The 50,869-nt window shown below is 48.4% G+C and carries 40 protein-coding genes and 2 pseudogenes; 19 read left to right on the plus strand and 23 right to left on the minus strand.

Annotated elements, in window-relative coordinates:
* Both AAGC78_RS14660 and AAGC78_RS14665 read right to left on the minus strand, forming a co-directional pair.
* Positions 1–220, minus strand: a pseudogene (locus tag AAGC78_RS14660) (cation:proton antiporter); the annotation flags it as partial.
* Positions 221–449: 229 nt separating this feature from the next.
* A complete protein-coding gene (locus tag AAGC78_RS14665) occupies positions 450–629 on the minus strand; it encodes a hypothetical protein (RefSeq protein ID WP_435784843.1) in 180 nt (59 codons plus the stop codon).
* Positions 630–802: 173 nt separating this feature from the next.
* Between AAGC78_RS14665 and glnA the strand changes: the two genes are divergently transcribed.
* The 5 genes from glnA to AAGC78_RS14690 all read left to right on the plus strand — a co-directional run bounded on the left by glnA (position 803) and on the right by AAGC78_RS14690 (position 7,417).
* Positions 803–2,203 (plus strand): type I glutamate--ammonia ligase, encoded by a 1,401-nt coding sequence (gene glnA / locus AAGC78_RS14670; RefSeq protein ID WP_435784844.1) that lies wholly within the window; start codon positions 803–805, stop codon positions 2,201–2,203.
* A gap of 146 nt (positions 2,204–2,349) precedes the next feature.
* A complete protein-coding gene (locus tag AAGC78_RS14675) occupies positions 2,350–2,886 on the plus strand; it encodes a DUF4124 domain-containing protein (protein ID WP_435784845.1) in 537 nt (178 codons plus the stop codon).
* Between the two features lie 153 nt (positions 2,887–3,039).
* Positions 3,040–4,113, plus strand: coding sequence for a nitrogen regulation protein NR(II) (glnL, locus tag AAGC78_RS14680; protein WP_435784846.1), 1,074 nt, complete (start codon positions 3,040–3,042; stop codon positions 4,111–4,113).
* On the plus strand, positions 4,100–5,536 hold the full coding sequence (gene glnG / locus AAGC78_RS14685) for a nitrogen regulation protein NR(I) (RefSeq protein ID WP_435784847.1): 1,437 nt from the start codon (positions 4,100–4,102) through the stop codon (positions 5,534–5,536). Before glnL ends, glnG begins: the two co-directional genes overlap by 14 nt.
* Before the next feature lie 390 nt (positions 5,537–5,926).
* On the plus strand, positions 5,927–7,417 hold the full coding sequence (locus tag AAGC78_RS14690) for a methyl-accepting chemotaxis protein (protein WP_435784848.1): 1,491 nt from the start codon (positions 5,927–5,929) through the stop codon (positions 7,415–7,417).
* 55 nt (positions 7,418–7,472) lie between these two features.
* On the opposite strand, the gene AAGC78_RS14695 is transcribed toward AAGC78_RS14690, so the two are convergent.
* Positions 7,473–8,633, minus strand: coding sequence for a GNAT family N-acetyltransferase (locus tag AAGC78_RS14695; protein WP_435784849.1), 1,161 nt, complete (start codon positions 8,631–8,633; stop codon positions 7,473–7,475).
* A 153-nt stretch (positions 8,634–8,786) separates the two neighbouring features.
* Between AAGC78_RS14695 and AAGC78_RS14700 the strand changes: the two genes are divergently transcribed.
* From AAGC78_RS14700 to AAGC78_RS14710, 3 genes are all read left to right on the plus strand, one after another.
* The gene (locus tag AAGC78_RS14700; RefSeq protein ID WP_435784850.1) at positions 8,787–9,440 is read left to right on the plus strand and encodes an exopolysaccharide biosynthesis protein; all 654 of its coding nucleotides are present in this window, start codon (positions 8,787–8,789) and stop codon (positions 9,438–9,440) included.
* A gap of 16 nt (positions 9,441–9,456) precedes the next feature.
* Positions 9,457–11,028: a TerC family protein gene (locus AAGC78_RS14705; protein WP_435784851.1), complete on the plus strand. Its 1,572-nt coding sequence runs from the start codon at positions 9,457–9,459 to the stop codon at positions 11,026–11,028.
* Between the two features lie 477 nt (positions 11,029–11,505).
* Positions 11,506–12,069 carry a hypothetical protein gene (locus AAGC78_RS14710; protein WP_435784852.1) on the plus strand — a complete coding sequence of 188 codons (564 nt, stop codon included), beginning with the start codon at positions 11,506–11,508 and terminating at the stop codon, positions 12,067–12,069.
* 81 nt (positions 12,070–12,150) lie between these two features.
* On the opposite strand, the gene AAGC78_RS14715 is transcribed toward AAGC78_RS14710, so the two are convergent.
* Entirely contained in the window at positions 12,151–14,061 is a 1,911-nt protein-coding gene (locus tag AAGC78_RS14715) for an ATP-binding cassette domain-containing protein (RefSeq protein WP_435784853.1), read from the minus strand.
* Between the two features lie 51 nt (positions 14,062–14,112).
* On the opposite strand from AAGC78_RS14715, the gene AAGC78_RS14720 reads away from it, so the two are divergent.
* A complete protein-coding gene (locus AAGC78_RS14720) occupies positions 14,113–14,619 on the plus strand; it encodes a TIGR02444 family protein (RefSeq protein ID WP_435784854.1) in 507 nt (168 codons plus the stop codon).
* 92 nt (positions 14,620–14,711) lie between these two features.
* Here AAGC78_RS14720 and AAGC78_RS14725 read toward each other — a convergent pair whose 3' ends face one another.
* Positions 14,712–15,641: a hypothetical protein gene (locus tag AAGC78_RS14725; RefSeq protein WP_435784855.1), complete on the minus strand. Its 930-nt coding sequence runs from the start codon at positions 15,639–15,641 to the stop codon at positions 14,712–14,714.
* Between the two features lie 427 nt (positions 15,642–16,068).
* On the opposite strand from AAGC78_RS14725, the gene AAGC78_RS14730 reads away from it, so the two are divergent.
* Complete coding sequence (locus AAGC78_RS14730) at positions 16,069–16,803, plus strand: FKBP-type peptidyl-prolyl cis-trans isomerase (RefSeq protein ID WP_435784856.1); 735 nt, start codon at positions 16,069–16,071, stop codon at positions 16,801–16,803.
* Positions 16,804–16,904: 101 nt separating this feature from the next.
* Here AAGC78_RS14730 and rsd read toward each other — a convergent pair whose 3' ends face one another.
* Together rsd and AAGC78_RS14740 are read right to left on the minus strand one after the other, a co-directional pair.
* Positions 16,905–17,369: a sigma D regulator gene (rsd, locus tag AAGC78_RS14735; protein WP_435784857.1), complete on the minus strand. Its 465-nt coding sequence runs from the start codon at positions 17,367–17,369 to the stop codon at positions 16,905–16,907.
* Positions 17,370–17,501: 132 nt separating this feature from the next.
* A complete protein-coding gene (locus AAGC78_RS14740; protein ID WP_435784858.1) occupies positions 17,502–17,999 on the minus strand; it encodes a disulfide bond formation protein B in 498 nt (165 codons plus the stop codon).
* A 242-nt stretch (positions 18,000–18,241) separates the two neighbouring features.
* Here AAGC78_RS14740 and AAGC78_RS14745 point away from each other — a divergent pair, with 242 nt between their 5' ends.
* Entirely contained in the window at positions 18,242–18,799 is a 558-nt protein-coding gene (locus AAGC78_RS14745) for a flagellar basal body-associated FliL family protein (protein WP_435784859.1), read from the plus strand.
* A gap of 77 nt (positions 18,800–18,876) precedes the next feature.
* Here the strand turns inward: AAGC78_RS14745 and gshA are convergent, their stop codons facing one another.
* The 8 genes from gshA to AAGC78_RS14785 form a co-directional block, all read right to left on the minus strand.
* Positions 18,877–20,502, minus strand: a complete 1,626-nt coding sequence (gshA, locus tag AAGC78_RS14750; protein WP_435784860.1) for a glutamate--cysteine ligase — start codon at positions 20,500–20,502, stop codon at positions 18,877–18,879.
* A 104-nt stretch (positions 20,503–20,606) separates the two neighbouring features.
* On the minus strand, positions 20,607–20,939 hold the full coding sequence (locus tag AAGC78_RS14755; protein ID WP_435784861.1) for a hypothetical protein: 333 nt from the start codon (positions 20,937–20,939) through the stop codon (positions 20,607–20,609).
* Positions 20,940–21,003: 64 nt separating this feature from the next.
* Positions 21,004–22,305 carry a mechanosensitive ion channel family protein gene (locus AAGC78_RS14760; protein ID WP_435784862.1) on the minus strand — a complete coding sequence of 434 codons (1,302 nt, stop codon included), beginning with the start codon at positions 22,303–22,305 and terminating at the stop codon, positions 21,004–21,006.
* A gap of 157 nt (positions 22,306–22,462) precedes the next feature.
* A complete protein-coding gene (locus tag AAGC78_RS14765; protein WP_435784863.1) occupies positions 22,463–23,257 on the minus strand; it encodes a gluconate 5-dehydrogenase in 795 nt (264 codons plus the stop codon).
* Between the two features lie 52 nt (positions 23,258–23,309).
* A complete protein-coding gene (kduI, locus tag AAGC78_RS14770) occupies positions 23,310–24,149 on the minus strand; it encodes a 5-dehydro-4-deoxy-D-glucuronate isomerase (protein WP_435784864.1) in 840 nt (279 codons plus the stop codon).
* Between the two features lie 135 nt (positions 24,150–24,284).
* Positions 24,285–26,810 (minus strand): DUF4861 family protein, encoded by a 2,526-nt coding sequence (locus tag AAGC78_RS14775; protein WP_435784865.1) that lies wholly within the window; start codon positions 26,808–26,810, stop codon positions 24,285–24,287.
* A 106-nt stretch (positions 26,811–26,916) separates the two neighbouring features.
* Positions 26,917–29,625, minus strand: coding sequence for a TonB-dependent receptor (locus tag AAGC78_RS14780; RefSeq protein WP_435784866.1), 2,709 nt, complete (start codon positions 29,623–29,625; stop codon positions 26,917–26,919).
* Positions 29,626–29,903: 278 nt separating this feature from the next.
* The gene (locus AAGC78_RS14785; protein WP_435784901.1) at positions 29,904–31,319 is read right to left on the minus strand and encodes a glycoside hydrolase family 28 protein; all 1,416 of its coding nucleotides are present in this window, start codon (positions 31,317–31,319) and stop codon (positions 29,904–29,906) included.
* 758 nt (positions 31,320–32,077) lie between these two features.
* Between AAGC78_RS14785 and AAGC78_RS14790 the strand changes: the two genes are divergently transcribed.
* The 5 genes from AAGC78_RS14790 to AAGC78_RS14810 all read left to right on the plus strand — a co-directional run bounded on the left by AAGC78_RS14790 (position 32,078) and on the right by AAGC78_RS14810 (position 37,311).
* Positions 32,078–33,601 carry a UxaA family hydrolase gene (locus AAGC78_RS14790; RefSeq protein ID WP_435784867.1) on the plus strand — a complete coding sequence of 508 codons (1,524 nt, stop codon included), beginning with the start codon at positions 32,078–32,080 and terminating at the stop codon, positions 33,599–33,601.
* Positions 33,602–33,931: 330 nt separating this feature from the next.
* Positions 33,932–35,089 carry a Re/Si-specific NAD(P)(+) transhydrogenase subunit alpha gene (locus AAGC78_RS14795; protein ID WP_435784868.1) on the plus strand — a complete coding sequence of 386 codons (1,158 nt, stop codon included), beginning with the start codon at positions 33,932–33,934 and terminating at the stop codon, positions 35,087–35,089.
* Positions 35,090–35,102: 13 nt separating this feature from the next.
* Positions 35,103–35,402 carry a proton-translocating transhydrogenase family protein gene (locus AAGC78_RS14800; protein ID WP_435784869.1) on the plus strand — a complete coding sequence of 100 codons (300 nt, stop codon included), beginning with the start codon at positions 35,103–35,105 and terminating at the stop codon, positions 35,400–35,402.
* A gap of 2 nt (positions 35,403–35,404) precedes the next feature.
* The gene (locus AAGC78_RS14805) at positions 35,405–36,811 is read left to right on the plus strand and encodes an NAD(P)(+) transhydrogenase (Re/Si-specific) subunit beta (protein ID WP_435784870.1); all 1,407 of its coding nucleotides are present in this window, start codon (positions 35,405–35,407) and stop codon (positions 36,809–36,811) included.
* Positions 36,812–36,915: 104 nt separating this feature from the next.
* On the plus strand, positions 36,916–37,311 hold the full coding sequence (locus AAGC78_RS14810) for a VOC family protein (protein ID WP_435784871.1): 396 nt from the start codon (positions 36,916–36,918) through the stop codon (positions 37,309–37,311).
* A 170-nt stretch (positions 37,312–37,481) separates the two neighbouring features.
* Here the strand turns inward: AAGC78_RS14810 and AAGC78_RS14815 are convergent, their stop codons facing one another.
* Positions 37,482–38,423: a sugar kinase gene (locus tag AAGC78_RS14815; protein WP_435784872.1), complete on the minus strand. Its 942-nt coding sequence runs from the start codon at positions 38,421–38,423 to the stop codon at positions 37,482–37,484.
* 261 nt (positions 38,424–38,684) lie between these two features.
* On the opposite strand from AAGC78_RS14815, the gene AAGC78_RS14820 reads away from it, so the two are divergent.
* The 3 genes from AAGC78_RS14820 to AAGC78_RS14830 all read left to right on the plus strand — a co-directional run bounded on the left by AAGC78_RS14820 (position 38,685) and on the right by AAGC78_RS14830 (position 43,854).
* A complete protein-coding gene (locus AAGC78_RS14820; RefSeq protein ID WP_435784873.1) occupies positions 38,685–40,178 on the plus strand; it encodes a mannitol dehydrogenase family protein in 1,494 nt (497 codons plus the stop codon).
* A gap of 60 nt (positions 40,179–40,238) precedes the next feature.
* A complete protein-coding gene (locus AAGC78_RS14825; protein ID WP_435784874.1) occupies positions 40,239–41,342 on the plus strand; it encodes a pectinesterase family protein in 1,104 nt (367 codons plus the stop codon).
* A 175-nt stretch (positions 41,343–41,517) separates the two neighbouring features.
* On the plus strand, positions 41,518–43,854 hold the full coding sequence (locus tag AAGC78_RS14830) for a methyl-accepting chemotaxis protein (protein WP_435784875.1): 2,337 nt from the start codon (positions 41,518–41,520) through the stop codon (positions 43,852–43,854).
* Positions 43,855–43,859: 5 nt separating this feature from the next.
* Here AAGC78_RS14830 and AAGC78_RS14835 read toward each other — a convergent pair whose 3' ends face one another.
* The 7 genes and pseudogenes from AAGC78_RS14835 to AAGC78_RS14865 all read right to left on the minus strand — a co-directional run.
* Positions 43,860–44,855, minus strand: coding sequence for a class 1 fructose-bisphosphatase (locus AAGC78_RS14835; protein ID WP_435784876.1), 996 nt, complete (start codon positions 44,853–44,855; stop codon positions 43,860–43,862).
* 39 nt (positions 44,856–44,894) lie between these two features.
* Complete coding sequence (fbaA, locus tag AAGC78_RS14840; RefSeq protein WP_435784902.1) at positions 44,895–45,974, minus strand: class II fructose-bisphosphate aldolase; 1,080 nt, start codon at positions 45,972–45,974, stop codon at positions 44,895–44,897.
* A gap of 178 nt (positions 45,975–46,152) precedes the next feature.
* Positions 46,153–46,923 (minus strand): triose-phosphate isomerase, encoded by a 771-nt coding sequence (gene tpiA, locus AAGC78_RS14845; RefSeq protein WP_435784877.1) that lies wholly within the window; start codon positions 46,921–46,923, stop codon positions 46,153–46,155.
* Positions 46,924–47,168: 245 nt separating this feature from the next.
* Entirely contained in the window at positions 47,169–48,782 is a 1,614-nt protein-coding gene (locus tag AAGC78_RS14850) for a diguanylate cyclase domain-containing protein (RefSeq protein ID WP_435784878.1), read from the minus strand.
* Positions 48,779–49,204: a hypothetical protein gene (locus tag AAGC78_RS14855; RefSeq protein WP_435784879.1), complete on the minus strand. Its 426-nt coding sequence runs from the start codon at positions 49,202–49,204 to the stop codon at positions 48,779–48,781. The genes AAGC78_RS14850 and AAGC78_RS14855 overlap by 4 nt, the downstream gene beginning before the upstream one ends.
* The gene (locus AAGC78_RS14860; protein WP_435784880.1) at positions 49,204–50,466 is read right to left on the minus strand and encodes a hypothetical protein; all 1,263 of its coding nucleotides are present in this window, start codon (positions 50,464–50,466) and stop codon (positions 49,204–49,206) included. The genes AAGC78_RS14855 and AAGC78_RS14860 overlap by 1 nt, the downstream gene beginning before the upstream one ends.
* A 119-nt stretch (positions 50,467–50,585) precedes the next feature.
* Positions 50,586–50,869 (minus strand): annotated as a pseudogene (locus AAGC78_RS14865) (response regulator); the annotation flags it as partial.

Below are 50,869 nucleotides of genomic sequence, written 5' to 3' on the forward strand. Positions count from 1 at the left end.
TACCGTTGAGCGACTTGATGACATCGGGGTTAAACACAAAGGTGTAGTACTCGGGGAACGCATTTCCCAGCACGCCTGGGCCGAGCACAATCCCCATAATGATTTGTACTACTACGAGCGGTGCCCAGTAATCAGTGCGGCCGAGGCGCCAGATCAGGTAGGGAACCGTGAAAATGATCACCATCGCGATCAGGAAGATTTCTGTTGTTGTCATGTGCATTTTAGGAAGCCCTTGGTTCTTATAGGTTTTGTGTATTTTTATGTGCGCCGATATAGCTGCGCGGCGCAGGCTACAGCGATTTTGTGCGCCACTCGAACCAAACTTTATAGATATTCACTATAGGGTATTTAGCCAAAACCCTATACCAGAGGAGTGGCGATGAAGTCTTATGTAAATGGAGGCTGATAGAAGCAAAAAATGATGCAATTTGGCGCACGCAACTGGCACACTAGCGCTCGCTTTGCAGGGCAGCCAAAGTAGCGAGATTGAAGTGACAAATAATGTTCATTAATGGTGCAATTTTAAAATTTAGTGCATTTATTTGGTGCAATCGCGCTAAATCTTGATCCGCCTTATTGCTGGAAAGCCTTATTTTTACTGGTGTGTTGCTATTTATTTTAAATGGCATATATTTTGCCCCTTTTCTGACACCCTAGTCTTGCCCCGCTCACCGAAATGAGTCGCGAGCCCGGATGAAGTGGGGAAAATTTTTCGGTAGACCGTCCTTCAGGATTGTTTATCAGCGCAATAACAATTTTTCATAATCGTAGCCTTCGGGCTATTACAACTTGGAGGCATTCAATGTCTAAGACTTTAGACCTGATCAAAGAACACGAAGCTCGCTGGATTGATTTGCGCTTCACCGATTTCAAAGGTAAAGAGCAGCACGTGACTTTCCCATCAAGCGTTGTTAACGATAGCTTCTTCGTTGATGGCAAGATGTTCGACGGTTCTTCTATCGCTGGCTGGAAAGGTATTAACGACTCAGACATGATCCTGATGCCAGACGATTCAACTGCCGTTCTGGATCCTTTCTACGACGAAGCTACCATCAACGTTCGTTGTAACATCGTTGAGCCTGCAACTATGCAAGGTTACGACCGCGACCCACGTTCTATCGGCCTGCGCGCTGAAGAGTATCTGAAATCAACTGGTCTGGGCGACGTAGCTCTGTTTGGTCCAGAGCCAGAATTCTTCATCTTCGACAGCGTTCACTTCCACTCAGGTATGGGCGGCGCTTTCTACAAGATCAAATCTGAAGAAGCTGCATGGCAATCAGGTGACGACATCGAAGGTAAACACGGCCACGCTCCACGCGTAAAAGGCGGTTACTTCCCAGTTGCTCCAATCGACTCTCTGCACGACATCCGTGGCGCTATGTGTAACGCGATGGAAGCGATGGGTCTGGAAATCGAAATTCATCACCACGAAGTTGCTAACGCTGGCCAATGTGAAATCGGCGTAGGCGCTAACACTCTGGTTAAGAAAGCGGACGAAGTACAGATCCTCAAGTACTGCGTACACAACGTTGCTCACCAGTACGGTAAAACCGCTACCTTTATGCCGAAGCCTTTGATCGGTGATAACGGTTCAGGTATGCACGTTCACCAGTCTTTCTCCAAGAACGGCAAAAACCAATTTGCTGGCGACGCTTACGCTGGTCTGTCTGAAACCGCTCTGTACTACGTTGGCGGTATCATCAAGCACGCTAAAGCACTGAACGCTTTCTGTAACGCTTCTACCAACTCATACAAGCGTTTGGTTCCAGGCTTCGAAGCTCCAGTAATGCTGGCTTACTCTGCACGTAACCGTTCAGCGTCTATCCGTATTCCTTACACTGTTGGTGAGAAAGCCAAGCGTATTGAAACCCGTTTCCCTGATCCAACTGCTAACCCATACCTGTGCTTCGCTTCATTGCTGATGGCCGGTATCGACGGTGTTCTGAACAAGATCCATCCGGGCGAAGCAGCGACCAAAGATCTGTACGATCTGGAGCCGGAAGAAGAAGCAGAAATCCCACAAGTGTGTTCATCTCTGGAAGAAGCTTTGGCATCTCTGGAAGCTGACCACGAGTTCCTGTTGGCTGGCGGCGTATTCTCTAAAGACTTCATCGATGCTTACATCGACCTGAAGAAGCAAGAAATCCAACGCATCAACATGACTCCGCACCCAGTAGAATTCGAACTCTACTACAGTGTTTAAGAGCAGCGTGTAATGAGTCTGGTTTTGCCGGTTCGCCGGCAAAACTGCGAAACATTTCAGAAAAAGCCCGCAGAGGAAACTTTGCGGGCTTTTTCTTTGTCCACGGTAAGGCTACTCTTGGGCAAGAGCATCGTGAGGATAGGGTTATGCGCATCTTTTTATTGTGTCTGGTATTGATCGCCCCTTGGGTGGCTGCAGATGTATACAAAACTGTCGATAAGGACGGGCGTACGGTTTATACCGACAAACCTAAAACGGAAAATGCCGAAAAGTTGCAGCTGCGCGAAATTAATACTGTGCCCGGGGCGCAGCCTTTGCCCCAATCTTCACCGGTGGATTCCGTTCAATCGCAGCCCGCTGCGCTCAACTATAAAATTGACATTATCAGCCCGCGTAACGACGTGAGTATTCCCGTGGGGCAGCGCGATTTGGGTATTGCCGTCACCGTGAACCCTGGTCTACAACAAGGGCATTTGCTGGTTTTCTTTATGAATGGCGAAATGCTGGAAGAGACCACAATGGGCAATATCATCGTCAAAGATGTCCCGCGCGGCACCCATACATTGGTGGTTGAGGCAATCGACCAGAATGGTCAATCATTGGGCACTTCAGCGCCCGTAATCGTGAACGTTATTCGCCCAAATATTAAAACCAATGCCCTTCCAAAGCCCAAGCCAAAATGATCGCACCATTTTGGTGCTATAGTTTTCCTGAAAAGCCCTAAAATGGACGCTCACTGCCGCTAAACCCGCAGAATTAGGCCAATTCCTCACTTGGTTTGGTTTTTGCAGGAGCCTCCATGCCCATTGTCGAGGCGTTCAGGAGAGCAGTAGCTGGTGAGTCCGCGCGATATCTACAAACCCATACTGGATAGCTTAAGTACCGCCATTATTTTGGTGGATACCGATCTTCTGCTCTGCCATATGAATCCTGCTGCTGAAGCGCTGCTCGCCATGAGCTGCGAGAGCAATACCGGCGAACCTATCACCTATTTTTTCTATGAATCCGATGAGACTGACCGCCAGCTGAAGATCGCGGCGGCGCAGGCCAATCATTACACCAAGCGCCATGCTGAGTGGCGTTTACTCAGCGGTGGTTCGATCACAGTCGATTACACCGTAACCCCCTTTGGCAATCACGATGGTTTGATTATCGAGATCCAGCCGATTGATCGCCTGCTGCGGATCAGCCGTGAAGAAATGCTCACTACCTCCCATGAAACCACGCGCAATCTGGTGCGTGGTATGGCGCATGAGATCAAAAATCCCCTTGGCGGAATTCGCGGTGCGGCGCAATTGTTGGCGCGTGAGCTGCCTCATTCCGGCTTGACTGAATACACCAATATCATCATCGATGAGGCGGATCGCCTGCGTAATCTGGTTGATCGCATGCTTGGCCCCAACCAGTTGCCCAAATGGCAATCGCTCAATATCCACGAGGCGATTGAGCGCGTCGCCAATATCATCAAGGCCGAAAGTAGCGATGCGATCAAGATCGTGCGCGACTACGACCCAAGTATTCCGCCGATGCAAGGCGATAAAGAGATGCTGATCCAGGCACTGCTGAACATCGTACGCAACGCCATGCAGGCGCTGGTGGAGGCGAATGTCCTCAATGGTGTGATCCAACTGCGCACGCGTATCCAACGCCAGTACACCATTGGCCGCAAGCACCACGCGCTGATCTGCCGTATCGACATTATCGACAACGGCCCCGGTATTCCGGCCGATATGATCGAAAACATTTTTTACCCGATGATCTCCGGTCGCGCTGAAGGCACGGGTCTGGGCTTGACCATTTCACAACACCTTATCCATCAACACCATGGCCTCATCGAGTGCCAAAGCGAGCCGGGCAAAACCCGCTTCTCGCTCTACTTACCAATGGAAGCACAACATGCAGAAGTCTAATAAAGTCTGGATTATTGACGATGATCGGTCGATCCGCTGGGTGCTGGAAAAGGCCCTGCAAGGCGCGAATATTGAAACCCGCGTGTTTGACTCGGGCGACAGTGCCATGAGCCAGCTCAACCGCGATACGCCCGATGCGATCATCAGCGACATTCGTATGCCGGGTACCGATGGCCTGACCTTGCTCGGCAACCTGCACAGCACGCATCCGCAAATCCCGATCATCATTATGACGGCGCATTCCGATCTGGACAGTGCCGTAGCGGCCTACCAAGGCGGTGCATTTGAGTATCTGCCCAAGCCTTTTGATGTGGATGACGCCGTCGCCGTAACCCAGCGCGCGCTTGCCCACGCGCAGGAACAAAAAAGCGAGCACGCGCCAGAAAACAGTCTGGACACCAATACGGAAATCATCGGTGAAGCACCGGCGATGCAAGAGGTGTTTCGCGCGATTGGCCGTTTGTCGCAATCCAATATCACCGTGCTGATCAACGGTCAGTCGGGAACCGGTAAAGAACTGGTGGCGCGTGCGCTGCACCGCCACAGTCCGCGCCGCAACGAGCCGTTTATCGCGCTGAACATGGCGGCCATTCCTAAAGATCTGATGGAGTCTGAACTTTTCGGTCACGAAAAAGGCGCCTTTACCGGTGCGGCGGCACAGCGCCAGGGGCGTTTTGAGCAAGCTAACGGCGGCTCATTGTTTCTCGATGAAATCGGCGATATGCCGGCCGAGACTCAAACCCGTCTGCTGCGCGTATTGGCCGACGGCGAGTTTTATCGCGTGGGCGGTCATACACCAGTGAAAGTGGATGTGCGTATCATCGCCGCTACTCACCAAAACCTGGAAACCCTGGTGGCGGATAACCGCTTCCGCGAGGACTTGTTCCATCGTCTGAACGTCATCCGTATCCATATCCCCAAGCTGGCTAACCGCCGCGAGGATATCCCCAAGCTGGCGCGCTTCTTCCTGCATAAAGCGGCGACTGAATTGAACGTCGATCCAAAAGTGTTGCTGCCGGAAACCGAAGAGTATTTCTGCACCTTGCAATGGCCGGGTAACGTGCGTCAGTTGGAAAACACCTGTCGCTGGATCACGGTGATGGCGTCCGGGCGCGAAGTGCATATTGAAGATTTGCCGCCCGAGCTGCTCGAAAACAAAGAGACCAGCACCCCGGCGGATGATTGGGAAAAAGCCCTGCGCCATTGGGCTGATCAGGCGCTGACCCGCGGTCAACACCAGTTACTGAGCGAGGCGGTGCCGACTTTCGAGCGCGCGTTGATCGAAACTGCATTGAAATACACCGCTGGCCGTAAACGCGATGCCGCTAACTTGCTCGGCTGGGGGCGCAACACCCTGACGCGCAAACTCAAAGAGTTGGGTATGGCGGGTGGTAACGATCCAGACGGTGATGGTGACGATTAAGTCCAGTCAGTGTTAACAGGCAGCGGGCAATCGCGCCCGCTGTTTGATATTTCCTTCTTTGCTCCCGCCTTTTTTATATCCCGCTGATATAACTTTCTAGATTCTTTTCGGCATCAAAAACATCTTTTTAGATCTTCTTTTCCCGCTAAGGCAGCTTTGAAAAGCTGTGTCTATACTCTGCTAACTGGTATACAAACAGCCAGTGGCAAGCCCGATCAAGCCACAGGTCCACTACTACAGCTCACTTATAACTCTGTCTGTATACCGAAAAAAGGCATGCCTTCCCTCGCATCAGATGATGACCGAGTCGCGTCAAGATTGATGCTGGCCTGCCGCCAATAACAAGCGACATCCCAATAACTCTAATAGCCGAATCTATTCGGGGGAACCATGGTACAAAAATCTTTGCTCACCAAATTGATGGCGGTGCTGTTTGCAGCCATGGTGGCTATCGCCGTAATCGTGATGTTTATTAATTATCGTGTTGCTGCAAGCGATCAGCAAAAAAAGCTGGAGGCCGAAACCTCGGCGATGATCGCGCTGACTAACAGCTCAATTCTGGAGGCAGTATTTGCTTACGATTTCCAACAGGTCGAAGCTATCGCAAAATCCCTCGTCAATACATCACTGGTTACTTCGGTCAATGTGGTTGACCATCGCGGCCAATCGCTAGCGCAGGCAACAGACGATGATCGCAGTGAAAATCAGATCACGCGCAAAGACATTCCGATTGTGTATAACGGCAGCACGATTGGCAGTTATGACATCAGTTTTTCCACGCAAGAGTTGAGCGATACGCTTAGCTCGCAGGTTGAAACCAGTGCGTTGACGGTGCTCGCCCTTTTGGCGGCAAGTTTGATTACTGTTTATATTTTGATTCGCAGTTTGGTGTTGGCGCCGGTCGATGAAGTAACTCGTTCACTTGCGACTATTGCTGGTGGGGGTGGAGATTTAACCCGTCGTTTGCCAACTGCCAGTAAAAATGAAATCGCCGCACTCGCGCATAACTTTAATCTGGTGATGGAACATATCGCCGATATTATTCGCAATGTGGTGCAAGTGAATGACAAGGTGCGTGTCAACGTCAATAAGATGAGTAGCGCCACCGAAAGCACAGTGAATTCCACTTCACAACAATTGCGCGAAATTGAATTGGTGGCGACGGCGGTAGAAGAGTTGTCCGCATCGGCGACGGAAATTGCGCGTCACGCCGGTGATACTGCCGAGCGCACTAACGCTACCAGTATTCTTGCCGAAGAAGGCAACACTATCGTTAATCTTTCGCTTGAAAACGTAAATCGCCTCACCGGGCAAATTGAATCCACTGCGCAAAAAATTCAGGTGCTGAAAAATAATTCAGTCAATATCGGCTCGGTAATGGAAGTGATCCGCACTATCGCTGAACAAACTAACCTGCTCGCATTGAACGCGGCGATTGAAGCCGCGCGTGCCGGTGAACAAGGGCGCGGTTTTGCGGTAGTGGCTGACGAAGTGCGTTCACTCGCGCAAAAAACCCGTTCATCAACGGAAGAAATTGAGTCGATTATCGTGCAACTGCAGCGTGCGGCCGATGAAGCGCATCAAGCGATGAATACCAGTACCGCATCGGCACGTGAAACGATTGATACTGCTTCAAAAGTAGGTGGTGCGCTCGATAAGATCCGTGCAAATATCGGCATCATTAACGATATGAATCATCAAATTGCCACTGCATCGCATCAGCAAAGTTCGGTGGCCAATGAGGTGAGTAAAAATATTACCGCGATTCACGGCTTGTCTGAAAATGTGGTAGAGAACGCGCAGATCGTCAATCACAGTGGTAGCCAGTTGATTAACGAAACCGGCGAACTGAAAAAACAAATCGATAGTTTTAAAGTGTAGTTATCGGCAAACTGTAAACAATGGCGCACTGGTTGCGCCATTTTTTTGGGGCGGATTATTCGGTATCGGTTTGTTTGAAGGGTAAGTGGGCGCGGGCATCCTCTGCGTAGGCCTGAATGGAGGCTGCTTCAGTTTCGATAAAATTTTCAATCGCTGCGCGAAAACCGGGTTCCTGAATCCAGTGATTGGAACAGGTAATCACTGGCTCAAAGCCGCGCGCAATTTTATGTTCGCCCTGTGCGCCACCATCAAAACGTTGCAGTTGGTTAGCGATAGCGTAATCAATTCCCTGATAGTAACAAGTTTCAAAATGCAGGAATTGGTACTCCTCAAAGCAGCCCCAGTAACGCCCGTAAATTGTTGTGCTGTCGCGCAAAAATAAAGAGGCCGCAACAACCTCGCTCGCGTGAATATCATCGGTCTTGCGCGCGCAGATCATCACCAGGTTTTCACTCATGCTCGCGCCGAGTTGCTGGAAAAACGCCTCTGACAAATAGCCTTTGTGACCGCTGCGTTTTAAATAGGTATTGCGGTAGAGCGCGTAAAACAATTCCCAATCAGCGGTGCTTAAATTTGTTCCGGTTTTTGTTTCAAAGCTGAAGCCTTGTTCTTGTACCTGACGTCGCTCTTTCGCAATATTTTTGCGTTTGCGTGAACTCATCTGTGCGAGGAAATCGGCGAAGTTTTTATAGTCGCGATTAAACCAATGAAACTGGCAGCCGATGCGCTGCGGAATTTTCTGTTCACGTAATTGTACGCTCAGGTCACCGTCAGGAAATAAACAATGCCAGCCTGATAGCCTTTGTTCTTCGCACAAGGCCGTTAGCGAATTGCTGATATTTTCAATCAAAGTCGGTGTGTGATATTCGGCGGTGCACAATAAACGCGGGCCAGTGCACGGCGTAAACGGAATTGCATTAATCCATTTCGGATAGTAGTTAAAACCGTAGCGGCGATAAGCATCGGCCCAGCTCCAGTCAAACACATACTCACCATAGGAGTGCGTTTTGATATAGCCGGGCATAGCCGCAATAAGTTGTTCGCCCTCGCTCACCAATAAATGCCGCACCTGCCAGCCAGTTGCTGCAGTGGTGCACCCGGTATCTTCCAGTGCTGCCAAAAATTCGTGGCGGATAAACGGGTAGTCCGACGGGCAGAGGCGATTCCACTGCGCGGCATCTATCTGGCGGATTGAATCGATAAAACGGATTTGCACTGCATTGCCTCTGTGAATGGCGGAACCATGGTGAATCTTAGGGGTTTTGCGGGTTTAAAAAGCGTAAAGTTTCGCAACCAGCGACCGGCGCGCTAGGCATTGTCATCCGGACTACAGTAGAATCCAGCCATCTTTATAACATCTGGTTTCTCAATGCCTTTGTCTGAACCCGACCCTGGACTTCCTGCCCAGCGTCATTCTAGTGCCAGTTTATCCTCCTTGTTATTGGCTTTTGCCGCAAACTTTAGCGCCGAACGGGTGCGGGTGCGCGACATCACCGAATCCTTGGGGCAGCGCTCGTTCGGTTTTATCCTGCTGATTTTCGCCCTGCCCAACTCCTTACCTATCCTTGGCATTCCCGGCGTTTCGACCATTACCGGCCTGCCGATGCTATTCGTTGCAGCGCAGATGGCGCTGGGTCATGACCGTGTTTATCTGCCGGGCTTTATCGCTAACAGCTCGCTGGCGACGGCGGACTTCCAAAAGCTGATCACCAAGGTTGTACCCTGGCTGCAGCGTATCGAAAAATTGATGAAACCGCGTATCGCCTTTCTCACCCAGGGCAATGCCGAGCGCTGGTTAGGCGCGTTCTGTTTTCTGCTGGCGTTCCTGCTGGCGCTGCCTATTCCGCTTGGCAACCTGCTGCCAGCGCTAGGGGTTCTGTTTATCTCCCTCGGGTTGATTGAGCGCGACGGCGTGTGCGTGCTGGCGGGGCTGGGTATCGGCATCGCCAGTTGGGTATTCCTGAGCGGTTTGGTGTGGGTCTTGTTCAAGACCACCCTCGCACTTATTGATCGTTTGATTTAATCCTGAGGAAATAATCGTGGAATGGATAGCGGATCCCGGCGCTTGGCTGGGATTGTTAACCCTGATAGTTCTGGAAATCGTGCTGGGGATCGACAACCTGATCTTTATTGCGATCCTTGCCAACAAACTTCCCCCGCACCAGCGCGATAAAGCGCGCGTGATTGGTTTGAGCCTCGCGCTCCTGATGCGTTTACTGCTGTTAATGGGTATTTCCTGGCTGGTCACCCTGACCGAGCCACTGTTTAGCATCTTCGATAAATCCCTTTCCGGCCGCGATCTGATCCTGTTGCTGGGCGGACTATTCCTGCTGTTCAAAGCCACGGTGGAAGTCCACGAGCGCCTTGAAGGTAAGGTGCATTTGCCGCGCAATACCCAAGTACACGCCGCATTTTGGGCGGTAGTTGCACAGATTATTGTGCTCGACGCGGTCTTCTCGCTCGATGCGGTGATCACCGCTGTGGGTATGGTTGAACACGTGGAAGTCATGATGATCGCGGTGGTGATAGCCATGATCATCATGATCGTCGCCAGTAAAGCGCTGACGGATTTTGTAAATCGCCATCCAACGGTGGTGATGCTCTGCCTCGGCTTCCTGCTGATGATTGGTTTCAGCCTGGTGGCTGAAGGCGCAGGCTTTGAGATCCCCAAAGGTTATTTGTACGGTGCGATTGCGTTCTCGGTCCTTATCGAAGTGTTCAACCAATTGGCGCGTTCCAACCGCACACGTAATTTGATCGGCGAACGACCACTGCGTGATCGCACCGCCGAAGCAGTTTTAAAATTATTGGGCGGACGAAGCAATGCGGATGAAGTCGGCCACGACATCGCGGGCATGACCTCATCCGATAGCGAAGAGCTGGCATTTGAGCACAGCGAGCGCACGATGATCCGCAGTGTGTTGCAGCTATCTGATCGCCCGGTGCAATCGTTGATGACGCCGCGTCCGGATATTGTCTGGGTCGATGCCAGCGCAACACCGGCAGAATTATTGGAGATCCTCAAAACCACGCCGCAAACCCGATTACTAGTCGCGCGCGATGAATTGGATAATTTGCTCGGTGTAGTGCAAAGCCGCGATTTGTTAACCGCCGCGCTCGATAACCAACCACTCGATCTCGCTAAATTGGCGCTATCACCGCTCGCTGTACCCGAAGGTACCAGCGCACTGAAAGTGCTGGAGATGTTGCGTCAGGAAACCTTGCCGCTGGCGATAGTGATCGACGAATACGGCAGTATCAGAGGTGTGGTAACCACCGGCGATTTGCTGGCAGCGATTGCCGGTGAATTGGCCGATACCAACGATGAACCGCTGGCCATTCAAGCAGATGATGGTTGGATGCTCGACGGCAGTATTTCGCTCGAACAACTTGAAGAGCTGTTGCATATTAAACTTGATCGCGGCGATGGCGACTATTTTACCCTCGGTGGATTAATGCTTGAGCAACTGCAGCATGTGCCGGTCGTCGATGAAGAAATTACGCTCGCTGGCCACATCTTCCGCATCAAAAATATGGAAGGCCGCCGGATATTGCATGTGCATGCAACACCGGTTGCCGATGATCCTGGTATTACGCAAATAGGTTATTGATCTGGCTTTTCTGTGATCATGATGTGCGAAATGAATACACAGAATCGATTTGCAAATCTGCAACATAAATTCACTGCATAACTTAATAAATAAATCCGTTTTTTAACGGATTTATTTAATTTGTTCGCTTTTGAAAAATAAATAACCAATTTGAAAACTAAATCATCAATGAAATATTTTCCTAAGTGTGTTTCCGCACATCATTTGTATTTGTCCTGTGCGAAATTTGCCAACGAAAATGAATGGATAATATTTTGCGGGAGGCGTGGTGTTGGCAAATAGCGATTCGAGAACTGCCGCACTTATCCTGCGCAAACTTCGTCAGATAATGCGCGCGCAAAAATATTACCCATCACTTATTCAGGATTCATTCATCCTCGCAACCTAGTATCACTTTTGAATTTCAGTTTTAACATTACCGCTGTTATTTCGATGATTAAACATCGTAGCAAGCGACCATACCGGAGAGACCATACTATGAAAAATTCAATCAAGAAAATGACCTATGCACTTGCAGCGGTAAGTGTGTTTGCCAGTGCAAGCGTAATGGCACGCGGTGCCATCAGCTACAACTACGCCAGTCTGCAATATGTTGACCAGGAAATAGACGATTCCGATTGCAGCCAGGATGGTTTGCGTATCGCGGGTAGCTACGCATTGAACAGTGACTTTTTTGTGGTGGGTTCTTTGAGCGATGTGAGTGGCGGCCGCTGCGGCTCAGAAAACTACAGTGCAGGTATCGGTTACCGTACATTGTTCGGTGCTGATTCGAGCATCTACGGAACCCTGAGCGCAGAAAATACTTCTGTTGATCACGGCAACAGCGATTCAGGTTTGATCGCGGCAGTGGGCGTGCGTGGCTTTTTCGCACATAACCTTGAAGGTAAAGCACAATTGGCTCACCACACCGCATTTGATGGCAATACCATCGTAAGTGGTGGTGTGGCGTATTGGTTTGCTCCAAATCTTTCTGTAACCGGTGATGCGGGTGTAGGCACTGAATCATCAGAGGTTGCTGTTGGTTTGCGCATGAACTTCTAATGCGCTAACAATTTTCGGGTAATAAAAAAGCCGGCATTGTTGCCGGCTTTTTTATTGTTTGGTGAAAGCAATTCTCCGATTTTATTGGCTTGCTGCTTCAAGCTCTTCACTGACCATCAGCCAATTTTCTTCCGCTTCTTCCACTTGGGTTTGCAGCTTGCCTTGTTCAGCGATCAGCTCTTGCAGCTTGGCTTTGTTTTTATCGTCGTAAATTGCGCTGTCACCCAGCAGGGCTTCGATTTCGCCCAAGCGCTTCTGCAGTTTTTCCAGTTGAGTTTCGAGGCTTTTTAATTTATTAGTCAGCGGCTTTAACTGCGCGCGCTGCGCTGCTGATTGTTGGCGCTGGGCTTTTTTATCAACTTTGTTGTCATTCTCATTTGCAACAAGGGTTTCTTTTTCAGCTACCGCAGCGTTGGTTTTTTGCTGCTGCATCCATTTGTAATAATCTTCCAGGTCGCCATCAAACTCGCTGACTTTGCCATCGGCCACCAATAAAAATTCATTCACAGTGTTGCGCAATAAATGGCGATCATGCGATACCACAATCACTGCACCTTCAAATTCTTGCAGTGCCATGGTTAATGCATGGCGCATTTCCAAATCGAGATGGTTAGTCGGTTCATCGAGCAATAATACGTTGGGTTTTTCCCAGGCAATAATCGCCAACGCCAGCCGCGCTTTTTCTCCACCGGAAAAGTGAGTGATAGGTTCAAATGCGCGGTCGCCGTGGAAATCAAAACTGCCGAGGAAATCGCGAATCTCTTGTTCGCGTGCCATGGGCGATAAACGCTGGATATGAAGCGCCGCCGAGGCATTAATATCCAGGGCTTCCAATTGATGCTGGGCAAAATAACCGAGTTTAAAATGTTCGCCGTTAGTGCGATCACCGGTAATCAGTGGCAGTGAACCTGCCAGTGTTTTTACCAGACTGGACTTACCCGCGCCGTTGGGGCCGAGCAAACCAATGCGTGTTTCAGCACGAATTGCCAGCTCGACTTTATTGAGAATAATTTTACTGCCGTAACCAATATCGGCGCGTGCAATGTGCACCAAGGGCACCGACATTTTGTCGTTACACTTAAACGTAAAACTAAACGGTGAATCGATATGTGCGGGCGCAATTTTTTCCATGCGCTCCAACTCTTTAATCCGGCTCTGCGCCTGGCGTGCTTTGGTCGCCTGTGCACGGAAGCGGCGGATATAACTTTCGACGTGTGCAATACGCTCTTGCTGCTTCTCAAAGCTCGCCTGCTGCTGCGCCAGCTTTTCTGCGCGCTGGCGTTCAAACGCAGAGTAGTTGCCGCTGTAATTATCGAGTTTTTGTTTTTCGATATTCACAATGCGGTCGACAATATTGTCGAGAAAGTCGCGGTCGTGCGAAATAATAATCAAGGTGCCGGGATAGCGCTTGAGCCATTCTTCCAGCCACAGGGTTGCATCGAGATCCAAGTGGTTGGTCGGTTCATCGAGCAACAATAAATCGGATGGGCACATGAGCGCTTGCGCGAGGTTCAAACGAATTCGCCAGCCACCGGAAAAATCCGATACTGGACGTTTATCGTCGCCCGCAGCAAATCCCAAGCCATTCAGCAATTGCTGCGCGCGCGAGGGCGCCGTATAGGCATGGATGTTTTCCATATCGCTATACAGATGCGCGAGTTTTTCACCGTTGTGTTCCGGGTCGGCATTCGCCTCGGCAATTTCCTGCTCCAGACGGCGCAATTCGCTATCGCCATCCAGCACATAATCGAGCGCACTGCGCGAGGTATGACCAACCTCTTGCGCCATGTGCGCGATACGCCATTGCTTGGGGATATCGAGGCTGCCGGTATCGCTGTGCAATATGCCCAGCAACAATTGGAACAGGGTGGATTTACCGGTGCCATTGGCGCCGATTAAACCGACTTTCTGGCCCGGATAAATGGTGAGATCGGCGGCATCCAATAAAAATTTGGTGCCGCGTTGCACGGAGATGTTTTGTAATTGAATCATGGCGCGCATTCTAGCAGACTTGCCCCAAACCCCTGCTAGCGGATTTTTGTTATGCCCTCAGCTCCATCTACCCATCCTTCCGGTTTGTGGGAGTTCTCCCTCGATCTTTATGCGCGCCCCGGCGTCGCCAATCAATGTTTGCAATTGCAGGACGAGCAGGGAGTCAACGTCAACCTGTTGTTATGGTGCGCCTGGCTGGATGCTCGCGGCCTGATTCTCGATGCCGGGCGTTTGCACAGCGCGCAAAAGCGTATTCGCGGTTGGGACGAGCATTACGTGGTGCCCCTGCGGCAATTGCGGCGCAGGATGAAAGTTGAATTTGGTGTGGAAGACGCGAGTATCGAAGCGGTGCGCACGCAAATCAAACAGGCGGAGTTGCTGGCCGAAAAGCAGTTGCAATTATGGTTGGAGTCGTTGGTATCGAGCTGGGATGACCATCCGGATCACGGGATAGATTTTACGTCGGGCTGGAGTAATGTGCGCTTTTATTTGCATCATTTGAGTGTCACAGATACAACAATTACGCAGTTGCTGGAGCTGTTTGGCAGTGATTGTTAGTCGATAGCAAATACATTTTCCGGCCTTAAAAAAGGGCGCAGAGGGCGCCCTTTTTTAATGGTATTACTTAAGTCTTTTCGCTCAATGAATTTTTAGTTCAATGAACCTTTGTCATCATCGAATGGCAGACGAGTGTTGTCTGCAACGGGTGATTCCACATTGGTTTCTACTTTTGGCGTTTCGGCGTTTGGCGTTTCCACTGTGGTGGTTTCTGCCACTACTGGAGCTTCAATCGCAGGTGGAACTTCACCGGGCAATGGAGCATCAACAACTTCCGGTGCTTCAACAACGGGTGCAGGTGCAGCTACTTCAGATTTTTCAGCAGGTTTAGCGGCTGGCTTTTTCGCCGGGGCTTTTTTCACTGCTGGTTTCTTTGCCGCCGTTTTTTTTACTTCAGCTTTTGGCTCAGCTTTGGGTTGTGCTGGCGCTACAGCGGCAACTGCAGTTTCTGCCGGTTGCTTAACTGCTGCTTTTTTAGCAGCTGGCTTTTTGGTTTCTACTTTCGCTTTTTCCGCTTTCGGTTTTGCGGTAGGTACAGCTGGTTTGCTTTCAACTGCGGCAGTTTTCTTAACCGCTTTTTTTGCAGTTGTTTTTTCTTTTTTGACTGCCGCTACTGGTGCAGCAGCATCAGCTTTGGCGGGTTTTACTTTTGCAGTTTTGGCAACTTTTTTGGTCTTGCCTTTGAGCTGCTCAGCAACCGCTTTGGCAACTTCTTTTGCTGCGGCTTGCGCTGATTTTAATTTGCCCAGCGCTGCTTGTGCGCCAGCAACCGCTTTGGTTTGTGCGGCCAGGTCTTTTTTGGCTTGGCTCAAGCGCGCTTTAGCTGCAGGGGTTTTACTGTCTTTTGCGGCCAAATCCGCTGCTTTTTTCTTGGCACTTGCCAGCGTTTTTTGTTCAGCAGCTACTGCTTTTTGCGCAGCCGTTAATTCTTGTGCGCGTGCTTTATCCAGTGCAGCAGTGAGTTTAGCGATTTCTTGTTCCAATTCGGCAACCGAATTTTTTGGAGTTTTGGGCGCGGCCATAAAAAATACCTGTGTGAAAAAGCGTTGGAAAATCTAATAGTGTCGGCGGCAAACGTGTCGTTGCATTTCGGGCGAATTGTAGCTGTGCCTTGGCAAAAAGTGTATGCCTTAGTGATGGGGAATATGGCTGGAATCTATATCGACCCGTAGCATAGATGTGCAGCTGAACTTTGTTACCAAGGTGGAGTCAGAAACGGTTCTGTCGCAAGGCAACTTTGCGCGCCCTGCAGTAAATGGGGGGCAGTACACACTTTGGTCGGGTGTTTCGCGTAGGCTGGCGCTAAAAACGCGCACATTTGGTTTTAGTTGGTATACCATTGCCGCCTGCTTTGGCGCCGCAGTAAGGTGTCGGCTAGGACCAAGCGAGCGGTACGCTTGCTTCACACAGACAACGATTACAAATCAATGATTACTAATAAGGTGCATTATGTTTAACAAACGTTTATTGGTTGTTGGCCTGATGGCTGCTACTGCTGGCCTGATTGGCTGTAAAGAAGAAGCAAAACCGGTTGATGACAGCGCGAAGCTGACTACTTTGGAACAAAAAGCCAACTACATCATTGGTCAAAACCTGGGCAAAAACCTGCAAAACGGCGGCCTGACTATTGAGCCTGATTCACTGGCATTGGCGTTGACTGACATCCGTGATGGCAAGCCTTCTCGCATCAGCGAAGAAGATATGCAAAAGATCATGCAAGAAGTTCAGCAAAAAGCCATGGCTAAGCAAGAAGAAGAACAAAAGAAGCTGAGCGAAACCAACATTGCTGAAGGCAAAAAGTTCCTCGACGAAAACAAAGCGAAAGAAGGCGTGACCACCACTGCTAGCGGTCTGCAGTACAAAGTGATCACCGAAGGTAAAGGCGCCAAGCCAAAAGCAACTGACACTGTTACTGTTAACTATGTTGGTAAGCTGATCAATGGTACTGAATTTGATAGCTCTATCAAAAACGGTCAACCAGCTACTTTCCCTCTGGACGGTGTAATTCCAGGTTGGACTGAAGCTCTGCAATTGATGCCACAAGGTTCCAAGTGGGAAATCGTAATCCCATCAGAATTGGCTTACGGTGCTGGCGGTCAAGGCCCAATCCCACCATCATCAACTTTGATTTTCGAAGTTGAATTGCTGGAAATCAAAGCGCCAGAAGCGGCTGCCAAGAAATAAGGATTGCTTAACTGCAACCCATAAAAAACCCGCGTAATGCGGGTTTTTTTATGGTCGGGATTTAATGGTTTATACCATCAATCCCGCTTTGCAGCAAAGTCCTAACTAACGAGGTCTTTGTGCGAGGTATGCAATACCGAGATCAGGCGATCTTCAGCACTGAAGCGAACTTCCAGCGCTTCACCCAGATGTGACAAGTCAGCACTGATAGAGCTGAGGTCGTCGGTTTCCAGATACTTATCATTGAAGTCGAGCAGTTTTTCGGTAGTGGTATCGATGGTGTCGTACAGCTTGCCGGCTTCTTGTAGCGCCTCGGCATCGTCGAACTCACGCCCTTCTTTGATCAGTTGATCGTAAACTTCAAAATGCCCGGCTGACACATAATCCACCAGAATCTGACAGAAACTGCGCAACTTTTCACCGCGTTGTATATCGCTAAGATCCTGGTCCAGTCCGCTCAATGCGCAGTATTGCACCAGCATTGTCTGACGTTCTTCCAGCCAGCGGTCAATAATTTCACTGACGCCACCCCAGCGCTCTTTGGCGGTTTTGCAATTCTCTAACATCCGGACATCCTATGCGTGTGCTGCGCAGTTGGTCTTCAGTGGAGCCGCTCATCGGCTCCAGAAAAACGTAAACAGACTGCTATTGATTTTGAGTTGCCACAATAGGCCATCTCATCCATCTGGGCAAGACACCTAGGCCAGTTTGTCACGCTTGCGCAACACTTGGTAAAGATTCACGCCAGCAAGGCCAATAAACGCGATAAATGTCCATGCCGCGAGGCTCAGGCCAAGGATTTTATCCACGTGGGCGCAGTTGCCATCGCCCTGCAGCAGCAGCTTGAGCGCGTCCATAAAGGGGAATACCTCGAACATATAAGAGAGGCCAGGACCGCAGGCGGGAACCTGATCGGCAGGCAAGCTTTGCAGCCAGAGTTGGCGGCCGGCGAAGCAGGCGCCGAGGATCGCACTCACAATCCCGAGGCTGGCGTAGACGCGGCGGCCCGTAAGTGCCGGGTTATGCAGCGCCGCCGCAAGCGCCAATAGTCCGGTGAGGACAACAAAACCGCGCTGGGTGATACACAGGGAGCATGGGATCATCTTCATCACATGCTCCATATAAGCAGCCGCGAGCATCATCAGGGTACAGGCGATAAAGATCAGGAAATTGGTTTTGCGAACACTGGGGATCATAGTGAATCCTTAAAAATGGATACTGCTTATAATTTGTTGGTGTGTTTGGCCGGTGTTTCTCGGGGCTTATGGTAAGCAATAAGCTGCTACCAGAGCCAGCGATTTCCAGTTGTGCGATTACCTCTGCCTCAGGCAAAAAGCCCGCGTACATCGGGCGGAATGGTCTATGCTTTGGGGCAAGTGCGGTTATCGCGTCAGTTGGAGCGCAGAATCTTGCGCAAGTTCAGGTGTTTGGAGTCAGTATGAAAGTGGCAGTTAAATTTTTTATTGCATTGATGGGGTTGGCAGCCTTGCCAGCACTCGCTAGTGGCGGTGGCCCTAAAGTGGCCGAAGGTGTGAATTACATCGCCATCGAACCGGCGCTGGTAGTGAATTACGGTGGGCCGGGTAAGGTACGCTTTATCAAAGCGGAATTATCATTGCGAACGGAAACCGGTACCGATGCCACTGAAGTGATGCACCATTTGCCGCTCATTCGCGATCGCCTGATCAGCATCCTCAGTGCGCAGACCGAAGAGATCATCAGTACGGCGGAAGGTAAAGAGTATCTGCGCGTCTATGCGTTGGCGGAAATCAATAAGGCGCTGCTGAAAGTGGAAGGCCACAGTGTTGATGATCACGATGACAAGCACGGCGCAGATGACAAGAAAGGTGGCGATAAAAAAGCGGAACCAAAACACGAGGAAGCTGCGTCTGATCATGCTGACTCAGGACCAGTGCTTCCTTCTGTTGCAGATGTAAAACCGGTGAAAGGCCCTGCGTCAGATTTATTCTTTAATAATTTTGTAGTTCAAAAATAAGCAGTTCAAAAAAGTCTATCTGTAGCAGTTGCCAATCAGGCAACTGCTCTATTCCTCAGTATTAATTCTCACTGCTTTTAATTTTCACAACTACAGCCGCGATACTGGGAATAATATTTTTCCAGATATTGATCAAAATCCAACTGCTGACTAGTTTCCAATTTGTGTTGCGCCTGTAGCGATTGCTCGCTCATTTGCACAAATTCTGCGTATCTGTTTGCATCTAATTCATTAGCCGCAAAATGGGCACGATGTTGTTCTGCCAGTGCGAGTGTATGCGCGTAAAAACTTTGTTTGGCGCTGGTCATATCGCGCAGCACGCGGGCAGAAGGCGTTAACTCTGCATCGTTGATTTTTGCCAATTGCAGTTGCAGTGCATGACGATAGGCATCGCCACCTTTGGCTTGGTCGAGCAATTCGGCGCAGGCGATACTGCCCTGCAAAATTTCGTTAGCCCAATCTTTCATGCTAACAGATGAATCGCCGCGCAATAACTCCAGTGCCGGATCGCGCCCGTTGTTTACAATACGCTTCTGGTTTTCCTGGCCTTGGTAAAATTCGCGCTCATCCGTTTCCGGGCTATCGCTCAGCAGACAATAAAGTAAAAATGCATCCATCACTTGCATTTGTTCGATGGTGATACCCAGTGGTTCGTAGGGATTTAAATCCACGCAGCGCACTTCAACATATTCCACACCGCGTAAACGCAATGCTTGCAAGGCCGTTTCGCCGCGTTCGGTTGTGCGCTTGGGGCGAATGCTCGAATAAAATTCATTTTCGATTTGCAGCAAGCTGCTGTTGAGTTGCTGATAATTTCCATCCACATCTTTTACACCGATTTGCTCGTAAGCTGGATGGCTTTGGGTAATCGCACCGCAAAGGGTTTTTAAATAATCGCTCAGGTTGTTGTAATTCACCACCAGCGTTTTTTGCGCATCGCTTTGGTAACCCAAATCACCCATGCGCAAGGATGTCGCATAGGGCAAATACATGGTTTGTTCAGCAGCGGGGAATGGCTGCAGTTTGTGCGCGCGATTTTTAACAAAGCAGGAGCAAACCGCTGGTGATGCACCGAACAAATAAATCAGCAGCCAGAAGTTGCGGCGGAAATTGCGGATCAAACCAAAATAGCGTTCGGTTTTAAAATCTTGCAGCGATTGTTGGTTGCCACTTTGCGTTTGTAGCACACGCCAAAAATCATCGGGCAAACTGAAGTTGTAGTGAATACCGGCGATAGTTTGCATGGAGCGACCATAGCGATGACCGAGCCCAACGCGATAAACGGTTTTCATTTTGCCGCTATTGGAACTGCCGTAGCGCGCAACAGGAATTCCCGCATCGCTACCAAGGATGCACGGCATGCTCGCGGGCCAGAGGCGCTCGCGCTTGCTGGCGAGTTGGTGATAAGTAAAGCGATGGATATCATCCAGCTGCGCCAATAATTGTTCGACATCGGCAAAGGGCTCGGTAATAAATTCGAGCAGGGCTTCGCTGTAGTCGGTGGTGATATGCGGATGGGTAAGTGCCGAGCCGAGCGCTTGCGGATGATCGGTTTGCGCCAAAGTGCCTTCCGGTGTAACACGCAGGCTTTCTTTTTCCAGGCCGCGCAGAATTCCGCGCAAGCTGGCGTTGTTGGCCGGTTCGGCAAAGGCGGCGAGCAATTCACGCCCAATACCTTGGGTTAGACCTTGGGATACAGACACTTCAGGTTCCTTTAGCTGCAAGAGCAATCAGGTAGGCCGCGATAGCGACGATAACCAGTTAATAATAGCTGGGTAAAGACCGGATGATCAGGGTCGGGCAAAGTTTAGGACAAGTCGCCCTGCGGTGCTGGCCCATCTGCCGGAGTGGCAGTGGCATTCTCCGCCTCCAGCGGCTCAAATAAATCCTTGCCTACCTTGGGTAGGGGCTCGGGCATTATTTCCGGATCGATCAAGGGCAAGCCTTTTTCATTGGGGCTGCAGCTAAGCACTTTGATGCGCTGTTTATAGTCTTTCGAGCTGGCCTCAAACATCTGGTTGATGGCTTCATCTTTATGCGCCGTCTTGTAAAGCGCCGCCAAGTCGCGCCCGTCCAGCCAATTGTTTTGTCGGCCAAGAAAGAGTTTTTCCTGATTTTGCAGGATAAAAATTTCGCTCATAACCTGATCAATCCCGGTTGCCTATATGGTGTAGGCGCAAATGTGGGGGTGAAGGCCACCAACTTCAAGGTGCATTGGTGGCGATTACTTTATTTTGCGCTGCCCCGGTCTGCAGTCCAATATTTTGCACATCGTAACCCGATGGTGCCTGATAAACGCGCAGGCCAAATTCCGGCAATATGGCAAAAACATGATCAAAAATATCGGATTGGATCGCCTCATAATTAACCCAGCCGGTATCTTTTGAGAACGCGTAAATTTCCAGCGGTATACCCGTCGGTTCAGGTGCAAGCTGGCGAACAATTTGGGTCATGCTGGTGTGGATGGATTTGTGCTGACGCAAATAAGCGATCAGATACGCGCGAAACGTGCCCAAATTGGTGAGTCTTCGTCCATTGACCAGTGAGGTTAAATCCACACCGGCTTGTTGGTTTTCGGCTTCAATTTCAGCGATTTTTTTCTCGATGTAATCGCTCAATAATGCGGTGCGACGCAAGCGCACAATATCATCCGGCTGTAAAAATTTTACGCTGGTTGCATCGATAAAAATTGCGCGCTTGATTCGTCGCCCACCGGACTCGCTCATGCCGCGCCAATTTTTAAATGAATCTGCAATTAATGCGTAGGCGGGAATAGTAGTGATGGTGTTATCCCAATTGCGCACTTTTACCGTCGTCAAACTAATATCAATTACCGAACCATCGGCACCGTATTTCGGCATTTCCAGCCAATCACCCAGCGCGAGCATTTCATTTGCGGAGAGCTGGATACCGGCAACAAAACCGAGAATTGCATCCTTAAATACCAACAGCAACACGGCCGTCATCGCGCCCAAGCCGCTAAACAAAATAATTGGCGATTTGCCAATCAAGATTGAAATCACAAAAATAAACGTAATGAATGCGGCAATCAGTTTGATACTTTGAAAAATACCGCGCACAGGAATATTGCGTTTATTGCTTTCGGATTTAAATATATCTTCGAGGAAATTGAGCAGCGCAAATAACGATAGCAGTAGATAAAACACTATCCATAAATACGCCAGAGTCGTGACCAGACTGGTGATTTCTTCGTCTTTGGGTAACCAGATACGCGCTTGTATCAGTAGCACAAAGCCTTGGAATACCAGCGCAATACGTTTTAACAAACTGTGTTTGTGTAGTGCAACGCCCCATGGCAATTGGCTTTTATAGGCGCTACGTTTGAATGCGCGCAAAATAATCGAGTGCAAAATAAAATGCAGCACAACTGCAGTAACAAGAAAAATTCCCGCCACAATCGCGGCGTAAACCCACTCGCTATATTCCCAATTGTGGCTGTTGAGCCAGTGCACCAATTGCGCCTTTAGTTTTTCTCCCAATCCCATAGATATCCCCGGTAACATCGCCGAATTACAGTCAGATTCATCATTCTGACCCAAAACTAAGCGATTCTATCCCCCGAGGCAACCCTTTTCGGTCTGCAGAAACAACAAGCCCAGCGCGAGGCTGGGCTTGGAAAACATCTGACTGAATTTATGTTAATCAAGCTTCATTGCTTGGTTTGCCGATAGTAGCCAGAATCCCGCCATCGACATAAACAATTTGACCAGTAACAAAATCACTCGCTTTGGATGAGAGGAAAATTGTTGCACCTTGTAGATCATCCGGATCACCCCATTTAGCAGCGGGAGTGCGGTTGATAATGAAATCGTTGAACGGATGGCCGTCAACGCGGATGGGTTCGGTTTGGCTGGTAGCAAAATAGCCTGGGCCAATGCCGTTCACTTGTACGTTGTATTTCGCCCATTCGGTGGCCATATTTTTGGTGAGCATTTTCAATCCGCCTTTTGCTGCCGCATAAGCGCCAACAGAATTACGGCCAAGCTCGCTCATCATTGAACAGATATTAATGATTTTACCCTGGCGACGCTCAACCATTTTGCGTGCAACCGGGCGCGTCATAGTGAACACACCGGTTAAATCGATTTTGATCACTTCTTCAAAATCTTCCAGCGACATTTCCAGCAGCGGTGTGCGTTTAATGATGCCAGCGTTATTAACAAGAATGTCAATCGGGCCGTGGTCGTTCTCGATTTGCTCTACTGCTGCTGCAACTTGATCTTCATCGGTCACATTAAATTTGTAACCAAATGCCTGAAAACCTTTTGCACGATATTCATTCACCGCGTGATCGATTTTTTCTTGCGATGAGTTGCCGTTAATAATTAATTTTGCACCGGCACTGGCAAGGCCGCTCGCCATCGCCATACCCAAACCGTGAGTTGCGCCGGTAACTACTGCGACTTTTCCGGTTAAATCAAATAATGGATGATTCATAATTTTTTACCTTCACAACGTCATATTCGAAATGTTCTGCGTTGGGGATGATTTATTTCAGGTCGCTTGGTTTATGGAAATCCATATCGGTGTAATCGTGGTTTTCACCGGCCATGCCCCAAATAAAGGTGTAGTTCGCAGTACCCACGCCTGAGTGCATTGACCAAGGCGGCGACACGACGGCTTGTTCATTGCCAACCCAGATGTGGCGGGTTTCATCTGCTGGGCCCATAAAATGGCAAACAGCGTGAGTATCCGGAATATTAAAATAAAAATAGGCTTCCATCCGGCGGCTGTGAGTGTGCATCGGCATGGTGTTCCAGATGCTGCCAGGTTTTAATTCCGTCATACCCATTTGCAATTGGCAAGTGTCCAGCACAGTGCTGATCATCAATTGATAAATTTCGCGCTCATTACAGGTATCACCCGCACCTACTTGCAACACTTTACTGTTTTCTTTGTTGAGTTTTTTGGTTGGATAGGTTTGGTGCGCAGGTGTTGAGTTCAAATAAAATTTTGCTGGATTACTGGCGTCGTCGCTGCTGAAAATAATTTCTTTAGCGCCGCGGCCAACATAAAGAGCTTCTTTCGTTCCAATGGCAAAGACTTCGCCGTCTACCGATACTTTACCCGGGCCGCCGATATTGATTGCACCCAGTTCGCGGCGCTGCAAAAAGAACTCCGATTTTAATTGATCGTAAGTTTCCAATGGCACTGCTTTGTTTACCGGAAATGCACCGCCTACCATCAAGCGCTCATAGTGGGTGTAAGTGAACAGCACTTCATCAGCAGCAAAAATATTCTCAACTAGAAAATGCTTGCGCAGTTTTTGCGTGTCGTAGTGTTTGTAGTCATCAAGATGGACTGCAAAACGTTCTTCAAGGACTTTCATAATAAAACCTTCTCAATACTCGGCTGGTTACTGCCCGCGCTTATATAGATGGCGCAGGCTCAATTCTGGTTGCTGATATAAGATTAGCGAAATTCATAGCCAGGTAAAAATTAAACCTGGCTATGCGGTGAATTATTATTTTTTGAGTAATTTGTAAACTTCCAGGCTCGCACCAATGAAGGGGCTATTGCCTTTAGGATCATTGGAGAATATGCGTTCGGTCATGTAGTAATCATAGCTGCCATCGCGGCCAAAGCCCAAGCCTGCAACCAGGCATTGGTCGTTCATGCTGATCTTGCCGTCTTTATGGACGGTAATAAATTCGTTGATCAACCCTTGGTAACTTGTGATTGCTGCAGCGCGATAAGATTCCGGTAGATAACCTTTATTAACTGATTTCGCGAGGAAGTAAGTGAACATGGCACTGGCCGATGATTCACGGTAATTACCCAGCTCGCCGGGTTTATCGGTAATTTGCCACCAGGTGCCGGTAGCTTGGTCTTGATAGCGCAAAATGTCCGGCGCCAACTCTGCAATAATATCAGTTAGTGTTTTACGCAATTCAGTTTCAGATGCTGGAATAAAATCCAGTACATCCACTAATGCCATTGCATACCAACCCATACCGCGCGACCAGAATTGCGGGGCGCGACCGGTTTCTTTATCTGCCCAGTTTGCTTTTTTGGATTCATCCCAGGCGTGGTAATACAGGCCGGTTTTTGGATCGCGCAAATGCTCACGTGCAATCACAAATTCATGTACCGCTTCTTTAAGGCTCTCATGTTGTTGTGCACCAGTTTCATAGAGTGATGCGTAGCGCGCGAGGAACGGCATACCCATATACACACCATCCAACCACAATTGGTTTGGATAGGTAGCGCGATGCCAGAATGCGCCCTGGCTAGTACGTGGGTGGCGTTTTAAATTTTCGCGTAAGAAGTCAGCGGCTTTGCGATATTTTTCTGCTTTGGTTTTTTGCTCTAACAAAATAACCATTTCACCCGGTTTGGTTAAGTCGATACTAAACAAATCAGGCTCAAAGGTTTCGATGTGGCCATCGTCACGAATATAGCTACCGGTGACTGATTCGAGTGCGTTGGTGTAAGCCGGATTCGGGCTTATCTCATTTAAATCTTGCAGTGCAGCGATTTGCATACCCACAACATCGTATTCAAATTTACCTGGACGCTTGCGATATTCGTCCCAACCTTTGTAATGGTAATTGAGTGTTTTGCGCTCCAGTTCCGAGTCGGCTAATTTTTTGCCCCAGCTGAGTGCGGCATCGGCGTCAACCGGATTTTTTTTCGCGCTTGCACTTAATGCAGATTCAAAACGAACACGCGGAGTTTTGGTTAGGCGTACAACTTCGCGATCCAGATAGGCTTTAAAGTCAGCTTCAGTTTTAATTCCATCCAGTTCATGCTCCCAGGCAGCAAGGAAATAATATTCCAGCTCGCCACCTTTATCTTTCATCACAGAAACGTAAGAGTTGTCGTCTTGTGTCTGTTGTGAACGATCATCGCGGCGGAAAATTATCGCCATACCTAAATGATCATCTGCACCGCTCAGGCTTTGTTTGCCCCAGCTCGCCACATAGGTCCAAGCGTAGCCACTGATTTCTTGCGGGCCTTCAATCAGGGTGGTGCCTGGGTGTTTCACTAAACCTATAGCAAGATTGGGCAACTGCTCACTTAAATCCAATTTCACATTTACCAAACGGCTGCCGGCCTGCATGGAGAAATGCGCAGCGAGGTCTACTTTTTTGTCGGCGATTTGCCAGCCGTTGTAATTAATTTTAAAACCGGAATAGAGATCACCATTGTTGGTGATAATGGCATCGCGGGTATCCACGGTTGAAACCAGATCAACACTTTTGCCATTCCAGAATCCGTAACCACCCATGCCAAGTGATTTACCTACTTTAAGAACATCTACGCCCCAATCAGAATTTTCGTGGTACGAGTCGTAGCCATCCAGTCCAACATTTTGCAGAACAACATCACTGGTCTTTTTGCCGAAGATGTCAAAACCATTGCGCCAGTCGAGGTATACACGATAAGCCACTTTGTCGGATTCAATGCCTGGGCCTTCGTAGCGAATCCAGTAGGAATGATCCGTGTATTGTGCGGGAGGTGTAACGCGGTCTACATTTTTAAATGTACCGCCAACGTATTCTTTACCTTTCCACTCTCCGCCTTCTTTAATAGAAATTTCGGCTTGGGTGAATTTTTTCCCCGCCGGTTTCACAATTGCTGGATCATCAGAGATAGTAAAAGATTTAATTTCAGCTGGCGCAAAATCGCCAACTAATAGCAGACCGTCAAGCGAACCGTCACCGTCGGTGTCCACGGTTTGTGATGGTACGACAGCATCGCCATTTAATACCGCAAGGCTTTTGGCGGCGGCTGCATCAATACCTAAATCGTAAAAGGGAAAATAAATTGCTTCTTGCTGTAATGCGAAATTATTGGCATTGGTAATTTCTGCAGATGCCAAGGTATGGCCAGCGAGAGTGGATTGCGCAACCGATGTTGTAGCAGTAGCTTGTTGTTCTCCGGTTTTTTCTGGTGAGCAACCGCTTAGCGCTGCCAGAAAAATACCACCATAAATAACTCTACGAGCCGCTGTACTATCAATCAAACTGCCAATCAATACGCTCACGCTTCTCACCTCTCATTGCTTAATAAAAATCACACACTAAATAGTCAAATAGGGATGCCAGCGAGCTGGCATCCCTTTTTGTTTTTACCTTAATCAACATCGGCTATCAGAATTTATACTGAGCGCCCAAGTTGAATTGACGACCAGTTGAGTGGTAGTAAGACAAGCGTTGCTCGCTTTCAGAACCAACCCATTGGTCATCCACTTCGTCAGTCAGGTTAAGCGCTTCCAAAGTGATTTTAAGTTTCTCGGTAACTTGATAACCAAAAGAGGCATCAATGTTAGTGGTTTCGTTAGTACCTTCTTCTTCGTTGCCATCACGACCAATTGGTGTAGTCAAATAACCGCTACGAGTTGCCAGGGAGACGCGACCACTGAAGGTATCGTTTTCCCAATAAAGCGTGGCACTTGCAGTTTCATCAGACAGGTTAATCAACGGTTTGGTTGCTTGCACTTCACCCGCGGTATTCAAGTAATCCAAATCTGAGTCAACACTGGTGTAGGCACCGATGAAGCCGAAGTGACTAAAGAAACCTGGCAAGAAGGTAAATGGTTGTTGGTAGCTGATTTCGTAACCGTCGAGATCACCGCCAGGGCCATTTGCTGGAGCTGAGAAGTTCCATGGCAGGTTCTCATTACAGTTAGCTCCGTATCCACCTAAAGATGCACCTTGGGTGTTACACGCGTTTACTGCAGCTTCAATTGGTAATCCAGTTGAAGTGTAGATTGGAGTTGAACGCAATGTTTGGATATGGCTTTCAATTTCTTTCTTGAACAGGGTCAAGCTAACCAATGCGCCTTCACCAAAGTACCACTCACCACCCAGGTCATAACTTTTTGCTTTAGTAGGTTCAAGCAATGGGTTTGCGCCGGAAATGTTCAGGTTGGTACCCGCAACACCTACGCTTACCGCAGGAACGATTGAACCCAGGCCCGCTCTTGAAATACCTTCAGAATAGCTTGCGCGAAGAACAACATCTTCCATCGGCTCTATTTTGAGGTTCAGTGCAGGTAAGGTATCTGAGTAATTGTGTTCAACTGTTACATAAGAGCGGCTCGCCAGGGTGCCGTTCAACCAACCGCTAGAGGTTTGGTCGGTTTCGAAGCGACGCACACCAATGTCACCGCTTACCGGGACTGAACCAATTTCGAATTTGAAATCGACTTGTGCGTAAAAACCAAGAGTCTCTTCACCTACTTCGTAGTTGCTGCCGTAGTTTGGCACCAGAGCCAAATCAAACAGGTTGTAAGATTCCATAATCAACGCGCGGTTAGGAATCAACCATGGTTTGCCATCGCCCAAACCTGAATCATATTCAGTAATGTAATCAGGATTAGATTGGATGTTTACACCATTCGCACCTTCAGATGCATAAGCATATTGGTCGGTGGTGAATTTAAAGTCTTTGTAGTCGGTACCAACTTTTAACTTGATTGCGTCGTTAAGATCGTATTCAAACGAAACTGTTGCTGAATCATTTTCGTTAACAGTGGTTTGTGGACGTTGACGTACACCGGTAGCAGTCCATGACGCTTTATTATAAGCCGCATCACCGAAAGTCAGGATGGGATCATCATAATCGCGGTAGTCGTAGGTAAAGCGTTGGTTATTTGCTTGCATCAACAGAGTGTTTTGAATCGGGTTATCGTAATCCGATTTGGTAGTACCAACCATCGCCTTCATGCGGAAGCTGTCGGTGAAATCTTGTTTCAGGCTGATGGTGCCTTGAGAGAAGTCGGTCGACATTTCATCGTAACGATTTTCAGACAGCAGACGTGCACCTTCGATATCGGCATAAACCAGAGTGTTGCCTTCAATTGCGTAATCGAGAACGTTACTGGTTGCGTTAGCGCCAGGGTTCAGAGATCCCTGCATGAAAATTTCTTGACGGTTTGCATCAAATTTCGCCCACAATCCATCTACGCTGATCTCGGTAGAATCAGTTGGACGGAATTGTAACGACAAGCTTGAACCCAAACGTTCCATTTCATGTTGGTATGAATCGTAACGGGGGATACGTGGACGGAATGCAGTATTGATTTCATTGGTAGGAGTAATTGTCGCTCCTTTATATTTACCAAAACTTTGTGCAGATGCATTAGACCAGCGCACAGTACTTGAACCTTCGTCCTGAACGCTACGCTCGGAATAAGATAAGGAGAACAACGCACCAAATTTTCCGTCAGCAAAAATATTGCTAACCAGGAAAGATGCACCTGGATCTGATTTTTCTGATAGATCGTTGTAACCCAAAGAACCTGATGCAGTGAATACGAAGTCGTCGTAGTCAAATGGTTGTGCAGCTTTCAGATCTACTGTTGCGCCCAAAGAACCTTCTTGTACTTCAGCTGCGTTGGTTTTGCGCACAGTCAAAGAACTGAAGAGGTCAGATGAGAAGGTGTTAAAGTCGAAACCGCGACCGCGGTTGTTTCCGCCTACCGCATCGGTACCACCAGTGGTAGAAATAGTTTCCATACCGTTCAAGCGAACGTTAGTAAAACCTGGTCCTAAACCACGAACGGTAATGTTACGGCCTTCGCCACCGGAGCGAGAGATAGCAACACCGGGAATACGTTGCAAAGATTCAGCGAGGTTGTTGTCCGGAAATTCGGCGATATCAGATGCAACGATTGCATCAACAAAACCACTCTGATTCTTTTTGATATTAATAGCATTCGCCAAACTATCACGGAAGCTGCCGGTTACCAGAACCTCTTCGATAGTATCGTCGGTGCTATCTTGTGCATACACACCCACAGGCAATGCGCAGACTGCCATGGCTAACACGAGCGGGTTGAGTTTAAAACTTCTCATAGCTATTCCCCATCTTTATTGTGATTAAATACATTGAGCTAGCGGAGCTGATGCTGTTCACTGAAATTCAGGCAGTGTCGAGCATGGTTTTCACAAACATCACGGATTATTAAAAAATTATTCCGTTGTAATTTGTAATCTTTCTATCAACCTGATGTGGGTTGATTAATGGCAGTTCTCATCGTGGTCAAATGAGTTCTACCATTAAATTCTTTTTATATTTCAAATCGCTGTATTAATAAAAATAGCAAACCGGTCTTTGATGTAATTGATGCACATCAAACTTTAAATTCAGCACCTTTGATTGTGACGTTGACGGCAGCAAAATTATCTAGCTGCTCTAGCACACCAATGTCGCCAATGTCTTTAAAGTGACAGTTAGTCAAATGTAAATTTTGGATTGGTGAGCGTTTATAGCCGCGCACTTGGAAAACATGATTGGCTTTATTGCAAGTCAGGTTGCGAATATCGATGTTGCGCACTGTCGGAGTGAATTTCCCCGCGTCGCCTTCTTCGTAATCAAAGTCGATCACAATAGCGGTTTGTACTTCGCCGATAACGACATTGCGGACAAATAAATTTTCAATCAAGCCACCTCGTACCGAATTGGTTTTTACGCGAATGCCGCGCTCTAATTCCGGACTGCTCATTTCGCAGTTCTCAACAAATACATTGCGTACGCCGCCAGAAATTTCGCTGCCAATCACGACGCCGCCGTGACCATTGCGCATTTTGCAATTGCTGATAAGAATATTTTCAGAGGGGATATTTAAACGGCGACCATCGGCATTGCGGCCGGATTTAATCGCGATGCAATCATCGCCCGTATCAAAAAAACAATTTTTGATCACGACATTTTTGCAGGATTCAGGATCGCAGCCATCGGAGTTAGGGCCGATGCTGGCAAACTTCACTGCATCAATAGTCACGTTTTCGCATTGCACCGGGTTAAGCAGCCAGAAAGGTGCATTGGTAATGGTGATGCCTTCAATTAAAACGTTGGTGCATTTATAAGGTTGTACAAACACCGGACGCAGATAAGAACCGTCGGCATAAACGCGCTGCGCTACCGGCACGTTGTTTTCCATATCCTGCATGAGTTTGTTGCGCGCGGCTTCCTGGGTTGGAACACCGGGAACGCCCCAATCAACGCTACTAAAGTTGCTGCCCTTCCACGGCCACCAGGTGGTGCGGTTGGCTTGGCCATCCACAGTGCCTTCACCGGTTACGGCGATGTTGGTTTGCTCGTAAGCATAAATAAGTGGTGAGTAACCCATGATCTCCATGCCTTCCCAGCGGGTGAACACAGCTGGCAAGTAGGCTTTGGGATCGGTGATGAAGGCGATGGTCGCGTCTTTGGTAATGTGCAGGTTTACGTTGGAGCGTAAATGAATAGCACCGCACAGATATCTGCCTTGGGTGACCAACACTTTTCCGCCACCGGCTTTAGTACAAGCTTCTATCGCAGCCGCAAATGCTTTGGAGTTGTCCTCTTGGCTATTGGCCTTTGCGCCAAAATCGCGAACATCAAACGTGCGCGCGGGAAATTGCGGCGCTTTAACGTTTTGGCGAATTTTCTCTGCTTCAGCCCAGGCATCAGGTTCTGCAGTTTTTGGATTGTTGGCTGAACTGGTGCAGCCCCCTAATGTGCCCAACGCGTAAGCACCTGCAACACCACCGATGGTGTTGGTAATAAAGGCGCGGCGGCCTGATTGGGATAGGCGTAAATCTGTCACCGGTGTTAGCTCTCGTGTTCTGTCTTTATGTAATGGTTATAAATTTTTTTAGTAGCGCTTTATATGTCAGGCGTAAGCGCTTTTGACTGAGGGCTATTTTCGTCGGCGTGATAATTAGAATGCCGAAAAAGATATTTATCCTCATATCGAGTGAAAATCATTCTGTATGTCATGTTGGATAAAAGCAAGACAAACGCACAAAAAATTTCATCTACACGCCATTTTTTACTGATTTTAACGCCATAAGTGTAATGTATACGTTTACATATATATGCTTATTAAAATGTAAACGTATACACGTCATCTTAGATAAAAAATATTTAAAATATTTTTCATTTTTTTAAAAGTTAATTCATCCTAATAAAGTCGATATTTAATGATATTTTTAATTTATATGATGTTTTCGGTTTGTGTAACAGGCTAAACTTGCCCTAATGCGCCTTTGCAATCGGTTACATTCGAGGTTTTGTGGATTTTGGTGCTATTGCCGGAGTGAAAATTCGGCTGTAAATTTGATCCCGGTATTGACCGAATACCATTGCCGATTTTGAGGCGCCGCAAGGCGCCTTTTTTTTCACGGCGAGAAAAACGTCCTGCTAATGCCTTCTTCTACTATGCAAAAGCACGACGAACTCCAGTGGCGAACTACACTCTATTAAGTAGTTGTAATGGCATAAAACCTATTCATCGGTTAACGAATCAAGAGAGAGATCAGCGTGAGCAGCAGCATTATCGTTTTGCATGACAGTGATAACGTTGGAATTTGTAAGGTGTCACTCCCCGCTGGTGTCTTGTTTGCAGAAAAAGATGTCACCCTCCTGCGCGACATCCCCGCAATGCACAAAGTTGCTGTGCGCAATATCGCCAAAGGCGAAGCCATTCTTAAGTACGGCCAAACCATTGGCTTTGCCAGCCAGGATATTCCGGCCGGTGATCACGTCCATGTCCATAACTGTGTGATGGGCGATTTAGAGAAAGATTACGGCTTCTGTGAAGAGGCGCGTCCAACTGAATTCCTTCCCGCTGAACAGCGCGCGACCTTTCAGGGCTACAAGCGTATTAATGGCAAAGTGGGTACGCGCAATTATGTGGGCATTCTTACTACTGTTAATTGCTCCGCGACAGTTGCCAAAGCAATTGCCCAGCACTTCACCTATTCCGGCGAGCTGGACAAATATCCGCATATCGATGGCGTAGTCGCCATGACCCACGACAGCGGCTGCGGTATGCGCTCCGATGGCGATGGTTACGAGACATTGCGTCGCACCTTTAATGGCTATGCGCGTCACCCGAATTTTGGCGGCGTGATGATGGTTGGTCTTGGTTGCGAGACCATGCAAATCCAGCGCGTGATGGAAGAGTGTGGCCTCGCTGACTCCAAAACTTTTACTGCCTACACCATTCAAGATGTTGGCGGCACTCGCTTGGCGATTGAAAAAGGTATTGAAACCCTGCGCGCAATGTTGCCGCTGGTGAATCAATGCGAACGCGAAACAGTGCCGGCGAGTGAATTGATTATTGGTTTGCAATGCGGCGGTTCCGATGCGCTCTCCGGCATCACTGCCAATCCGGCGTTGGGTATTGCGGGCGATATTCTTGTGCGTCACGGCGGCACCGTTATTTTGTCAGAGACACCGGAAATTTTTGGTGCCGAGCATTTATTGACGCGCCGCGCTGAATCGCCCGAGATCGCGCAAAAATTATTGGATCGTATTACCTGGTGGGAAGATTACACCGCGCGTAATGATTTTGAATTAAACAATAATCCATCACCGGGCAATAAAGCCGGTGGCCTCACCACGATTATTGAAAAGTCCCTCGGCGCACAAGCGAAAAGCGGCTCGACTAATTTGCGCGATGTATTTCTCTACGGTGAAGACATTACCACCAAAGGTTTTGTGTTTATGGATAGCCCGGGTTATGACCCGGTATCCGCTACTGGCCAGGTTGCATCGGGTGCACAAATTTTGTGTTTCACCACCGGTCGCGGTTCTGCATTTGGTTGCAAGCCGGCACCGAGTATCAAATTAGCCACCAACAGCAGTATCTATAACCATATGCAGGAAGATATGGATTTGAATTGTGGTCGCGTGTCTGACGGTGAAATTAGTCTGGAAGAATCCGGGCAAGAAATTTTTGAAGAAATTTTGGCTGTTGCATCCGGTAAGCCAACCAAAAGTGAATTGCTGGGCTACGGCGATAATGAATTTATCCCGTGGAAAATTGGTGCGGTGGTTTAACTTTTAAGTTAAGCGTGGGATGGACTCCGGCATTCCCTCCGGGACACGCCGTAAATACATCCCTGTAGGCTCGACTTCGACATCCATGTCTCAGACGGTCCCGGAGAGAACACCGGAATCCATGAGCAAAATCGCAGTTCAACGAATATAAAAAGCAAAACGAGGCCAATCAAAGAATTGGCCCGTCCAAAAAACTTGGTGAGAGCTGAGTCTTAATAAAAAGAAATCCACTAGAAAGCAAATTACGGCAGCTCCATTCACATTGATGAAAACATTGATGCGGTTTTGTATTGCCAAAAATTTGCCACTACTACAGAGGGCGACAAAAAAATGAAAATAGTCATTCCAAAAGAAAGGCGCGCACATGAGCGTCGTGTAGCTGCAACACCGGATACCGTAAAAAAATTAATTGCCTTGGGGTTCGATGTAGCAATTGAAAAAGATGCAGGTATCGCCAGCCGAATCAGCAATGAATCCTATCAGGACGCAGGCGCAAGCATCAGTGATGATCTTGCAGGCTTATTAGGTACTGCGGATATTGTATTAAAAGTCCAGCGCCCGCTCTTGGCAGGTGAAGGTGAAATAAATGAGCTTGCACTTATTAAGCGCGGTGCGCTCTTGATTGCGATGCTCTCACCTTATGCGGAACCCGCTGCAATCCAACAGTATGCCGATGCAGGCATTACCACTATGACACTCGAATTTGTGCCGCGTATTACCCGCGCACAATCGATGGATGTATTGAGTTCGCAATCGAATCTGGCGGGCTATCGCGCCGTGCTTGAAGCAGTAAATGTGTATGACCGCGCAATGCCAATGATGATGACCGCAGCAGGTACTATTGCACCAGCGCGGGTGATGGTACTGGGCGCTGGTGTTGCTGGTTTGCAGGCAATTGCAACAGCAAAACGTTTGGGTGCAATTGTATCCGCGACTGACGTGCGTGCTGCATCCAAAGAGCAAGTGGAAAGTCTCGGTGGAAAATTTGTCATGGTAGAAAGTGACGAAGTAAAAAATGCTGAAACTGCTGGTGGCTACGCTAAAGAGATGAGTGATGACTACAAGCGCCGTCAAGCAGAGTTGGTTGCTGAAACTTTAAAGAAACAAGATATCGCAATTTGCACTGCATTAATCCCCGGCCGAAAAGCGCCGACCTTAATTAATGATGAAATGGTGCATAGCATGCGCCCGGGTTCAGTGATCGTTGATCTCGCTGCCGAGCAAGGTGGCAACTGCACGCTCACCAAACCAGGTGAAATAATTGAAGTGAACGGCGTAACTATTATTGGCTTATTTAATATTCCCAGTCGGTTATCGGCCGATGCCAGTGCACTCTATGCTAAAAATGTATTGAATTTTTTAACCCCTATGATGAATGCCGAGAAGCAATTTAATGTGAATTGGCAGGATGACATTATCGCCGCGACAGTTCTGACGCGCGATGGTGCGATTACTCATCCTAACTTCAAACCGGCTAGCGCCGCTTAATCGGGAGTGAATCATGGAAGCCAATTTTGTTTCGCAATTATCGATTTTTGTATTGGCCATTTTTGTTGGCTACTACGTTGTGTGGAGTGTAACCCCCGCCTTGCATACGCCCTTGATGGCGGTGACCAATGCTATTTCGAGCGTGATTATTGTCGGTGCATTAATTGCCGTTGGTCCTGAAGGTATGAGCTTGTCCAAAGTGCTCGGCTTCTGCGCCATGGTGTTGGCGACGATCAATATCTTCGGTGGCTTTACCGTCACCCATCGCATGCTCGCGATGTATAAAAAGAAAAATAAAGCGGGGGAAAAATAATCATGACATCAATCAATGAAAATTTAACATCGTTTGCCTATTTGGTGGCGGCGGTGCTGTTTATTATGGCGTTGCGCGGTTTGTCATCGCCCGAGTCATCGCGCAAAGGCAATTTGTTTGGCATGTTGGGGATGTTTATCGCTGTGGTGACGACAGTGTTAAGCCCGGCAGTCACGTCTTATGGCTGGATTATTTCGGCGCTGGCAATTGGTGCGGTGATTGGTATTTTTATCGCGCGCAATATTGCGATGACCGCTATGCCGCAATTGGTTGCTGCATTCCACAGTTTGGTTGGTATGGCAGCGGTATTGGTTGCCGGCGCAGCGTTTAGTAATCCAGCTGCGTTTGGAATTTTAAATGCGGCGGGTGAAATTTATATCGCCAGCCGAATTGAAATGGGCTTGGGTGTAGTCATTGGTGCAATTACTTTTTCTGGATCTGTGATTGCATTTACCAAGTTACAAGGTTTGGTTTCCGGCAAGCCTATTGTGTTTGGCGGCCAGCATTTTATTAATGCATTGCTCGGTGCAGCAATTCTCGGTTTGATTGGTTATTTCTGTGTTGATCAATCGCCTTGGGCATTCTGGGGCATGACGGCATTGGCATTTGTGATTGGTGTGTTGCTGATTATTCCAATCGGTGGGGCAGATATGCCGGTGGTGGTGTCTATGCTCAATTCCTATTCGGGTTGGGCGGCTGCGGGTATTGGTTTTACACTTCATAACGATGCATTAATCGTAACTGGTGCACTAGTCGGTTCTTCTGGCGCCATCCTTTCCTATATCATGTGCAAAGGCATGAATCGCTCATTCTTTAATGTAATTCTCGGCGGTTTTGGTGCAGATACTTCTGCTGCTGCCGCAGGTGCAAATGAAGAAGAGCGTCCGGTAAAACGCGGCAGTGCCGAAGATGCGGCATTTATTATGAAGAATGCTGGCTCGGTGATTATTGTTCCCGGTTATGGAATGGCAGTCGCGCAAGCGCAACATGCATTGCGTGAAATGTGTGAGGAATTGAAAAAAGCCGGTGTGAAAATCAGCTATGCAATTCATCCGGTTGCTGGCCGTATGCCAGGGCATATGAACGTGTTGCTCGCGGAGGCGAATGTGCCTTACGACGAAGTATTTGAATTGGACGATATCAACAACGAATTCCAAACCGCCGATGTCGCTTTTGTAATTGGCGCTAACGATGTAACCAATCCGGCTGCCAAAACCAATCCGCAGAGTCCGATTTTTGGGATGCCGATTTTGGAAGTGGAAAAAGCGCGCACGGTTTTATTTGTGAAGCGCTCCATGGCTTCTGGTTATTCGGGTGTGGAGAACGAACTTTTTCACAGGGATAACACCATGATGTTGTTTGGCGATGCCAAGAAAATGGTGGAAACGATTGTGAAAAACATTGAGTAACATGAAGCTCCTACTGAGTGCCTTTTCTTACTTTAAGAACAGGCACTCCTTTTTTAAGGTGCTTTTTTTATTTTCAATTGAAAATGTAATTAATCGATATCTTTATGAAAATTGAACACTTCGCTCTTAATGTAAAAGATCCCGTCGCAATGGCCGCATGGTATGTAGCTCATATGGGGCTGACGGTGGTGCGCAAGCAGGAGGGTGGTGCTAATACCCATTTCCTGGGTGATGACAGTGGCGATGTGATGTTGGAGATTTATAACAATCCGCCAGATCAAGTGCCTGATTACGCTAATATGAATCCGCTGTTGGTGCATCTCGCGTTTGTGTGTGAGAACCCGATTGAAAAGCGTGCTGAGCTTGAATTGGTTGGGGCGAGTTTTGCGGAAGAAGTGATTATTAAAGACGGATCACATTTGGTGATGATGCGCGACCCTTGGGGGTTGGCGATTCAGTTGTGCAAGCGCGGCAATAAAATGCTGCGGTATCAGCAGTAATATTTTAATCAAGTATTTAAAAGCACTTCGAATACGTTTGCCGTTGTTGCTTCTGTTTCAAAAGCGCATTGATACATCCATGTAGCTCACATTCGCCATCCATGGCTCAAGTGTTTTGAAACAGAAGCAACAACAGCAAACTCGTAGTGTGCAATGTTGAAGTTATCGGCCTATGCGCCAAGCTCTTTATCAAAAATAGCCTTATCAATAATCGCACCGCGATGGCGAATGATAATACCTGCGCAGCGAATGCCTTGTTTGGCAGAATCTTCTAATGATTTTTTCATCAGTCGGCCTGCCAGATAGCCGGCATTAAAGGTATCGCCTGCGCCGGTGGTGTCAATAACGCCTTGCACTGGCGGAACCGGTACGCGAATTTCGTCATTAGGAGTGATGATGATGGCATCATCGGCGCCGCGCTTTAATACCAGCTCGGCAAGATTAAATGTGGCGTAGCGTTGCTTGCAGCCTTCAACACTATCGTCGCCCCAGAGCAATTGTTCATCATCGAGTGTCAGCAGTGCGATGTCGGTGTATTCCATAATCGCGAGCATGGCTTTTTGTGCTTCGAATTTGTCGGTCCACAAGCGCGGGCGATAGTTGCTGTCGAACGCGATGATCACGCCTTGTTGGCGAAGATTGTGCAAACTGTTGTACAAAAACTCGCGCGACTTCTCACCGATAATCGCGAGGGTAATGCCGCTTAGGTAAACGCAGTTGCAATCAACCAGTTTCTGGCAAAGTTGATCCGCGTTTTCTTGCGATGAAAAAAGCTCGCGTGCGGGCGCCTCTTTGCGCCAGTAGAAAAATTCGCGCTCGCCATCGGGAGTATTGCGAATGATGTACAAGCCGGGTGAGCGGCCGGGCAATTGTTTGATCATGCCAGTGCCAATATTTTCATTGGACATGCGCTGCATAATTTGCGCGCTGTAAGGATCTTCGCCAAGTTGGGTGACGTAATCGGTTTTTAAACCGAGGCGCGCCATATACACCGAAGTGTTGTAGGTGTCGCCTGCAAAAGATAGGGCCATAGTTTCACGGCCATTGCTGTCGGCAGTGGGGAATGGAGCCAGCTCCACCATGACTTCGCCAATTGCTGCTATGTGTGCCATTTAAATAATTCCGGTGTGATATTTAATGTGTGTTTTGTTATCGGTGGTGCATTTTTTACAGCGATAAAATCAGCGCAAAATATAACACTCTTACAAGGCAAAAAGTAGAAATAGTTGGGTAATAACAGAATTTGATTTGATCAAAAAAATTGTTTTTTATTATTAATAAGCTGCCACGAATTTGCAGACAGGTTTACAATGTTCGTCATTGTAATTGCGAATATATGTGTGTTGCTAAATCAACCTTGCTGGATTTTTCTAATGACTCGTTTAAACCAAAAATTATTAAGTGAACTTCCCAACGATATTATTCTTCCTACCTATGATCGCGCAGCACTCAAGCCAGGCATTGTGCATTTGGGAATAGGTGCATTCCATCGCGCACATCAGGCATTTTATACCGAGGCGGTCTTAAATAAGTTTGGTGGTGATTGGGGAATTGTTGGTAGCAGTCTGCGCTCTGCCAGTGTGCGCGATCAATTGGTGCCACAAGATTGCCTTTACACGTTGGTTGAACGCTCTGGTGATGGTGAAAAATTACAAATTATCGGTGCAGTTTTGGATACTTTGGTTGGGCCGGAGAATCCTGCCGCATTGGTTGCGCAAATGGCAGCTGCCAATATCAAGATTGTCTCGCTGACCATTACCGAAAAAGGTTATTGCCATGACCCAGCTACCGGCAATTTAAACCTCGCACATCCGGATATTATTCACGACCTCGCGCATCTTGATCAGCCGGTATCGGCTATTGGTTTTCTCGTCGCTGCACTAAAACAACGCTTTGATCAAAAGCAAAAAGCATTCACCTTACTCAGTTGCGATAACTTACCGAACAATGGTGAAGTGCTTGAAAAAGTCGTCACGCAATTTGCTGAAAAAATTGCACCGGATTTTGCTGCCTGGATTAAAACCAATGCGACTTTTCCTTGCACCATGATCGACCGAATAGTGCCGGCAACTACCGACGAAGATCGTCGCGATATAGAAGCGCGCTTGAGTGTAAACGGCGAAAGTGTTCGCGATGAAGGTATGGTGGTGTGCGAACCTTTCAGCCAGTGGGTGGTGGAAGACAAATTTGCCGATGGTCGTCCCGAGTGGGAAAAAGTGGGTGTATTGCTGGTAGAAGATGTGCGCGTTTTCGAGAAAATCAAATTGCGCTTGTTAAACGGCGCGCATTCAACCATGGCGTATACTGGTTATCTGTCCGGCTTCCAATATATCAGTGAAGTAATGGAGCAACCTGCGTTTGTTAATTTAGTAAAAACCTATATGGCCCGCGAGGCTGGCGAAACGGTAAGTGCACCGAAGGGTTTTGATATCGAAGCTTACAAGCAGCAACTGCGTGATCGTTTCTCCAATAAGGCGCTGAAGCATCGCACCTGGCAGATCGCAATGGATGGTTCACAGAAATTACCACAGCGTTTGTTGGAAACTCTGCGCGAACAATTGGCAGGCAATGGGCATATCGATATTTTGTGTTTGGGTGTTGCGGCCTGGATTCGCTATGTTTCAGGTGTAGATGAAAAAGGCGCGCCGATTGAAGTATCTGATCCACTGGTAAAAGAATTGCGCGCAGCATGTGATGCAAACCAAAACAATCCTGCGGGCATGGTTAAAGCAGTGGTTGGAATCCAAAAAGTATTTGGTGCTGATCTTATTAATGAGCCGCGTTTTATTGAAACTACAACCCAATGGTTGGAACGCTTTTACGCCAAAGGTGTGTTAGCGAGTGTGAACGAAACCTTTGCACATTAAGTTTAACGATATACCGACGCCCGCGAATGCGGGCGTCTTTTTTTGGGAGACTATAAAACTATGTTGTTTCGTTTTATTTCCAGTGTGAGTATTGTTCTTTTATTGTGTGGTTGCGTGAACCAGCCTAAAAGCGCTTATGACGCAATTGTTGATAAAGCCAATCCCGCGAGTGGCATTTTCGCCAGTGTACAGGCTGCGCTGGATGCGGCTCCCGCAACGGCAAAAAAACCTTATCGAATTTATATCAAGCCGGGTGATTACTACGAAAAGTTAATTATCGCCAAGCCGAATATCCAGCTTATAGGTGCCGATAAAAATACTACCCGCATTTATTACAACGCTTATGCTGGGCAGCAATCCACTGAACCGGGTGCAACCCAGGGCCAAATCTGGGGAACACTGGGTTCAGGCACCTTGATAGTACGTGCAGCCAATGTGCAACTGCACCATCTCACCATTGAAAATAGTTTTGATTTTTTACGTACCGATGCTTTGGCGAATGACGATCCCAAACGGATTGCCAACACCCAGGCAGTTGCTTTGCATTTGGATAATGGCAGCGACCGTTTTTTAGCGCGCGATGTAAATTTACTCGGTTATCAAGACACGCTTTTTGTAAACGCAGGGCGCAGTTGGTTTGATAAAAGTTTGATCGCAGGCAACGTGGATTTTATTTTTGGCAAAGGTAACGCGCTATTTACTGAATCAGAAATCAAAACGCGCGCTCGCGGTAAACCAAGCAATCCCCATGCATTTTTGGTGGCGCCTTCAACCAATATTGGCAGTGAGTACGGGCTGACATTTATTGATTGTAAGTTAACGCGCGAGCAATCAGTGCCCGACAACTCCACTCCGCTTGGCCGCCCCTGGCACCCGACCACCCAATTTGCCGATGGCCGCTACGCCGATCCCAATGCAATTGGTAAAGCGGTTTTTATCAATAGTTGGATGGATGCGCATATTACGCAAGATGGTTGGTATTCAATGACCGGCACGGCAAAAGATGGAACACGCATTCCATTCCTGCCCGAAGATTCACGCTTTTTTGAATTTAATAGCAGTGGCCCCGGTGCAGTAATTAACACCAAGCGCCGTCAGCTAGATGAAAAAGCAGTGCAGGATTACACGCGCGAAAAATTGTTTGATGATTGGCTAGTTGAGTAACAAGCATTATTCGTTAGTTTTACTGCACTAAAAAATAGAAATTTTATTATTGATATAACTTAAAATTTGTTAGCGGAATAAAATATTATCAATCCGTTTCCAATTTGAGCTTTGTCATTAAATAGTCACAAAGGCTACCTAGATTGACGTCGTATTCCTCAATCTATGTCTGCATATGAAAATCTCTGCTCGCTTGATGTTAGGTGCCACCCTGCTTACCGGGGTGGCCGTGTTTCTCGCTGCTGGCACTACTGCCTGGCTCGCCCTGAAAGAATCCAACCGCGCACTTTCCTCTAATTTGGAGCAGCAATTCCAGGCATTGGCTGCCAGTCGGGCGCACGCCGTCAATGCACAATTTTCCAATTATCAGGAGTTATTGCTGTCGCTTGCGCATGGGAGAATGACGCAGGAGGCGGTCTATGGTTTTGTCCGTCCATTTGCGTCTTATCGCTATGAAGTTGTGCCACAACCTGAAGATGAATTGCGTACTGGATTGAAAGACTGGTATCAAAAAAATTACCTGCCGCAGCATCAGCAAAAAACCAATAATGAACCATTGGATACCAATGCGTGGGTGGAAAAATTTACACCTGAGGCGCTGCTAATCCAGCATTATTATTTGCAGAATAACCCGCAGCCCATTACGCAGTTGGAATTAATGGATGATGCTTCCGACGCAACGGTATACGGACAACAGCATCGTCGCTATCACAGTAGCTTTCGCGATTTAATAAAACGCTTTGGTTTTAGCGATTTATTATTGGTGGATGCGCAAAGCCAGACGGTTATCTATTCGGTGCAGAAAAGCCCATTGCTGGGTAGCTCACTAAGTAGCGGCCCATTTAACAATACTCCATTAGCTGAATTGGCAAAGCAGTTGCAAACGGCGGGCGAAAATGAAGTGCGCTTCTCGTCGTTCCATTTAAATACGACGCGCTTTAACCAACAAATGGTTTATATGGGGTTGCCGGTATTTCACGACGTGCAAAGCCCCACCAAAGCAGTTGGTTATTTAATTGTTGAAATCCCCAGTCAGCATCTCACTGATATAGTCAGCGCAAATCGCCATTGGCAATCACTTGGATTGGGTGATACTGGCGATGTTTATCTTGTAGATAGACAGGGCGTGTTGCTAACTGAATTACGCCCGGTGTTGGAAAACAGTGCAGATTTTTTAGCGCAGTTAGAAAATAAAAATGCTGCCGCGTTTACGCATGTTAATCGTCGCCATCAGGTAAGCGGTTATTTCAGGCCGGATACGGAGGCAGTGAGTTCAGCGCTTGCAGGGGATACCGGTAGCGGAATTACTGAAGATTATTTTTCCAAGCGGGTTTTTAGCAGTTGGCAGCCGCTGCAGTTGGGCAATCAACAGCTTGCATTAGTAGCACAACAAGATCCCGATGAAGTCTTTGCCCCACTCGCCAACTTGCAGGGCACGCTGTGGCGCAGTTTGGCAATTGCGATGGTATTACTGACTGGTGCAGCAGCAGTGATTGCGTATTTCTTTGCCCAGCATATTGGTAAGCCGCTTGAGTTGTTGGCCGCTGCGATAAAAAAATCAGCGCAGGATAAAAATCTCGCCAGCGAATTTTCCGATACGCGTACCGATGAGCTGGGCGAAATTGCCCGCTCATTGAATTTTTTATTTCGCGAATTAAATGGCGTTATGGTACAGGTAAATAAATCGAGCGAGCAGAGTTTGCAAGGTGCGCTGGAAAATGTAACGACTACGCGCCAGTGCCGCGATGAAACTGCACGCCAGCGCGAGGAGATGAATCACGTCGGCGCTGAAACTGAAACAGTGGTGCAGTCCCTTGCACAGATGACCGAGCGTTTACATTTGGTTACCGAAAAAATTTCCCAGGCATCCAGTGTTGCGAGTGAGGGCAAACAGCGGGTCAATGTTGTTGCCAACCAAATGCACGCATTGGCGGAACAGGTAACCCACTCCTGTTCAACATTGGGGGAGTTGCGTAGTGCAACTGATAATATAGGTTCAGTATTGGACACCATTCAGAGCGTGGCGGAGCAAACTAATTTATTAGCATTGAATGCTGCCATTGAGGCCGCCCGCGCAGGCGAACACGGGCGCGGTTTTGCAGTAGTGGCTGAAGAAGTGCGCAGGCTTTCATTCGATACACAAAGTGCAACTGGAAAAATCAAAGAAATGATTGATCAGTTGCGCAGTTCAGTGTTGCAGATTTCTACCGGGTTGAATGCAGAGCAAGTCAGTGCGCAGCAATGTCTGCTTGAAACACAAACGACCCGGGCCTCGCTCGATAAAATTGAACAGGCCGTTGCAGAAGCCAGTGCAATTACCGGCAGTATTAATAACAGTGCGCAAGATGAAAGTGAGCGCGCGCTGGCCATGCGCAGCCGGTTGATTAATTTAATGGTAGGAATAAACCAGACGGATGTTGCGATTAGCCGCTTGGCAGAGGGTGCGGAGCAGCAAAATGCGCTTGCTAACCGGGTAATGAGCGCAGCAAAAGTGCTGCGCTTTTCCCGCTAAAACAATCAGCTGTGCGCGTGTAGATAACCAAGACATTCATCTACTTCATTCGCAGAGCCCAAAATGACTGCCACACGTTCGTGCAATTGTTTTGGTTGAATGTCCAGCGTACGCTGCTGTTCACTCCAGGATTTTCCGCCCGCATTTTCAATCAGTAGCGCCATCGGGTTGGCTTCGTACAGCAAACGCAATTTTGCCGGTTGTTTAGCATTGCGGTTATCGGACGGATATAAAAATATCCCGCCGCGCGTCAGCACGCGATGCACATCACCCACCATTGCCGCATTCCAGCGCATGTTATAGCGCTTTTGACGCGGACCGGTTTCGCCGAGAATCAAGTCATCGATATAGCAGCGCATGTCTTCATTCCAGAAGCGCGAGTTGCTCATATTGATGGCAAATTCCTGGGTTTCTTTGGCGATCTTGATATTGTCCGCAGTTAATAAAAACGTCCCTTGGGTAGCGTCCAGCGTAAAACAGCGCGTGACTTTTTTTGCCGTGACTGCAGCTCCGGTGGTAATAGCGAGCAGGGTTGATGGGCCGTAAAGCACATAACCCGCGCAAGCTTGCTGTGATCCCTGCTGATTAAATTGCAGTTCGCTATCATGTGGGATTGAATCAAGCGCGCGATAAATACTGAAGATGGTTCCAATTTGGCCGTTGATATCGATATTCGATGAACCATCAAGCGGATCAAACGCTACCACATATTTTCCGCCTGGATTTGCTGCAACGACTGTATCCTCTTCTTCCGAGGCTAGCGAAGCTATCTGCGGGCAAGCGAGCAATAAATCTTTTAACAATTGGTTGGAAATAACATCCAATTGTTTTTGCGTTTCGCCCTGGACATTTTCGTCTTGTGTTGAACCTAGCACGCCTGCGAGTGCGCCTTGGCGCACGCGAAAGGCGATCTCTTTGCTGGCGTTGATGATGGTTTCAATTACCTGGATTAACCCGGTATCAACCTCATCACTGCGCAGCACATTGAGTAAATTTTTCATGCAATTTCCTGAACCCGCAGTGGGTATGTAATGCCGGTGTTAAACGTAGCGATTGAGGCAATTTAAATCGGCAAAGGATTGCTCCAAACGTTTCACCATCAGTTCTTCGCTTTGGCGCAACCAGACGCGTGGGTCGTAGAATTTTTTGTTGGGTTTGTCATCGCCATCGGGGTTGCCAATCTGACCTTGCAAATAATCGGTATTGGTTTTGTAGTAACCCATAGTACCTTCCCAAAACGCCCACTGGGTATCGGTATCGATATTCATTTTGATAACACCGTAGTGGATCGCCTGGCTGATGTCTTGCGCTTCGGAGCCTGAACCGCCGTGGAAAACAAAATCGAGGCTATTGTGCGGCACACCAAATTTTTCGCTCACATAGGTTTGTGAGTTGCGCAAAATTTCCGGCGTGAGTTTCACGTTGCCAGGTTTGTAAACACCGTGCACATTGCCGAAAGAAGCGGCGATGGTAAATTTGTCACTGATCGGGCGCAATTTTTCGTAGGCATAGGCAACGTCTTGCGGTTGGGTATAGAGCGCTGCGTTATCCAGATGACTGTTGTCCACACCATCCTCTTCGCCGCCGGTGCAACCCAATTCGATTTCCAGAGTAATGCCCATTTTATGCATGCGCGTTAAATAAGCGGCGGAGATTTCAATATTTTCTTCCAGCGACTCCTCAGACAAATCGATCATGTGCGAACTAAATAAGGGCGTGCCAGTTTGCGAAAAATGTTTTTCACTTTCGGCAAGCAAGCCATCGATCCAGGGCAATAATTTTTTCGCGGCGTGATCGGTGTGCAAAATAACCGGTACGCCATAGGCTTCAGCTACAGTGTGAACGTAGCGTGCAGCGGCGATAGAGCCCAGCACGGAACTGCCCTGGCCTTCCAGCTTGATACTCTTGCCAAGAAAAAATGCGCTGCCGCCTTGTGACAATTGCACAATCACGGGCGAGTTTACTTTGCGCGCAGCTTCGAGCGTGGCGTTAATGGTATTGGTGTTGGCTGCGTTGACTGCAGGGTAGGCAAAACCGCCGGCTTTGGCGGCATTAAATAGCACTTTAACGGCATCGCCGGTGGCAACGCCGGGGGCAACGAGGTTAGCGAGACTGTTCATCATAAAATCCTGAGCTGTGGTTGATTTTTGTGATGACCGAGTTAAACGCCGATTGGATCTGTTTTAATTTTTCTGTCGTTTTGTAATGTTGTTGTTTTAAATTTTTTCGTCGTAGGGGCGCTACTTGCCGCGCCCTTTTTTTGCTTGCCGTTATCAACTCTGACGGCAACTAAACTATTTAGTCATTAAGTTCCGCAAGCTCCGATGCCTGCTCACAAATTGCAACAAAATGACCTGGGTCCAAACTGGCGCCGCCAACCAATAAGCCATCGATATCTTGCTGTTGCAACAAATCGTGCGCGTTGGTTTTGGTCACGCTGCCGCCGTATAAAATACGCACGCGGTTGGCGGTTACTACATCAAAAATTTGCGTGAGTTCGGTGCGAATAAATTGATGTACTTCTTGTGCGATTGCAGGAGTTGCTGCAAGGCCGGTGCCAATCGCCCATACCGGTTCGTAGGCAATGCACAGATCTTTATCTTCGAGATCAATGCCGGTTAGGCCGCCGCGCAATTGTTCACGTAAAACCTGTTCCGTAATATTGCTTTCGCGCTGTTGTTGATTTTCACCGACACAGAGCACGGGTAACAAATTGTGATTCAGTGCGGTGCGCACTTTGATTTGGCAGCCCTCATTATTTTCCGCAAACATGGCGCGGCGTTCAGAGTGGCCGATCAAACAAATCGAGCAGCCAGCTTGCTTGAGCATTTGCGCCGAGGTTTCACCGGTGTAAGCGCCCGAGTCGTAACGGCTCACATTTTGGCTGCCGATTTGCAATTCGGAATATTGCAAAAAGATCATCATGTCGCGCATGTACAAGTAGGGCGGGCAGATGGCAATTTGCGCCGCAAAGTGTTTGCCGATAAAGGAGGCTACCGAGGTGCAAATCAAATCCAGGCCGCCGTTAAGTTTCCAGTTGGCGATCACTATAGGTTTACGCTGTTTCATGTTGCGGGCTCAAAAACAATCGACGCGAATGATACGGCTTGGAGTCCGCGTCGCCGGAGGGCGAGCTGTGGTCGATATTGATAGTGAAAATGCTACACAGCGAATGGATGCTGGGCAATAGTCGGATGGGATTATTTTGCGTAAAAATTGCTTTTTGTAGAAAATAAATCCTAAATTATCGTGAAAAACATGTGTAAACGTTTCATTTTTGTTTCTTGTTAAAATGTAATCGTTTACATTTTGGTTTAGCGGCTAATCGCCTCTGCGACCGGTTCTTCATCGCCCGGATTGTAGATGGCGTAGTTGTTTTTCCCCTGGCGTTTAACGGCGTACATGGCTTGGTCGGCATGTTTGCGCACGCTGAGCGGGTTGTCGCCATGGTCAGGGTAAAGTGCGATGCCGATACTCATGCCGACTTTTTCCAACACGCCCGCGCGGATTTCAATTGGCGCTTGCTGCGCATCAAGGATTTTTTGCGCGATGCGCTGCACCATGCCGATATTGCCCGAGTGGTTTAACACCAGCAAAAATTCGTCGCCACCCAGGCGCGCGACCACATCGGAATCGCGCACCAGCTTGCGCAAACGTCCGGCGATGGTGATCAACACTTTATCGCCCGCATCGTGGCCGTAGGTGTCGTTGATATATTTAAAGCGGTCGAGATCAATCAACATCACCGCCAATTCTTTTCCGCCCACCGGTGCCTGATTTATTAATTCTTCCAGCGCGCTCTCTGCTGCCTGACGATTACTCAAACCGGTGAGGCTGTCTTTTTCGGCGAGTTCACGAATGCGGTCTTCCGCATGTTTGCGTTGGGTTACGTCGTACATTACGCCTTCAATGGTTGCGCCTTGCTGTGAGTTTCCTGCGGATGAAAAAATACAATGCACCCAGCGCACTGGTGCATCATCTGCGGTGCGAATGCGCAAATCGGCGGAGTGCGGGCGCTTGGTAATCAGGGATAATTTAATGAGCGAGAGCGCTTGTTCGTGATCGAGAAAAACCTGCGCGATAATATTGTCATCGCCCGTGGTTTGCTGTTGGGATTCATCCACACCGGTGAGATAAAAAAATGCCGGGTTCGCTGTTACCAGGGCGCCCTGCTCGCGCACCAAAAAAATGCCAGCGCTGCTGTCTTCAAAAATACCGCGAAAACGTGTCTCCAATAATTCCACGCGATGGCGCAATTGCCGCTCTTCTTCGAGCATGGTTTCAACTGTGTGTAAGAGTGCGTTGATATCACCAGTGAGCAAACCAATTTCATCGCCGCGATGTAAATGGGCAACATCCAAACGGTTGCCATCACCGGGAGTGATGCCATGCAAACGGCCAGAGAGATTTGATAGCGGCCGCGTCATCATCCAATAGACCATGAATAACACCAGTAGTGCGACTACGGCGGCCTGTGCGGCCAAGCCTATTGCAGTGGCCATCGCGGAATCGCGTGCGCGCAAGGCGATGAGTGGAAAGTTGGGCACTACCGCTAACTCGCCCACGGTTTCTTTTTCATCGAAAGGTGCTGCTAAACGGATAGAAATTAATTGCTGTTTGCCATCGGCAGTAGTTTTGCCGTCCTGGCCGATGACTTCTTTATTCGCAATAATTTTTGCGCCGACCACAATATCGTTTTGCGTTAAACCGGTGACGACTTGTTGAGCGAGTTCGCGGTTGCCGACGTAGGCAGCAATCGCAGCAGTTGCTTGCACAGTTTCCAATAATTGTTGTACGGAGCGTTCACTGTCAGCGAATGAATTTTCGTAACTGCGCTGGTAAAAAAATTGCGACGATAGCACCACTACAAAAAGCGCGGCCGCGGCAACGCTGAGTGAAACTTTTATGTGCAGGCTTTTGATATTCATTGGCGAGCCGCTAGCTCCATCACAACTTTAACGTTCTTGGGCAGCGGTTGGCGGCTGACATAGGCAATCGCCGCTGGTTCGTGCGCAACGGCCTGGATCAGCGCGCTATCGTCAGTGAATTGTTTGGGTGGTGACATGCGCCCGGCAAATACCAGCGTCGCCCAGTAAGCATCAACTTGCGCTTCACTTTTGCCGGTGAGCGATTTATAAAAAATCGCGCGCTGTGGTGTACCGGTTTTTAAATCGAGTGGTTGCGCTGGTTGTTTATTGGGGAAGGCGGATACGCGCCCCATAAATAAATCGACAATTTGTTTTTGCTCAAGGGTGGTGATGGAATTGGATGCGTTCACAATCACCAGTATTTCTGCCTGGAGCGGGCCGCTGAAGGTCAGCGCGAATAATATCAACAGTAGTTTGCGCATCAGAACAATACATCCAGAGCGATGCTCACCAGTGTTGCTTGTTGATCCTCGGTAATGGAGGTGGTTGGGTCTGTGCGCAGCCAGAGATTGGTACCGGTTTTATCGATATCAAAACGTTCGACTTGTAGCTTGATTGCCATCTTGCTGGCGAAATCCCAGCGCGTGCCGACACCGTAACTTTTTTGTTTGATGCGCACACCGTTAAGGCTGCGCTCGGTGGCGTTGGCGAGCAAATTTAATTGCGACGCAAGCGGCTCAGGGAATCCTGCGGGTGGTGAAATACTAATGACACTATTTTTCGGTTCGGCGTAGCCGGTAATGACATAAACACTGATGTCATCGAAGCGGCGGCCGAGGCTCGCATAAAAATGTTCGCCGTCGGCAATCAAGCCGAGGTTTGATGCGAGGCGCACATATTCGCTGTGCATCCACCAGGTGTTGTTGTCGTAGCTCAGCCCGAATTGGTCGTAATCAAAATGTTTTCCGGTAGTTTCCAATTGCGGAATGACTCCAGCTGCATCCGGCCAGTAGGGTGTGACTTGTTGCAGTGCGTTGCGCAGCGCGCGGCCTTGGTCGCTATTTACTGAAACGCGCGCGTAGGTGTAGCGCATTTTCCACGCACTCCATTCGAGGCTGGCGGTGCTGCCGAAAACATCAAAATCAAAACTGGTGCTACGCTCGCTTTGAAAACCGAGTGGATATTCTTCGCTGGAGTTGCCATAAAACGCTTTGAGATTGAGCGTGGCATCTCCCAATAAAAAACGTTTATTAATATCGGCACCATCAAAATGGTACAGCGATGCTATACCGTAATAATCGTGCGGCGGCCGTACCCAGGGAATCGCGTAGCCTACTTGTAGATAATCGGACAGCATAAATACATCGGCGCCCATGCGCCCGGCGCGAATGTCCAAACCATCCACTGGGCGATAGCGTAAAAAAGCCCACTCGATGGAATTTTCCAAGGTATTTTTGAAGCGATCTTTGGCGACCAGTTGCACAGCCGCTTCCCATTCCGGCGACCAGCGCCCTTGCCATTGCACACCGATCAGCGAATCGTTTTTCCAGTAGGCGCTGTTTTCGTAGGCGCCATTGTTTTGCGTTACGTCGCGGCGAAATGCCAAGTCTGGATTGTCGTTAATGGCGATGCCCAAGGTGGCAAAGCCGGAGAAGCGGTGTTCGAGCTCTGCTACAGCGGGAGTAGATGACGCTATCAGTACGCAGGCGAGCAGCGATGAGTAGCGGCGGAAAACAGAATGCATGGCGGAAAACCTGTGCAGGTCGCTGCCGGGCGGCAGCGACAGTGAAACATGGTAATGAGTATAGTCAGTAGATGGGGATTTGCAGGGAGAGAAAGAGCGGAATAAACCGGGCGGAACGTTTACATCTGCGCGATGTATTTGGACAGGGTTTCAAATTTTTCGGCGTCGTTATCCACGAAGCGAATGACGATTTTTACCACGTTAGTATCCGGCCGATTTTCGCCCGCCTGGATGCTATGCACGTAGCCGTTAACGCGCGCGAGATTGTTGCCGTCGCCGGTTTCGATATCCACTACCGCTTGCTCAAATACACCGGGCAAATCATCGCCGCGCTGCATCAAACAGCTCATCAATTGCAGCGACATTTCGCGGATCACACAGGCAAAAGTGCGGTTGTTAGCGA

It is taken from the genome of Cellvibrio sp. (assembly GCF_039207905.1).
GTDB lineage: Bacteria > Pseudomonadota > Gammaproteobacteria > Pseudomonadales > Cellvibrionaceae > Cellvibrio.

Excerpts from the sequence above, each read along its gene's own strand:
- AAGC78_RS14665 (WP_435784843.1), bottom strand. The coding sequence starts at position 629 with ATGCCATTTAAAATAAATAGCAACACACCAGTAAAAATAAGGCTTTCC.
- glnA (WP_435784844.1), top strand. The coding sequence starts at position 803 with ATGTCTAAGACTTTAGACCTGATCAAAGAACACGAAGCTCGCTGGATT.
- AAGC78_RS14675 (WP_435784845.1), top strand. The coding sequence starts at position 2,350 with ATGCGCATCTTTTTATTGTGTCTGGTATTGATCGCCCCTTGGGTGGCT.
- glnG (WP_435784847.1), top strand. The coding sequence starts at position 4,100 with ATGCAGAAGTCTAATAAAGTCTGGATTATTGACGATGATCGGTCGATC.
- AAGC78_RS14690 (WP_435784848.1), top strand. The coding sequence starts at position 5,927 with ATGGTACAAAAATCTTTGCTCACCAAATTGATGGCGGTGCTGTTTGCA.
- AAGC78_RS14700 (WP_435784850.1), top strand. The coding sequence starts at position 8,787 with ATGCCTTTGTCTGAACCCGACCCTGGACTTCCTGCCCAGCGTCATTCT.
- AAGC78_RS14710 (WP_435784852.1), top strand. The coding sequence starts at position 11,506 with ATGAAAAATTCAATCAAGAAAATGACCTATGCACTTGCAGCGGTAAGT.
- AAGC78_RS14715 (WP_435784853.1), bottom strand. The coding sequence starts at position 14,061 with ATGATTCAATTACAAAACATCTCCGTGCAACGCGGCACCAAATTTTTA.
- AAGC78_RS14720 (WP_435784854.1), top strand. The coding sequence starts at position 14,113 with ATGCCCTCAGCTCCATCTACCCATCCTTCCGGTTTGTGGGAGTTCTCC.
- AAGC78_RS14725 (WP_435784855.1), bottom strand. The coding sequence starts at position 15,641 with ATGGCCGCGCCCAAAACTCCAAAAAATTCGGTTGCCGAATTGGAACAA.
- AAGC78_RS14730 (WP_435784856.1), top strand. The coding sequence starts at position 16,069 with ATGTTTAACAAACGTTTATTGGTTGTTGGCCTGATGGCTGCTACTGCT.
- rsd (WP_435784857.1), bottom strand. The coding sequence starts at position 17,369 with ATGTTAGAGAATTGCAAAACCGCCAAAGAGCGCTGGGGTGGCGTCAGT.
- AAGC78_RS14740 (WP_435784858.1), bottom strand. The coding sequence starts at position 17,999 with ATGATCCCCAGTGTTCGCAAAACCAATTTCCTGATCTTTATCGCCTGT.
- AAGC78_RS14745 (WP_435784859.1), top strand. The coding sequence starts at position 18,242 with ATGAAAGTGGCAGTTAAATTTTTTATTGCATTGATGGGGTTGGCAGCC.
- AAGC78_RS14755 (WP_435784861.1), bottom strand. The coding sequence starts at position 20,939 with ATGAGCGAAATTTTTATCCTGCAAAATCAGGAAAAACTCTTTCTTGGC.
- AAGC78_RS14760 (WP_435784862.1), bottom strand. The coding sequence starts at position 22,305 with ATGGGATTGGGAGAAAAACTAAAGGCGCAATTGGTGCACTGGCTCAAC.
- AAGC78_RS14765 (WP_435784863.1), bottom strand. The coding sequence starts at position 23,257 with ATGAATCATCCATTATTTGATTTAACCGGAAAAGTCGCAGTAGTTACC.
- kduI (WP_435784864.1), bottom strand. The coding sequence starts at position 24,149 with ATGAAAGTCCTTGAAGAACGTTTTGCAGTCCATCTTGATGACTACAAA.
- AAGC78_RS14780 (WP_435784866.1), bottom strand. The coding sequence starts at position 29,625 with ATGAGAAGTTTTAAACTCAACCCGCTCGTGTTAGCCATGGCAGTCTGC.
- AAGC78_RS14795 (WP_435784868.1), top strand. The coding sequence starts at position 33,932 with ATGAAAATAGTCATTCCAAAAGAAAGGCGCGCACATGAGCGTCGTGTA.
- AAGC78_RS14800 (WP_435784869.1), top strand. The coding sequence starts at position 35,103 with ATGGAAGCCAATTTTGTTTCGCAATTATCGATTTTTGTATTGGCCATT.
- AAGC78_RS14805 (WP_435784870.1), top strand. The coding sequence starts at position 35,405 with ATGACATCAATCAATGAAAATTTAACATCGTTTGCCTATTTGGTGGCG.
- AAGC78_RS14810 (WP_435784871.1), top strand. The coding sequence starts at position 36,916 with ATGAAAATTGAACACTTCGCTCTTAATGTAAAAGATCCCGTCGCAATG.
- AAGC78_RS14815 (WP_435784872.1), bottom strand. The coding sequence starts at position 38,423 with ATGGCACACATAGCAGCAATTGGCGAAGTCATGGTGGAGCTGGCTCCA.
- AAGC78_RS14820 (WP_435784873.1), top strand. The coding sequence starts at position 38,685 with ATGACTCGTTTAAACCAAAAATTATTAAGTGAACTTCCCAACGATATT.
- AAGC78_RS14825 (WP_435784874.1), top strand. The coding sequence starts at position 40,239 with ATGTTGTTTCGTTTTATTTCCAGTGTGAGTATTGTTCTTTTATTGTGT.
- AAGC78_RS14830 (WP_435784875.1), top strand. The coding sequence starts at position 41,518 with ATGAAAATCTCTGCTCGCTTGATGTTAGGTGCCACCCTGCTTACCGGG.
- AAGC78_RS14835 (WP_435784876.1), bottom strand. The coding sequence starts at position 44,855 with ATGAAAAATTTACTCAATGTGCTGCGCAGTGATGAGGTTGATACCGGG.
- fbaA (WP_435784902.1), bottom strand. The coding sequence starts at position 45,974 with ATGAACAGTCTCGCTAACCTCGTTGCCCCCGGCGTTGCCACCGGCGAT.
- tpiA (WP_435784877.1), bottom strand. The coding sequence starts at position 46,923 with ATGAAACAGCGTAAACCTATAGTGATCGCCAACTGGAAACTTAACGGC.
- AAGC78_RS14850 (WP_435784878.1), bottom strand. The coding sequence starts at position 48,782 with ATGAATATCAAAAGCCTGCACATAAAAGTTTCACTCAGCGTTGCCGCG.
- AAGC78_RS14855 (WP_435784879.1), bottom strand. The coding sequence starts at position 49,204 with ATGCGCAAACTACTGTTGATATTATTCGCGCTGACCTTCAGCGGCCCG.
- AAGC78_RS14860 (WP_435784880.1), bottom strand. The coding sequence starts at position 50,466 with ATGCATTCTGTTTTCCGCCGCTACTCATCGCTGCTCGCCTGCGTACTG.